Consider the following 57671-nt stretch of genomic DNA (forward strand, 5'->3'; position numbering starts at 1 on the left):
AAGCGAAGGGGGAGAGTCAGATGGGCAAGAAAATGGATAAATTCACAGGTGCCTTAGAAGGCGTAGCTTATACCATATCCAATCAGAAACATATAAAAGCAATCAAGCAATCATTCGTGACCCTGATGCCGGTAATCATTGTCGGAGCGTTTGCTGTTCTAGTCGAGAATATGATCCTGGACCCAGAAACTGGTTTAGCTGCATTCCGTATGTTTTCATTCTTAGCTGAATTACAAGGGATCATGAGCGCGATAAATTATGCGACGCTAAACTTCATTACCATTGCAGCAGTGGTTTTGATCGGGATAGAGCTTGGCAGAATCAATGGTCTCAAATCATTATTCCCTGGTTTAATGGCCTTGATGTCGTATATCTCCGTCATACCAACAACGGTATTTTTGGAGGTCGATGGTTCTTTTCAGGAAGTGGTTAATGTATTAGCTAGGGAGTTCTCAGATCCAAAAAGTCTGTTCCTAGGCATGTTCATCGCTCTCATATCTGTAGAGCTGTTCACCTGGTTTTCCAAGATGGATAAACTCACCATAAAAATGCCTGACAGCGTTCCATCCAATGTAACGACATCATTTGCTTCATTATTTCCATCGATTATTACAGTGACGATCATAGCCAGCTTTGGCTTTGCATTTCATCGTTTAACAGGAATCTATTTGCATGAAGCAGTGTATAACTTAATTCAGCGTCCTTTGGAGTCGGCTATCCAAGGATTGCCAGGAATCTTATTACTAATGTTCGTTGCTCAATTCTTCTGGGTGATAGGAATCCATGGCAACCAGATGATCAAGCCAATCCGGGAGCCGCTTTTACTAGGATCTATTACTGTCAATATGAACGCTTATGCTGCTGGTGAGGAGATCCCGAATATCATTACGATGCCTTTTTGGGATGTTTACATGAACATCGGAGGCTCCGGTGTCACGATTGGACTTCTTGCTGCGATATTCATTGCAGGAAAAAAACAAGAGATGCGCAGCATTGCAAAATTGTCGGCAGGACCGGGTATCTTCAATATTAATGAGCCCGTCATTTTCGGCGTACCGGTCATGCTGAACCCGATTCTGGCAATTCCATTCATTATTACCCCGCTTATCACGGGAACAATTGGGTATATCGCAACGGTTATTGGATTTGCGGATAAAGCTGTTGTCATGGTTCCGTGGACCACACCGCCAATCATCAATGCATGGTTATCTACAGGCGGTAGCTGGGGGGCAGTTGTCACCCAATTGATTTGTATTGGGGCATCTATTTTGATTTATCTGCCTTTCATTTTCATTGCGAACCGCACACGCAGACTAGACGAAGGTTCCAATGATGAAAGCAGCACGAAGATAGTGTAGTGAATTATTCCGATTTCACTCATCAGACAGCTTACAGTATGGAAAGGGAGAGGTAATATATGACACAGCAGATTCGTATACCAGACCGCTTCATACTGGGTGCAGCAGCATCAGCCTGGCAGACAGAAGGCTGGAGCGGAAAGAAAGAAGGCCAGGATAGCTACTTGGATGTATGGTACAAACAAAATCGGCATGTATGGCATAACGGCTATGGTCCTGCTGTGGCGACAGATTTCTATCATCGTTATCAGGAAGATATCGGGTACATGAAGGATATCGGCCTGACGCATTATCGCACTTCTATCAATTGGTCTCGTTTTCTTATCGATTATGAGGAAGGTATCGTTGATGAGACATATGCGGCTTATATGGAAAGCATGATTGATGAACTTCTAAGCCAAGGAATCAAACCGATGATTTGCTTGGAGCATTATGAAGTGCCCGCTTACTTGCTGGAGAAATATGATGGATGGAGCTCCCGTGATGTGGTGAATTTGTTTGTACTATACGCACAGCGCGCACTGGAACGCTTTGGAGAGAAGGTGGATTTGTGGTTCACCTTCAACGAACCAATCGTCCCCCAAACACGGATTTACTTGGATGCCATCCGTTACCCGTATGAACAAAATACCAAGAAGTGGATGCAATGGAATTACCACAAATCCTTAGCTACAGCAAAGGTTGTTGCATTATTCCGTTCTTTGCCGATTAATAAACGAGATAACAGTAGAATCGGTATCATTTTGAATCCAGAAGTAACCTATCCGAGAAGTTCTGCACCACATGATAAACAAGCAGCAGAAATATATGATCTCTTTTATAATCGTGTATTCTTGGATCCTAGTATAAGAGGGACGTATCCAGAAGAATTAGTTCGCCTGCTGAAAAAACATAACATCATGTTTGAGGCAGCAGATGCAGATTTAGCTGTGATAAAGGAGCATACGGTGGATATAGTCGGATTGAATTTGTACTATCCGCATCGTGTGAAGGCACCAGCCTATCAATGGCATACGGACACTCCGTTTCACCCTGCTTTTTACTATGATAAATTCGATCTGCCTGGTCGCAAAATGAATCCTTATCGAGGGTGGGAAATCTATCCGTCAATCATTTACGATATGGGGATGCGGATGAAAGAGGAGTATGGGAATATGCCATGGTTTGTAGCTGAAAGCGGTATGGGTGTAGAGAATGAGCAGCGCTTCCGAGGAGGCGACGGCAGAATAGAGGATGACTATCGGATTGCTTTCATCAGAGAGCATTTGGCAGAGACGCTTCGTGTAACCCAAGAGGGATCAAATTGCCTGGGGTATATGCTCTGGGCATTTACAGACAATGTATCGCCGATGAATGCGTTCAAAAACCGATATGGGTTAGTTGAAATTGATTTGGAGAAAGACCGGAACCGCCGGCTAAAGAAATCAGCATACTGGTATCAGCAAGTCATTCAGTCGAAGTTGCTGAACATAACGGAAGAGGAATACAAATAAGGGGAGGAAACAGCATGAAGCGAATTCTATTAGCCTGCTCAGCAGGCATGTCAACATCAATGGTTGTATCCAAGATGAAAAAAGCAGCTGAGACTTTAGGAGAAGAATATTACATCTATGCTATTCCAGAAGGAGCAATAGAGGAAGAATTGCAAGCCCATCATGATGAAGTAGTCGTCATTATGTTAGGCCCTCAGGTACGATTTGCAAGACGAGCAACAGAAAAGCGAGCAGCGCCATATGGAATTCCAGTTGATGTGATGGATGTAAGGTTATATGGCACTGCGGATGGAGAGAAGTTATTGCAAAAAGCACTGCAGCTAGCAAAACAGCGACAATAGGGAGGTGCTCTGGTGAAAGAGACATTAGAAGAAATGCAGCGGGCAGCCTTTCAGATCATCGCGTATGCAGGGGAAGCGCGCAGTCATTACGTGGAGGCCATGCGATTGGCAAGAGGAAGAGATTTTGAGGGTGCAAAATCTGCAATGGCATCAGGAGATAAAGCATACAACCAAATTCATAAAGTGCATGTTTCCTTTGTTCAGAGAGAAGCAACAGGAGAAATGCTGCCGTTTTCGCTGCTTCTTGCACATGCAGAGGATCAGATGCTATCGAGTGAAACGATTAAGATAATGGCGGGGGAGTTTTTGGCATTGTGTACAGAACTGCTTCCGACTTCAAAATAGGCTGACGGGATTAAGATGAGGAGATAAGTTGCTAAGTTAATACAGGCTCAAGCATTTGCTTGAGTCTATTTGCATACTATAAGAATTAGCTAACTGAGTTTTCAGAATTATAATGCTATAATAGAAGTGAATGAATTCTACTATCAGGAGGAATTCCAATTTGCTAACGAGTCAAAATGTCTATGAGCGTATATCGGAGATCCTGAAAGGCAAAAGAAACGAGCTGACTGCTGTCAGCGATCGAATATGGGATTTTGCAGAGACGAGATATGAAGAAGTCCAATCTGCTGAAATACTAGCGGCGACTTTGGAAGAAGAAGGCTTTGATGTGCAGCGCAATGCCGGTGAAATGGAAACTGCATTTGTTGCTAGCTTCGGCAGCGGGAAGCCGGTTATAGCATTTCTAGGCGAGTTCGATGCATTATCTGGTTTGAGCCAGCAGGCAGACAGCGCAACAAAGGTTCCGATAGTAGAAGGTGGCAACGGACATGGATGTGGACATAACCTGCTCGGAACTGGTGCAATGGCAGCAGCGATGGCAGTGAAGCAGCTTATGGAAGAAAACAAACTGGAAGGAACAGTGCGTTATTATGGATGCCCCGCTGAAGAAGGCGGAGGCGGTAAGGCCTTCATGGCTCGAGCTGGACTCTTCAGCGATGTGGATGTTGCACTGACCTGGCATCCTTGGGATGAAAATCAGGTCTATCATGCAAGAATGCTTGCGACTTGCCAAGTGTATTTCCGTTTTACCGGTACAAGCAGTCATGCGGCATTCAGTCCGCATCTGGGCAGAAGTGCATTGGATGCTGTCGAATTGATGAACATCGGATCTAATTTCCTGCGGGAGCATATCATCCCGGAAGGTCAGCTGCATTATGCGATAACCGACGCTGGCGGAATGAGCCCCAATGTCGTTCAGCCAAATGCAGAGGTTCTTTATAAGATACGTGCTCCGAAAATAAGTGAGGTCGCAGCAATCCTGGAGCGGGTTAAAGATGTTGCCAGGGGAGCGGCCTTGATGACAGGAACCGAAATGGAGATCCAATTCGATGCGTCATCAGCGGACTTGATTCCAAATGCCACGTTAGGCAAGCTGATGCATAAGCATATGGAAGCGACCGAAGCACCTAGCTATACAGAAGAAGAATATGCATTTGCCCAAGAGGTGCAGCAAACATTCAGTGCAGAAGAAAAAGCAGCGATACAGAAAAATGAGGATAAGATACTGTCGCGAGGCATTTTGGATTTTCCATCAGAACCAGGTTTCTTCAGAGGATCCACGGATGTAGGCGATGTCAGCTGGCTTGTCCCTACTGGGCAAATTTATGTCACCACCTGCGCATTTGCGACACCATTCCATAGCTGGCAGCTTGTTACCCAAGGTAAGTCATCCATTGCCCATAAAGGCATGCTGTTCACAGGAAAAGTACTGGCCGCATCCGCTCTGGAATTGTTGCAAAAGCCCGATCTGCTAGAAGGAATAAAAGCAGAACATCTGGCCAATCTGGATGGAGAAACGTATCAATCGTTGATTCCGACCAATACGAAACCCGCACCGATTAAAAGAAAAAAATAAAGACAAGCAGACATTTCCTCGGAAGTGTCTGCTTTTTTGTGCCAGTTAATCAACTTGTACGTTTATGTTTGAAAAAAGAGATTGATTGTACGTACAAATTGATGTAAAATCACAATAAGTAATCAAATATACGTACAAGAAGAGGTGAGCCTGATGCTGGAAGAATTAAAAGAACAGGTGCTGCAAGCGAATTTGGATCTCCCTAAACATAAGCTGGTTACTTTTACGTGGGGAAATGTAAGCGGTATCAACAGGGATGCCGGCTTGGTGGTGATCAAACCTAGCGGAGTGGTGTATGAGAAGCTGACGGTAAAGGACATGGTGGTTGTCAACTTGGAGGGCGAAGTGGTCGAAGGAGATTTGAAGCCATCATCAGACACAGCGACGCATTTGGTGCTGTATAAGCATTTTGAAGATATTGGCGGGATTGTCCATACGCATTCTACATGGGCGACATCTTTTGCGCAATCCGGCAAAGGAGTAGCTGCGTTGGGAACAACTCATGCGGACTACTTTTATGGAACGATTCCCTGCACCCGGCCTATGACCGGACAAGAGATCCAGAAGGACTATGAGCTTGAGACCGGCAACGTGATTGTGGAGACTTTCCGGACAAAGGGGATTGATCCGAATCAAGTGCCTAGTGTCCTCGTGCATAAGCATGCACCTTTCAATTGGGGCAAGACACCAGCCGAAGCGGTACATAACGCTGTTGTGCTGGAAGAAGTAGCAAAGATGGCACATCTCTCATACCAGCTGGATCAGCATGTAGAGGATATGGACCAGCAGCTGCTGGATAAGCATTATTTGCGAAAACACGGGGCTGACGCATACTACGGCCAGACGACTTAGGAGGAGGATTCCATGGGGAAGGATAAATTTACGATTGGAATTGATTATGGGACACAGTCTGGCAGAGCGGTGCTCGTCCGGCTGCAAGATGGAATGGAAATGGCGGAGCATGTGACCGAATACCAACATGGTGTCATGGATGTGAAACTGCCACATCTGGATAAAGCTTTAGGCTATGAATGGGCGCTGCAGCATCCGATGGATTATCTGGATGTTTTGCGGCAGTCTGTTCCCGCAGTCATGCAGACTGCCGGGGTGGATCCGACAGATGTAATCGGACTCGGTATCGACTTCACTGCTTGTACGATTTTGCCAGTGGATGAAAATCTGGAACCATTATGCTTTGATCCGGCATTCCGTGATAATCCGCACAGCTGGGTGAAGCTTTGGAAACATCATGCTGCACAGGAAGAAGCAAACAAACTGAATGAACTTGCCGGGGAACGGGGAGAGGCTTTCCTTGCTCGCTATGGCGGAAAAATTTCCTCAGAGTGGATGATTCCGAAAATATGGCAGATCGTTGATGAAGCTCCGGAGATCTATAAAGCGGCCGATCAGTTTATCGAGGCTACCGACTGGGTCATTTCCCAGCTGACAGGAGAGCTGAAAAGAAATAGCTGTACGGCAGGATATAAAGCGATTTGGCATAAGCGGGATGGCTATCCGTCCGCTGACTTCTTCGGTAGTTTGCACCCTGCGATGCGGGATCTGGCAGATACAAAATTGCGTGGAGATGTTTATCCACTCGGGACGAAGGCTGGTGAACTGCAGGCTGAATTTGCAGCTGCCATGAATCTGTCTCCAGGTATGGCAATTGCAGTCGGAAATGTCGACGCCCATGCAGCCGTACCGGCGATGGGGGTAGTGACACCTGGAAAAATGGTGATGGCAATGGGGACGTCCATCTGTCATATGCTGCTTGGGACAGAAGAGCGGACAGTCGAGGGAATGTGCGGAGTGGTCGAGGATGGCATTATCGAAGGCTACTATGGCTATGAAGCAGGTCAGTCTGCTGTTGGTGATATTTTTGGCTGGTTCGTGGAGGAGCAGGTCCCTGCTTATGTTCATCGTCAGGCAGAAGCTGCCGGGAAAAATGTCCATCAGTGGCTGGAGGAACGTGCTCATGCTTATCGTCCGGGAGAGACTGGGTTATTGGCGCTTGATTGGATGAACGGCAATCGTTCGGTACTGGTTGATACGGAATTGAGCGGAATGGTGCTTGGGCTGACGCTGGCGACCAAGCCGGAGGAAGTGTATCGTGCCTTGCTGGAAGCAACAGCATTTGGCACTCGTAAAATTGTCGACGCTTTCCATCAAAACGGAGTTGCGGTTGAGGAGCTTTATGCATGTGGTGGTCTGCCGCAGAAGAATAAACTGCTCATGCAGATTTTTGCAGATGTAACGAACCGGCCAATCTATATTGCGGATTCGATACAAACACCAGCTGTCGGTGCTGCGATGTTCGGTGCCGTGGCTGCTGGTGCAGAGGTCGGGGGATATGACAGCATCCTGGATGCTGCGGAAAATATGGCTCGGGTAAAGGAAGAAGTCATTCAGCCGATACCGGAGAATGTCGAGATCTACGAATTGCTTTATCAGGAGTACAACAAACTGCACGACTATTTCGGCCGGGGAGATAACGACGTAATGAAACGGCTGAAAGCAATCCGCTCGCAATCTGAAAGGAAATTGACACTACAGTAATAAGGGGGAGCTAGCATGCTGCAAGTAAAGCCATATGTGTTTTGGTTCGTGACAGGAAGTCAGCACTTATACGGGGAAGAAACGCTTAATCAAGTCCAAGGAAATTCAGAGGATCTCATTAACAAGCTGAATGCGCAAGGTACACTGCCGTTTCCGATCACTTTCAAGGAAGTGCTTACCAATGCAGCCGATATCCATCGGGTTAGTTTGGAGGCGAATGCCGACCCGGAATGTGCCGGTTTGATCACTTGGATGCACACATTCTCGCCTGCAAAAATGTGGATAGGCGGACTGAAGGCATTGCAGAAACCGCTTTTGCATTTGCATACGCAGTACAATCGGGATGTGCCATGGGATTCCATTGATATGGATTTCATGAACCTCAACCAATCTGCCCATGGCGATCGGGAATATGGTTTTATGGGAACGAGACTAAATAAAGCCAGGAAAGTGATTGTCGGGTATTGGGGCAACAGGCAAGTGCAAAAGCGTATTGCGGACTGGATGACGACTGCTGTTGGTTTCAATGAAAGCCAGCAGATCAAGGTAGCGCGTTTTGGGGATAATATGCGAACTGTAGCGGTTACAGATGGTGACAAGGTAGAAGCCCAAATAAAGTTCGGCTGGACTGTCGATTATTACGGCATTGGAGATCTGGTCGCCGAGATGAAGGAAGTTTCCGACGCAGATGTAGAGGACACCGTAACAGCATACAAAGAAGTATACGACCTGCCAACAGATGAGGATCAGCTTGCTTCCATCCAGGAACAAGCCCGAATCGAAGTAGCATTGAAACGTTTCTTGGATCGTGGCGGCTATCAGGCATTCAGCACGAACTTCGAGGACTTGCATGGCATGAAACAGTTGCCGGGTCTTGCTGTCCAGCACTTGATGGCGCAGGGCTATGGTTTTGCCGGAGAAGGGGACTGGCGAACTGCGGCACTTGTACGTTTGCTGAAAGCAATGGCGAACAATGAGAAGACGTCCTTCATGGAGGATTACACATATCATTTGGAAGAAGGCAACGAATTGATATTGGGATCCCACATGCTGGAGGTTTGCCCGACTGTGGCGGCCAACCGCCCGTCCATCCAGGTGCATCCGCTTGGTATCGGCGGTAAGGAGGATCCGGCGCGAATTGTATTCGATGGCATTGCTGGTGAGGCAATCAATGTTTCCATCATCGAGCTTGGCGGCCGCTTCCGCATGGTCGTCAATAAAGTAGATGCAGTGGAAGCGGAAAAAGACACACCGAATTTACCGGTCGCCAAAGTGCTATGGAAGCCGCAGCCATCCTTGAGTGAAGCGACAGAAGCCTGGATCTATGCCGGCGGGGCTCACCATACCGCCCTTACATTTGCGCTCACAGCAGAGCAGCTCGAAGACTTTGCTGAAATGATCGGGATTGAATGCGTGACAATCGATAATGATACAAACTTGAAGCAATTCCGGAAAGAACTGCAGTGGAACCAAGTAGTGTGGAAGTAAAAATTGGCTATTTGCTCATTTTACTCGCTGTAAATTGGGAACACTCCATCGAAGAACAATCATAATCCTCAATGAACATATTGAAGGCTTGCCGTACCCACTGTAAGGGTAAAGCAAGCCTTTTAGGTTATTGCAGATTATGCATGTTTCCTGTTTAGCAAAAGGAATAGAGCGTAGTTTAAAATGCCACCTAGGACACCAACGGATAGAATACCCCATATTGTAATGCCTCTATACATTTGGTTTCCATTATGTACAATAACCGCCAAAGGAATCTCGAATATGCGTAAATCAAGTGCCATATCCACATCGAGCAAGTCAAACATAACTGGTAAAGCAGTGATCACTCCCACAATATAGAGCGTGAAGCAGCTTCTCTTTGAGGAGGATATGGTGGTTGCCTCGAGCAAACCTATCAGCATCGATGCTTTACCGGAGCTGCCAATGATCAGCTATAAGACGGATACTAAACTGAAGAATATGATAGATAAATGGTGGTATGAGCATTTCACTGCAGCCCCTCAGGTCATAATGGAAGTCGATCGTGCAGACACTTGTCTGGACATGATTTCAAATAACTTAGGTTTCTCGATTCTTCCAGGTTTAGTGGTGCGAAATCATAGTGAAGTTTATAAGCTTCCGATACAAGATAAAGAGGGCAATAAAATCACCAGGAACTCGTGGATGTTTTCCAAATTGGAGAGACATGAACAATTCTTTGCTTTACGTCAATTCACTGATTATGTAGAAAGCTATATGCAAGATAAAAAAGTTTGAAGATGCGCTTTTTGGCGCATCTTTTTTGTGAATCAGTTTAAATTACAATGCTTACCTATATTATCGAAAGAAGGTTCAAAAAAGGGTGCAAGAACATGTCCCATTTGAACCACACTATTTTCGGTTCACTTTCGATTATATAGTAACTAAAAGGATGTACATCTAGTATTTCAATATATCCAGCAATTCTTCCAACTTAGTGATTTCATAATCCGGTGTAAGCGGCAGATGGTTCGGAAGTCTGCTAGGGTTGAACCAGCATGTGTCCATACCTGCCATATTTCCGCCTTGGATATCGGCTACCAAGGAATCCCCGATGATCAACGAACGACCCGGTTCGATTCCGGGAACGCGTTCAAACACGTAATCAAAGAACCCAGACATTGGTTTTTGGAAGCCGGTATCTTCTGAAACGAATACGGATTGGAAGTAAGGAAACAATCCAGTAGCTTTCAGCCGTCGAAATTGTGTCTCTGAAACGCCGTTTGTCACAATATACAATGGATAGTGGTTGGACAGTTTATCCAATACCTCAGCCGCACCAGCTATCATATGTCTTCCCTGTGCCAAAAGTTCCCGATAGGCAGTGTCCAGATCAGCTCCTTCCACTTGGCGGCCATACAGCGCAGAAAACTCTGTAAATCTGGAACGGACGACAGTATCGCGGTCGATTTCCCCTTTTTCAAAAGAATGCCACAGCCGCTGATTGATGGTGCGGTAAGCAGTCATGGCAGCTTCATCTATTGGCAAGCCGTGCTGCTGGAACAAAAGCGGAAGAGCTTCTTGTTCAGTTTTGGTAAAGTCCAGGATGGTGTTGTCTACGTCGAAAAATAAAGCATCGTATTTTTTTATCATGTTGTCTTCCTCCAGGTGTATTTTGCCGGTTCATTTCTAGGTTGTGCGAACAGGGTTGTATGTACGGACTAATGGTTTCCGTTCTGATCGTACCATATCTGTAACAGCAAAAAAATGCATGAGTGGATTTGTACGGCTGGCTAATATAATATCGAGCAAGATAGTGCGTCACTCCCATAACTTGTGATATGCTAACTTATACGAACATGTCAAGGAAGCTGGTGTTAGTTATGCAGACAAAATATGGGATTGTAAAGCAAGCAATCAAGTCTAAAATCCTCGATGGTACGTATGAGCCGCATGCAAAAATCCCGTCCGAAAGTGAAATGATGAAGCAATTCGAGGTAAGCCGTCATACAGTCCGGCTGGCGATTGGGGAACTGGTTACAGAAGGATGGCTGTATCGCGAACAAGGAGCGGGTACATTCTGTGCCGATCGGTCAAAACAGCAGCTGCAGCATAATGGGATGCCCAATAAGAATATCGCCATTGTGACGACTTATATCTCCGACTATATTTTTCCGTCGATCATTCGCGGTGCTGAAGCTTATTTGAGTGATCATGGCTATAATGTCAGTCTGTTCAATACGAATAATGATCATGAGAAAGAACGGGAGTATTTGGAGCGAATCATAACTACTGGTTTTGATGGTGCTATCATCGAGCCGACCAAAAGTGCATCTGCAAATCCCAATATCAACTACTACTTGAATCTCGAACGTTTGCAAATCCCGTATATCATGATCAATGCGTACTACGATGCACTGGAGCCGTTTCGGGTGCTGGTAGATGATGAACAAGGTGCTTTTCTTCAGACAGAGCATCTAATCAAGCAAGGCCATCGGGATATCATCGGTTTTTTCAAAACGGATGACATGCAAGGGACGCTGCGGATGAAAGGTTATTTGAAGGCTCATCGCGAATACAAGGTACCAATCACACCAAATCATATTGTAACCTACAGCACGGAAGAGAAGCATGAGAAGCCTGTAAAAGAGCTTGAAGCCTTATTGAATCAATCAGACGCAAAGCCAACTGGATTGGTATGCTATAACGATGAACTGGCGATTAAGCTAATCAATGTACTCCGGGAACGTAATATCAAGATTCCACAGGATATGTCCATCGTCGGCTTTGATGATTCCTTCCTGACCGAATTATCTGAAGTAAAGCTGACTTCTGTCGCACATCCAAAAGCAGAGCTTGGCCGGGCAGCCGGAAAACTGATCCTGGATTTAATTGAGAACGGGCAAGGTAAAGGTTATGAGGCCGCCATCGATAGTGTTGTATTTCCGATAAAACTTGTAACAAGACAGTCGACGCAAGCTATAGGAGAAGAGACATTAGAAAAAACAAAGTAAGCAGATGGAGCTGATGACGTCAGCTCCATTTTTGTAACTTATTAAACAAGTTTTAGTTATGTTTTCTCTGTTTTAAACCTTGTTCGTATAAGTTATTAAGTTAATGTAATGAAACTTATTGACTGATTAGTGGAGCGGTGATACGATGTACATAACACACACCGTATAGGCCGACATAAAAATGTATGCGCTATCATCCAGACCGATCTCCAGTTGGCTGAACGGAAAGGGAGGTATGACCTCTTTAGTAAACGCTTTCAAAGTTTAAAAAATGAGGGGGAGCTTTGATGAAGAAAATCTTGAAGACGCTCATGATCGGTTTGATGATCATCGTGTTGGTAGCTTGCAGCAAAGGCGGCAGTAGCGGAGGAAGCGAAGCGGATGAAACAGAAGTGGTCGGTGGAGATCTTGAGAACGCAACTGAATTGACTTATTGGACATTTGTCGGTCAGCATATGGATTTATTCAAAGATGCAGCAGAACGCTGGAATGAAGAATACCCTGATCGACCGATTAAGCTTGTTGCAGAAACCTATCCATTTGATCAAATGCATAATAATCTATTGTTGAGTTTGCAGTCTGGTAAAGGTGCACCAGACATTGCAGATATCGAACTGAGCAAATTCCCTAACTATCTGCAGGGTGAGCCTCAATTGGAACCAATGAATGAATATGTTGAGCCGGTATTGGCTGATTCCGTTCAGGCGAGGTTCGAGCTCTATGCCAAGGATGGAGACTACTATGGCATTCCTACGCATGTAGGTGCAACTGTCATGTATTATAATACCGAAATCATGGAACAGGCGGGTGTCGATATCGATTCCATCGAAACATGGGATGATTTCGTGGAAGCCGGTAAACAAGTGACGGAGAAAACGGATGCAGTGATGTGGAATGTTGGTACAGCTGACTTCCTTATGGATTTATGGCCGATGGTTTCCCAGCAGGATTCCGACTTCTTTGATGCAGAAGGAAATTTGACATTGGATAACGAAACAAATGTAAAAACACTCCAATTCTTGTACGATGCTATTTATACCGAAAAAATTGCTGAACTGACCCCTGGTGGCAATAACCAATCAGAAGATTTCTATAAATATTACACAGAAGGCAAATCTGCTGCCATCTTGGCTCCGCTATGGTATATGGGGCGTTTCCTTGACAATATGCCTGAAATGGAAGGCAAGATAGCTATCAAGCCGCTTCCGGCATGGGAAGAAGGCGGTAAGCGCTCCGCTGGTATGGGTGGAACAGGTACAGTCGTAACCAACCAGGCGGAAGATAAGGATTTGGCGAAGGAATTCCTTGCTTATGCAAAGCTTTCGGAAGAGGGCAGCATTAATCTATGGAAGATTCTCGGGTTCGACCCGCCTCGCTGGGATGTATGGGAAAGCGAAGCAGTCAAGGAAGATAACAAATACTATCAATTCTTCGGCGACGGCATATTCGATATGCTATTGGATGTGAAGGATGAAATCAACACACTCAATATTACAGAGAATACACCGGATGTCTCGACCGAATATAACACGATCATAGCAGATTCGGTATTGAGACAGAAAGACAAATCACCTGAGGAAGCAATGAAAGAAGCTGCCGATAAGATTGAAAGCACAATGAAGCAATAGGTTGGATAAAGTATGGGAGCAGCGGATCAACCGCTGCTCCTTTTTTAAAATTTCCTTTTATCGCAAAAAAACGCTTGTTTTTATAAAGATATCTGACTATACTAAACATATAAACTTATACGTACATATTTTGGATGTTTGAAACACCACTCTAAATATGTTCGTACATGATGCGATGCAGGTCGCCTTCTTTTTTCTTTCGTTTTGTAAGCGTTATCAATAAAAAGGAGTTGGGATACATGGCAGATAAATTGCAAGCAACAATGGTACTGGACAAAAACTATCAAATCAGCGAAGTGGATAGGCGGATTTATGGTTCGTTTATTGAACATTTAGGAAGGGCTGTTTATGGCGGTATCTATGAACCAGGTCATCCAGAAGCGGATGAGCAAGGTTTTCGGAAGGATGTCATCGAATTGGTAAAAGAGCTGCAGGTACCAATCGTGCGTTATCCTGGCGGTAATATGGTTTCAGCTTATAACTGGGAAGATGGTGTCGGACCGAAGGAGAAGCGTCCAAAACGGTTGGAACTTGCTTGGCGTACGATCGAGCCCAATGAAATCGGGACAAACGAATTCGCCGATTGGGCCAAAAAAGTGCAGGCAGATGTCATGATGGCAGTGAATCTTGGTACAAGAGGAATCGATGCTGCTCGTAATCTGGTTGAATATACCAATCATCCGAGCGGAACGTACTGGAGTGATTTGCGCAGGGAGCATGGTTATGAACAGCCGCATAGCATTAAGACCTGGTGCTTGGGTAACGAAATGGATGGACCATGGCAGGTAGGGCAAAAGACAGCAGCTGAATACGGCAAAATCGCCAAAGAGACAGGGAAAGCGATGAAGCTTGTCGATCCGAGCATTGAACTGGTGGCCTGCGGCAGCTCAAATACAGATATGCCGACTTTCCCGGAGTATGAAGCAACGACATTGGATATTGCCTATGACGAAGTGGACTATATCTCGCTCCACCAATATTACGGCAACAGCTCCAATGATCCGGCTAACTACTTGGCGAAGAACATGGATATGGATCATTTTATCAAGACCGTAACTTCTACCTGTGATTACATCAAAGCCAAGCATCGCAGCAAGAAAACAATCAATTTGAGCTTTGACGAATGGAACGTCTGGTACCACTCCAGAGAGCAGGATGAAAAACTGGATCCATGGACAGTCGCACCTCCGCAGCTGGAAGATGTCTATAACTTCGAAGATGCCCTGCTAGTCGGAAGCATGCTTATCACCTTGCTCCGTCATGCTGATCGTGTGAAGATGGCCTGCATGGCGCAGCTAGTGAACGTCATTGCACCGATCATGACGGAAAACAACGGGCAATCTTGGAAACAGACAATCTATTATCCTTATCTGCATGCCTCCGTCTATGGCCGGGGTATCAGCCTTCAGCCAATCCTTTCTTCTCCGAAGTATGACAGCAAGGACTTCACGGATGTGCCTTACATCGACAGTGCTGCTGTTTATAACGAGCAGGAACAAATGCTTACAGTTTTCCTGGTGAATAAGCATCTGGAAGAAGCAATTCCGCTGGAAGTGGATGTCCGGAGCTTTGAAGGTTATGAACTACAAGAGCATATCGTGCTTGAGCATCATGATTTGAAAGCTGTCAATACGAAGGATACGGCACGTGTCACGCCGCATAACAATGGGGAATCCAGCTTGGAAGACGGCAGGCTGAAGATACATCTGAATAAAACTTCCTGGAATGTTATCCGGCTGCGTAAAGCTAAATAAAACTAGTCTCGAGGGGGGATTTGATGAATACAGCTACACCAGTGACACCGGTGAGAGCACGAAAGAAACAAAACAAACTCGTCCGGTTCCTGAACTCAAAGAAAGTTGTGCCTTTCGTTTTCATATCGCCATTTGTCCTTTCGCTGCTCCTTTTCACCGTATACCCCGCTATCCAGGGTGTGATCATGAGTTTCCAGAGTGTGCTTCCGGGACAGGTGGAATTCATTGGGATGAGCAACTATGAACGTGTGTTCAACCCAACATTCTATAGGGCAGTTTCCAATACGACTGCTTATGTGGTTCTTACTGTATTGATACTGACGATCGTTCCGATGGTGCTTGCGGTGATCCTGAATTCGAAACATGTGAGATTTCGGACACTTTTCCGTGCATCACTCTTTATCCCGGCGCTTACATCCACAATTGTCGGCGGTATGATTTTCCGTTTCATGTTCAGTGAGCAACAAGGGGCAGTGGCCAACCAGCTCATTGGATTGTTCGGTTCTGAACCGCTTAAATGGATGTTTACTCCATGGGCGGCTATTGGACTGATGGTTTTGCTTGCTTGCTGGCGTTGGATCGGCGTAAATATTCTGTACTTCCTGGCAGCTTTGCAGAATGTACCGGATGAGATGTACGAAGCAGCCGAAATCGATGGTGCCACGAGATGGCAGCGCTTCCGTTTCATCACGATGCCGATGCTGAAACCAATCATCATTTTCGTCAGTACGATTACGATAATCAATGGCTTTCGTATGTTTGAAGAAAGCTATGTGTTCTGGGCTGTCGGGTCTCCGGGTAACATCGGTTTGTCGATTGCAGCTTATATTTACCAGCAAGGTATCCAGCAGAACGATATGGGCTTCGGTGCTGCTCTTGGCGTCGTATTGATGCTCATCATCTTCGTCATCAGCATTATCTATTTGATTGCCACTGGTACATTCAAGAAGGGGGATAGGTGATGAAAAAGTCCAACAACAGACTCATTGGAGTCATTGCAACTGTGGTCATGGCCCTTGTCAGCTTGATAGCGCTTTTCCCGATCATAAGCATGGTGCTTTCTTCGTTTATTCCTTCCTCCTCTCTGATGAGGAATGGTATATCATTCAGCTTCCCTTGGGATGAATTGACGTTAAGCAACTATACGTACATTTTCACGCAATCTCCAGAGTATTGGACATGGTACGGAAACAGTATTTGGATTTCAGCTTTGATGATTGTCTTGTCCTTGTTCTTTTCTTCCATGGTCGGATATGCGCTGGCGATGTATGACTTCAAAGGAAGTAACATCTTCTTCGTGGCGGTTGTGTTCATCTTGATGGTGCCATTCGAAATTCTGATGCTGCCATTATTCCGCCTTATGATGGATATGATGCTCATCGATACGTATCTTGGTGTCATTTTGCCAGGTGTCGTTGCCCCGGTGGCAGTGTTCTTCTTCCGGCAATATGCACTGGGTCTGCCGAAGGAATTAATGGATGCAGCACGAATCGATGGATCGACCGAATATGGCATCTTCTTTAAAATCATGCTGCCGCTGATGGGACCATCATTAGCAGCGATGGCGATTTTGCAAGGGTTGGGCAGCTGGAATAACTTCCTGTGGCCGCTGCTCGTACTGCGATCGAACGATATGTTCACCCTGCCACTCGGATTGGCCACGCTTTTGACGCCGTACGGAAATAACTACGACATTTTGATTGCGGGGTCGGTCATGACGATCATTCCGATTGTCATCCTATTCGTTTTCTTCCAGCGTTATTTCATTTCAGGATTGACTGTCGGTGGTGTCAAAGGCTGAGTCTTGCATTTGATAGAAAGGGGTTAGGAACATGTTGAATAAAGCGATGAAAAATCTCGATAAGTCTCTTTTGTGGATCACCCGTTTTGCCTACTTGAATGCACTATTCCTGTTATACAGCCTCTTAGGCCTGGTTGTTGCCGGAGCAGCTCCGGCAACGGTGGCTGCTTTACAAGTGTCCCGCCGGCTTTTGAATGGAGAGGAAGTGAAGATGCACCGTACGTTCCGTCAAGCGTACAAACAGGAATTCTGGTCAGCGAACAAGCTTGGGTGGCTGCTTTTGGGAGCGGGTCTCATCCTGTATACCAACTATTTGCTTATCAAGCAAGCAGATGGGCAGTTGTTCTTCTTGGTTCCTTTCCTTTTCTATGTGCTCATTTTCTGCTTTCTGACAGTCGTATTTTGGAGTTTTCCACTGCTGGCGCATTATAAAGCAAGTACATTTCAGGTTGTCAGGAATGCATTCATCATTGGACTGACAAGATTCCATATGACACTGTCAATCGCAGTACTCTTGTTTGCGCTTTTGTACCATAGTATCGGCTTGCCGGTGCTGCTTGTGTTTTTCTGTTTCAGCGTCAGTGCGTTCGGCTGGATGTGGCTGAGCATGAAGGTGTTCAGCACAATGAAGCAGGAGGAACAGTTAGCTAGTTAGTAAATTTCTGATAGATTGGAGCGAAAAGCATGTCGACAAAATTGATCATTCAGGCAGACGTCACAGAAGGAAAAATCAATAAAAATATATATGGTCATTTCGCTGAGCATCTTGGCAGGGGGATTTATGAAGGTATTTGGGTTGGGGAGGATTCCTCGATTCCAAATACAAAAGGTATTCGCAACGATGTACTCGAAGCTCTTCAAAAGCTGAACATCCCTGTTTTGCGCTGGCCGGGCGGCTGTTTTGCCGATGAATATCATTGGAAGGATGGCATCGGCCCCCGTGAGGAACGCAAGCGGATGGTGAATACCCATTGGGGAGGAGTCGTGGAGAATAATCACTTTGGCACACATGAATTCTTCACGCTTTGCGAGCTGCTTGGAGCTGAGCCGTATATTTGTGGAAATGTCGGCAGCGGGACTGTTCAGGAGATGTCTGAATGGGTTGAGTACATGACATTCGACGGTGAATCGCCAATGACGGCTTGGCGTCAGGAGAATGGAAGAGAAGAGCCATGGAAGCTGAAGTACTTCGGTGTCGGCAATGAAAACTGGGGCTGCGGCGGAAATATGCGCCCGGAATACTATGCAGATCTGTACAGGCGCTATCAGACATATGTACGTAATTATGGCGATAATAAGTTGTATAAGATTGCCGGCGGTGCCAATATCGATGATTATAAGTGGACGGATACGCTGATGAAGGAAGCGGCTGCATTGATGGATGGATTGAGCCTGCATTATTATACGATCCCGGGTGATTTCTGGCTTGGTAAAGGCTCTGCTACCGATTTTAACGAAGATGAATGGCATTTGACATTGAAGCGGGCGCTTTTCATAGAGGAGCTGATTGAAAAGCACGGTACCATCATGGATAAATACGATCCCGAAAAACGCGTCGGATTGATCATTGATGAGTGGGGGACGTGGTTCGACGTTGAACCAGGAACCAACCCAGGCTTCCTGTACCAGCAGAATACAATCCGTGATGCACTTGTTGCCGGTGCTTCACTTAATATTTTCAACAACCATAGCGATCGCGTCAAAATGGCCAATATTGCCCAGACAGTCAACGTTCTGCAAGCGATGATCCTGACTGAGGGGCAGGACATGATCAAGACACCGACTTACCATGTGTTTGATTTGTACCAGGTGCATCAGGATGCAGAACGTCTTTCCTCCCATCTCGTATCGGAAGAGATTAAGCATGGGGAGCTGGTATACCCTGCTGTCAGTACTTCTGTATCGAGAGGGCAAGATGGCAAGATTCATATCAGTTTTTGTAATCTGGATCACGCAAATGAGGTGGAAGTGAATACCGAGATTCGCGGTGCAGCATTGGGTTCAGTGAGCGGCAAGATCCTTACGGCTGACAAGAAAGATGCCCGAAACACGTTTGAACAGCCTGAGGACGTGAAAGTGGTGCCTTTCACTACTTTCACTGAGCAGGAAGGCGGATTGAGCGTCACTTTGCCGCCGATGAGCGTGACAGTTTTGACCATCGAGGAGGGTGCTTGATGCAGTTATCAGCGGATATGCTTGCATTGGCAGAGGAATTCGGGATAAGTCAAGACGCGTTTCCGCAGCTTGAAGTGGAATCTGGTGCACTGGCAGCCATCAGTACTTATATGGAAGGGAAAAGTTGGAGTCGGGCTGTTCTCATTGTGGATGCAAAGACGAAAGCTGCAGCAGGTGATCAGCTGGCAGCGCTGCTCCAGGCAGAAAGCATACATGTTCATGTCATCGAACTTCTCGCAAATCATCATGGTCAAGTGAATGCCGACGAAGCGTCACTTGTGCAAGTGCTCGTTGAAACGCCGATTGATACAGATGTCCTGCTGGCGGTTGGGGCCGGGACGATACATGACATCACTCGCTTTTGCAGTCAGAAGCTTTCCATTCCATTCGTCGCTGTTCCGACAGCGGCATCCGTCGACGGCTTCACTTCAAAAGGAGCACCTTTGATTTTGCGGGGAGTGAAGCAGACGATCCAGACAGCAGCCCCAGTGGCAGTGTTTGCAGATTTGGATGTATTGTGTGCAGCACCTCGGCCCCTTACTGCGGCTGGCTTTGGGGATATCTTGGGGAAATTCACATCACTGCTTGACTGGGAAATATCCGCAAAAGTCGGAGGAGAACCGTATAATGCGCTGGCAGCCAAGATGACCCGGCATTCACTTGATACTTGCGTCGATCATATTGAGGAAATAGCCAAAGCAGATGAAGCAGGCATACGGATCTTGATGGAGGCTTTGATCGAGTCTGGCATCGTCATGCAAATACTTGACTTTTCCCGTCCGGCTTCGGGAGCAGAGCATCATTTGTCCCATTATTGGGAAATGCATTTGCTTGAGACAGATAAACGTCAGCTTTTGCATGGAGCCAAAGTCGGTGTGGCTTGTGCAATCATTGCAGAATTGTACCAGAGCTGGGCAGAGCAGTTCGAGAGCTCGGAAGCACACGGGACATATGCTGCCAATTTACAGGAGCATTGGGAAGAAATCCGTCTCAAGATTGCCGCACTGCCGACACCTGAAGCGCTGCGATATTATTTGTACCAGGTAGGAGCACCTGCTTCAGCCGAGGAAATCGGAATCCAGCCAGAGCTCGTTCAGGACAGCTTGAATGAAGCATATCATTTGCGGACTCGCTGTACGGGCTTATTTCTTATCAACCAATTTAAGAACAAAACGATCAGCTATCCGTTGCAGGATCGGATCGGAAGCAGATGACTTGCCGGACTTGTCTGCAAAAGAAAAACTATACAGCGGAGGAAGCCTCTGAACTTGTGCTGGATCAATTAGCATTGGAACCAGTGCTGGCTGAAGAAGATACTGTGACATCTCGTTTGACGATCTGTTCAGAGTGTCCATCACTGACGGCTGATCATACATGTATGCACTGTGGGTGTTTTGTCCTTTTCCGAGCCTCCCTTCCAAATAAACGCTGCCCAGCTCCTGACGGGGATCGTTGGCAGCAGGTATAATCGAAGAAAGGAGGCGAAGGAATGACTTATTATCAAGCATTGGATAGCATTCTATTTGATTTGGACGGTACTGTATGGAAAGATTTTACATTGATTAATGGAGCCGCTGAGACGATTCACACCCTGCAGGAAGCAGGTAAAAGAGTGATCGGGCTTAGCAATCGAGGTACCCATTCACGCCAGCAGATAGCTGCTTATTTTCAGGAACAGGGTATCAGGTGGGAGAAGGAGGATATCATTCTATCCTCTTTTCTTGCAGCCGATTATTTACAGACACACTACCCGAAGCTGCCGGTTTGGGTACTCGGCGAAGAGGGGCTGCGGGAAGAATTGGCAGAGGCGGGTCTGACGCTTGCGGCAAAACCTGAGGAAGCTGATTGGCTGGTCATATCCTTGCATACTGGTGTGACGTATCATGATTTGAATCAAGCTTTCCGCGCTGTCATGCACGGTGCCAGAATTCTTGCTACCAATCAGGATCCTGTTTTTCCGGGGAAAGACGGTTTGCAGCTGGATGTAGGCGGCTTGATTGGTGCCATCGAAGCGTCAACAGGCAAGAAGACGGATATCATTGTCGGTAAACCATCACATTTCATGTATCAGAAGGTCATGCAGCAAGCAGCCAGCGACCCAGAAAAAACGATGATAGTCGGGGACAGCCTGACTTCTGATATTGCCATGGGCGCCATGTTTGGTTTGAAAACAGCACTGGTGCTGACAGGAAATACAACAAAGGAGCAGGCGGACATATCGAGTATCAAACCAGACTTGGTCCTGCCTTCCATAAAGGAGCTTCCATTCGTTTACTAATTTGGAGGGAATATGATGAAAACGATGAATGTCGAACGTGTCGAAGTTCATGCAAAGCAAGGAGAGATTGTCAAGCTTCCGGAGACGGTAACGGTTTATATCAATGAGGATGTGGAAGCAGACTATCGGGTGTCGTGGACAGATATGCCGGATACGAGTAAGCCAGGAACCTACGAAATACAAGGCGAGTTTGAAATGGGAGAGTTTCCAGAGCCGTTCATCGAACAGCGTGCGGATCCCTATATTCTGAAAGCAGAAGATGGATTCTATTATTTCACTGGCTCTTTTCCTCAGTATGACAGAATCGTTCTGCGTCGCTCCAAGACGCTTGCAGGGCTGCGCGAGGCAGAGGAACATACAATTTGGAGGGCGCATGCTTCCGGTATATTGTCGGAGCATATTTGGGCGCCCGAGCTGCATCATATCGATGGAAAATGGTACATACATTTTGCTGCGGGAGATAAAGAAGATGTCTGGGCAATCCGTCCATATGTACTGGAGTGCACAGGAGATCCGCTGTTTGATGAATGGACGGAAAAAGGAGCGATCAATACCGATTTCCAAAGCTTTTCATTGGATGCAACAACATTCGAACATCAAGGCAAGCGATTTCTGGTCTGGGCCCAGAAAACAGAGCATGACACGATTTCCAATCTTTATATCGCGGAAATGGAGACTCCTTGGAGATTGAAAGGCGAGCAAGTACTGATTGCAAAGCCTGAGCATGATTGGGAAAGAGCAGGCTTTGACGTTAATGAAGGCCCGGCTTTCCTGCATCGTCACGGGAAAGTATTCCTGACTTTCTCTGCGAGCGCAACGGATGACCGCTACGCGATGGGGCTGTTACATGCAGATGAAAATGCGGATCTGCTTGATCCGGCCTCTTGGACGAAACTACCCGACCCTGTACTGACGAGTTCAGAAAATAACGGGCTTTACGGACCGGGCCATAACAGCTTTACCGTGACGGAAGAAGGCTTCGATTTGCTTGTTTATCACGCCAGATCATATAAAGAGATAGAAGGAAATCCGTTATATGATCACAATCGCCATGCTCGCATCCAGCGTTTCTTTTGGAAGGATGGAATACCGTATTTCGGTGAACCAGGGTTTAAGTTCGAGACAATAAGCAAGCCAAAAGCAGTTATTATAATTGAATAAGTGAAAGCCCTTATATGCTCCTCGTATAAGGGCTTTTTTGTACTTTTTGTGAATAAATAAAACTCTTATTGACTTTCGACAGAAAGAACAATAGAATGATAAGTGCTCTAACAAAAGTACTCTAATTTGAGTACTAAAAATAAAGTAATTTATCATTTTATTTAAGGAAGGATGCAAAAATGAAATTTAGTCAGTTTTTGAAAAATAAAGGTGCTATTGCAGCTATTTTCATGGGGATTTTATATGCGGTCTTCATGCTTGGGATTTTCCTGCCTGGTTATTCAGCAATTCCTGGTAATGTCGATCAATTAAAGGTTGCGATCGTCAATGACGATGCTGGAGAAGTCGGTGCAACCATCGCAGACCAGCTATCTGAAAAGCTGCCTTTCAAAGATATTGAAACAGATTTGACGAATAAGGATGCTTTAAAGGATTTAGAGAAAAATGACTTAGCATTGGTCGTTCACATTCCTGAGAATTTCTCGGAAAATGTACAAAGCGGAGAAGCATCCTCCAGTATCGACTTTACGATCAATGAAGCAGGAGCAACTACCGTTTCTTCCACGATGAGCTCGGTCGTAGGTCAGATCAATGATCAATTGAGTACCCAGTTCTCCAAGCAGACTGCTGCGGGCGTGTTGATGAACTTCAATGTACCGGAGGATCAAGCTGATGCTTTGAGTGATAAGATTGAAACGGCGTATCAAGGAAACATCGTCACTATCAATGAAATGCCAGATGGTATGAATAACAACATGCTGCCTATGTTCCTGACAATGGCTGGTTATGTTGGTGCAATGATTGGTGCAATGCAATTAGTAGGTGCATTTAAAGAGAGTAAAGGAAAAGCAAGCAGAGCGCGTCTATTCCTGTATGTTCAACTGACTGCATTGATCATTGCGGTACTTGGCGGATTAGTAGCGACAGGAATCGTTTACTTGGTGAATGATCCAGGCGGCGATGTATACTTCGGTATGCTGGGTCAGCAAATCTTGAACTATATGGTGTGCTTCAACTTCACAGCCATTTTCATCTTCTTGCTTGGTCAGGGCGGTATGCTGCTTAACTTGCCAGTCTTGTTGATGCAAACATTGGCAAATGGTGCTACGATGTCACGTGAGATGATGTATGCGCCATATGAATGGATGAGTCATATTTCACCGATGTACTATTCTGTGCAAGCCTACTTTGCCAACCTGTTCGGAAGCACAAGTCCAAGTCCGTTCATTTGGTCAATGGCTACAGTTGGAGCAGCAGCCATGCTGATTAACATCATCATTGTCGCTTTCCTTCATAAGCCGAAAGCTGAAGAAGCTGGAAATGTAAGAGAGGAAGCTATTAAAGTGACAGTCTAAATTTGGTATAATAAGATCATTCTGCTTGAGGGAGCAAAGGGAATGTCCATTCAAATTTTCATACTCAGCAAATTGATGGAGGATAATACGTATCCTTATGAATTAAAAAAGCAGTTATCAGAGCCAATCCCATTGGATAAGCTTGGCGGATTGACAGAAAGCAAACTGTACTATCACTTTGATTCGTTAGCAAAGCAAGGATTGATCGAGGCAGTTGAAATCATCAAAGAAGAACATCGTCCCGATAAGCAAGTATTCCAGATTACAGCCAAGGGCCGTGAAGAACTGCCGAAAAAAATCTATAAAGTCATGAAAAACGCGGATAAGATAAGTGATATGATCGTTTGCCTGGCTAACATCAAATATGTCGAGCGCAGCAAAGTTGTCAGTATCCTGGAAGATAAGTTAGAAAAGATTACAGATCGCTGGGAGCAAGTCAAAGCATTCGATAAACTTGTCCAAAGGGATGCAGATAAAGAACAGTTCATTGACTTTATCAGCAGCTATGTGACGACCAGAAATGAACATACCATTCAATGGCTGGAAGAGTTAATCAAGCGAGTGAAACAAGGAGATTTTTAATATCGTTATTTGACATACACTGCAAGAGCTTATGGCTTTTGCGGTGTTTTTTATTTTCGAGGAGTCTCTGTGTTCAGCCTGGGCTAAAACTACATTAATCAAAAACCGAACATTAACGAAATATTTTTGGTTGATACTACTTTATAGTTCGGTTTTTACCTAATGAATTACGTATTTTCTATTGACTCTCTTCAATAATAATAGTTAAATTAGTCTTAATTATTAAAATTTTTATCGAATGGAGGCGGATTTTTCTGTTGCGTACACATTACGAGCAAATCAAGAAATTGGGGGAGTCCATTTACGCCAATCCCGAATTGGGTTATAAAGAGAAACGCACAAAACAGATTGTTATTGACTATCTGAATGACTGCAATCCGGAATGTACCATTCAGGAATTCAGTACTACCGGACTGCGGACAACGCTAGGTGAAGGAAAAAAACTGCATATGGCGTTTGTGGCCGAATTGGATGCCGTCTTTGCGCCGACACACTTCCGAGCGGATCCGGATACCGGTGCTGCGCATAACTGCGGGCATTACACTCAAGTTGCCATAGCACTTGCGCTTTATCGGCAGCTAGTCGAAACGGAAGTATATGAACAGTTCGATTACACCATCAGTTTCATTTTCGTTCCTGCCGAAGAGTATCTGGATCTTACCTTTCGTGATGAACTGATAGAGAAGGGGGTCATCACGCATTACGGCGGAAAACCGGAAGCGATGAAGCTGGGCATTTTCGATGATATCGACTTAAGCATCTGTGTACATGCCATAGGCGGGGAATTTACGAAAAGGACAATCGAGATTGACTGTGATTTAGCAGGTTTTTTATATAAGCGATACACTTTTAAAGGTAAATCGACACATGCTGGATTCGATCCTTTTTCATCCGTTAATGCCTACAATATGTCCACGCTGTTCCACACGGCGATCAGTCTAGGTCGGCAGCAGCTCGACGAAAAAGAAAAGGTGCGGCTTAATCCGATTGTGATGCAGTCAGATATGTCAACGAATGTCATACCGAATCGTATAAAGGTAGGAACCGATCTGCGTACACTGTCGATACCCTATATGCAAGCTGTCGCAAAACGTTTGGATGCGGCTGCGCAAGGCTGTGCGATGGCGCTGCAGGGTGAGGTGGATATCGATACACAAATGGGATATCTGCCGTTTCAGCAGGAACGTTATTTATCCACCTTCGTAAAAGCCGCTTATGAAGAGAATGAGCAAATCGAGGCGATTCTCGAGGACAACAGCATCAGTGCTGCTGGCGATATCGGGGATCTATCTTTCATGATGCCATGTATCCAGATCGGCTACAGCGGTTTTACCGGTACGATTCATGGAGATGATTTCATCGACATAGATCCGGAATATATCTATGATATCTTTCCAGGATTCCTATTCCAAGTGCTGGATAAAATGAATGGCAAGATTGACAAAACCAAGCTGTATAAAAGGTCTTATGAGCAGTATGCAAAGCTGATCCAAGACATCTTGGAAGAGAAGGAGGAACATGGGATTGAAGCGTAATTATGTTATTTTACTTATCTTTGCACTTATCGTCATTACCGCAGCAGAAATGATCGGGACACAATCCCTGTCATTTGGTACTTTCTCCATTTCTTTGATGCCGCTTGCTTTTGCAATTTTGATAACGATGGTTCTCGGCTTGCCGATCTTTCGCAAAGGATTTCTCCAAAGAATATACAGCAAGGCGAACGTACAATTCTCCAGCAAGTATCTTATTTTCATCATGCTGCCGCTGATGGCAAGGTATGGGGCAGATGTCGCTCCGCAGTTAAGGGAAATCCTAAACGTCGGCTGGGTATTCATCGCCCAAGAACTCGGCAATCTCGGAACGGTGTTATTAGGTTTGCCTGTGGCGCTGCTTATAGGGTTGCGCCGTGAAGCAATCGGGGCGACGCTCGGTCTTGGACGTGAAGGAGAGCTTGCTTACATATCGGAAAAATACACACTTGAATCAAAAGAAGGACAGGGAGTGCTGTCTCTTTATATTATCGGAACACTTTTTGGAACTATTTTCTTCAGTCTGATTGCACCAATCATGCTTGATATCGGCTTCCGCGTCGAAGCGTTGGCGATGGCATCCGGAGTAGGTTCTGCTAGTATGATGACGGCTTCATCCGCCACACTGATCGAGCGCGTCCCTGAAATGGAAAGCACCATTATTGGATATGCTGCTGCGAGTCAATTACTTACAAGCTTCCTGGGCACATTCACGATGGTGTTCCTAGCTGTACCGCTGCAGCGTTTTCTTTATAATAAGCTGACAAAAAAGAAAAAACAGCAGGAGGTGCCAGCCGATGTCCATGCAGCTGAATAAATACGTAAAATACGGACTTATCATTTTGCTTAGTACAGCCCTGATCCTCTTCACCCAGCAAGTCAAGCTGCTGAAGAATCCGGACTCCACACCAGTCGAATGGATGACGATCATGGGCTTATTGACATTATGGTTATTTTCGATGATTGGTGTACTGCTGTCTGATTTAATGAAAAAAGCACCGGTAAAGTTTCTGAAAGAATTCCCGATGCTTGGCTGGGTCGCAGTCACTTCCCTCATTTTCTGTATGTGTTTCGATTTCTTCGTTGAGGCAATCGGCTATGTTGACTTTCTCTCCATTACGACTCCTATTCTGACTTTTGCTGGAATCTCAGTGGTGGATCGTTTAGTCGATTTGCGCAAGACCTCTTGGAAGGTCGGTATTGTAGCTGTGTTTGTCTTTACGGGGACATATGTCGGAAGTGCGCTGTTATCAGAATTAGGACTGTTTTTGGCAGGCAAATGAGCTGGAGGGTATCCTCCAGCTTTTTTACATTGACGGCTTTGGGCTATTGGTTAAGAAAAAGGGAGAGTGGGAAGGGGAAGAGGTAATGTATATCTGCCAGGGTTGCTGCTGGCTTTCGACAAGTCAGTCTTTGTGCAAGTATTACAAGCTTGATGAGCACGAGTGATCCAGAATCGATACAGGCTTCAGGGTTAAAAAGAAACGGTTTATTTGAGATTAATGTGAAGTATGCACTACTTAATGTATTTGCTATTATAAACTTAACTCCATATCAATTTTGGACCCAATCAACACTAAAAGGGATGCTGACCATACCTGGTCTGATGTGGTTTAAAATGCAAGGAATAAATCTTAGCTTATTGCGAGAAGGATATAATAGATGATAGACAAAGCTAAAAGTGAGTTGATTATGATGGATACCCAAGTAACTGCAAAAATGAAAATATATGATTCGGCAAGTGAGGTATTTGATACTATTGTTGATCCTGAAAGAATCGGGAACTTTTGGTTCTCCTCGAGTTCCGAGAGATGGAAGCAAGGAATAACCATTATATTGAAGTATGATGAATACAATGCTGAAGCTGCAATTCATGTATTGGAAGTTGTGGAAAATGAAAAAATTGTATTTTCATGGGGAGAAGAATCGCAGGAGAAAACGACTGTCACCATTACACTGAAGGAAGAAGATGAGAAAAGTACAATCATCGAAGTGAAAGAATCAGGCTTTAAGGAAGAGGATCCTGATTTAGTAAGCAAGATGCTGGGGCAAAAAGAAGGCTGGGTATACACATTAACATGTTTGAAGGCCTATTTAGAAAATGGCATCAGCAGCCTGAGGGCCTCCTTGATTCATTAAACATAAATCGTAAGGCTGTCGGGAAGGATCATGACAGCCTTTATTTGTTTATATACGAGTCTCCTTAAGCTATTGTTTTTTCTATTAACAAATTTCAGCCGCTAAGTGAACCGCCCAGGCGGACATGACTGCGATTCGTCGAATAAGATTGCCACTTGCTTTCGTTTCCATGATTCCATCGTCGTATCCAATTGCTGTGTTTGACGTCCTAGCACGATTTAGGCTTATCTTTAGTAATCAATCGTATTGGTCTACTGCTAGTTTCAGAATTACAGGCATTCCATCCAATGATAGCTCTCCCATATTGTTTCACCAGCGGGAATTCTAGATTTTGGGAATTGAATTCCTTTGCTGTTTCCATGTTCTTTACTTGATAGACGTGACACATAGTTTAAGATTCACCAGTTTCCTTCGATCACTCGCTTTCCAATTATTGTTTTAGTTGATAGAATATTCTATATAAAATGACAAGAATTCTGGGGGTATTTCATGTTCCAATATAGAAATGATGTCAGGAAAATTCTTATTCCGTATTTGCAGAATCTAACGCCGCAGCAATGGAATGCAGATGCTTACCATAATACGATTTCCTGGGTAATAGAGCATATGGCGCAGACAGAGGATTATTGGATATTTCAGATCGGTCTGGGGGAAGGAAGCAGAATATCGGGAGATGATCAGCATCCTTTGGAACAGTACCTTCTAATTAGAGAACAAACCGATCAAGTATTATATTCCTTGCCGGCAAAGGACTGGGACAGGCTGATTGATGTGCCTGATTTTTCAGATGGTTGGCAGCCTCCGTCCGATCCTACCATGAGCTGGCTGTTCCATCATGTTTATTCACATGAAGCGTACCATACTGGTCAGATTGGAGTAATTGCCAGTTTGAATGGATTTGATGGACCTTTATTTTAGATTAGAAAAAATACGGGGTGTGATATACATGTTCAATACCGAATTGTTCGTGCAAAAGTTAGCTCTATCCGTGGTTTTCTACCGGTGTCTGTTAGGGAAGGGATGCGCCGAGCATAACGAGAAAAGGGCTCTTTTTAAGGCCGAGGGGGGAGGTTCCTTATTGTTGACAGACGAAACCGTACTGAATGATAATCACTATTTTGCCACAATGGCTGAATCCAAGAAGGGCAAAGGTGTGGAACTGATTCTTCCAGTCGTTGACGTAGAGAGGGTATATAACAAATTTAACAGCATTTACCCTAATCATATAGAATCGGAAATCAGTGCCCGGTCATGGGGAAAACTTGATTTTCGCGTAGTCGATCCCGATGGCTATTATGTGCGGGTAACGTCATGAATGCTGCTTTTGAATAGTTTATAGAAGATGAGGAAGAGTGAAAAGCACACCGATGATAGTGTGCTATTCGTGCTTTATCGTACTAGTTTGTTGTTTTACGAAAGTAAGTCAGGAAGCAAATTATTCCGCTACACACCATCAATACGGCAAGTGACAGTGTCAGGAAAGCTATATCGGGAGCGAAAGCGGAGATGCTTCTCCATGGTGATTGTGTCAGATAGATCAAGATTGGTATGATAATGCCCCCTAGTACTACGGAAAGTGTGCCTATTATAAGTAATCTCTTCTTCCTTTTGATTTTTCTTCTTTTTATTATCAAAAAAGTAGTCCATAGAAAAAGTGCCGTCAACAACAAGCACAAAATAAGTTGAGAGGTTGGATAGTAGCTAGGGATGTTTCCAGGTTTATGGTCGTGCATAATATCAATGATACCTTGCTTAAGCAGAGGCAGGGAAGTTTCTTCGAAGATGTGATTTTTATTCGTTAAAATGATAGCTCCCCAATCTTCCTCTGGAATATAGAATAATTCAGCATGAGCATCTGGAGTGGATCCAGAGTGCCAGATAATATCTTGTCCGGAATGCAGCTTGGTATGCCGAAGTCCAAAACCGTAATAGACATCAGATTTTCTTTCATAGAGTTTTTCGGTGTATCTATTTAAAATAGAGGCACTTACATCTTCGTTGTGCCTGCCCAAGAGCAGTAAGATGAATTGTGTCATATCCTCTGCGCTTGAAGTAATCGTGCTGTATGGTGTGCCGCTATTGTCGTATGCCACCTTGCTTTTAACCGGATAACCGAACCAGGATTGGTAGCCAGAGCGATAACCTGTACGATTGGCTGCATCCTCATCAGCTGCAGTATGTGTCATTCCAAGTGGTGAAAAGATATGTTGCTGCATATAGTCAGCAAACTTTTGTTTTGTTACCTCTTCGATGATGGCTCCAAGAATCAAATAATTTGCAGCACTATATTGATGAACGGAACCTGGTTCTTGTGTAAGTGATATGCCGGACAGTCTCTGGGCAATTTTCTTTAATTCAATTTGTTCGGCGTTTCCTATATCGGAAATCTTTAATCCGTCATAGCTGCTGATGCCGCTTGTATGCGTCAGCAAATGACGTATCGTGATGTGGTTTTCTGCGCCATGTAAGTGCAGGGAAGGCAGAAAATCACTTATATGATGATCAAGAGAAAGTTGTCCCTCATCGATTAGCTTGGCGATTGCCAGACCAGTAAAGGATTTACTGATGGAACCTATTGTAAAAGGAGTTTGGGAGGTGACGCGCTGCTCATCTTCCCCTGTAACACCCCAATTATACGTATATACTGTCTCGCCTTTGCTCACGATGGAAATGGATGCACCGGGTATTTTTTCTTGTTCCAGATACCTCTCCAAATAGTCTGTCAATTCTTTGCTTGTTTCTGCTCGAACGGTGTACGGATAGAGTATGAAGCAGACAATGAGAATGACGCCAAGGCAAGTAAGCTTCATTGATTAAGACCTTTTCATTCTTCTAAAAGCGTAAAAGCTTATGAAAGATGTGATGATTGCTGCTGAGAGCAAACTAATCATGATTAGCGTGGTATTCCACCATAAATTATCTGAGATGTTGTAAAGGATATTGTAGTTGAAGTCAGTGTTTTCATATGCGGGACTGAATGATGGAGTGAGAAACATGGATAAAATGAGTTGGGATAAAAGGTACGTCATTATAAAAGATGAAAACCCCAAAAATATATGCTTCTTTGAAAAGAAGCTTTTTTGTTTGGTGGAACGGTGTGTTTGATTAATTTCTAGATATTCTTTTACGAATTCCTCGGGTGTTTCCAAGTCTTCAAAAGGATCGATGCCATGCAGTCTGGACTCCTCCATATGCTCTAATAATTGTTGTTCGATGATATGGATTTGTTCCTGTGCTGCTCTTCTATTGTGTAACGCTTGTAAGACGTTCTCCAAATACTCCTTTTCTTTCCGGTTAAGTTTTACGTCCATTACAATTCCCCCTCATTAATCGTGAGTAAAGCCTTGATATTGCTCTGCAGTTCTATCCAATCTCCGATGATTTTTTCTAAATGTTTTTCGCCGTGTTGATTGATGGTGTAGTAGATACGTGCTTTACCGCTATCGGTAATTTCACTGCTGACATCCACCCATTGCTGCTCCTTTAATTTTGTCAAGATAGGGTAAATGCTGCTGACTCCTTTCAGTTTTAAATTGTACTTCTCCAGTTCTTTCATGATTTCGTATCCATAGCTTTTTTGCTTTTTCAGAATTGACAATACACACATTTCCAGGTGACCTTTGAGCAAGCTAGTTTTGTTCATAGTATAAGGATAATTCAATTATATAATTGAATCAAGTATATAATTGAATTATTTATATAGTCGTGTATTTCCGCTTGCTTAATGGGGAGATTCAGTTTAAATTTAGTTCATTAATTGATAAAAATGGAGAAAAAACATGGAACTGATACGTTTTCAAGAAACACACACTGGTTTAATCAATACATACACGTTATCTGAAGAACAGCTGCGTTTTACCGGACACCCTGCCTACAGTGTTCCGTTATGCAGGGAGGAACCGAATCGTCATGCCGTTTTGGGGATGGATGATAACCGTCTTGTGACTTATTTCGTTTTGCATGAACAAGAGGGGGTGCATCCTTTTTCGGATAATCCTAATGCCATACTGTTACGTACTCTCTCCACGGACCACCAAAATCTGGGGAAAGGATACGGGAAAGCCGCGCTGCAGCAGCTTCCGGATTTTGTGCAGATGCAATTCCCACATGTAAATGAGATCGTGCTTGCAGTGAATGAGACTAATGAATTTGCTCGCAAGCTGTATGAGAAATGTGGCTACCAGGATACTGGCAGGCGGGTAATGGGTTCGAAAGGCATTCTGATCGTCATGAGCTATGCGCTAGAGATGAAAGGTTAAACTGATATTAAACACTTTCTCCTGGGCTGCAACTAAAGATAAAGATGGTGATATGCATATCATCATCTTTTTATTTTTAGGAACATGCCAAAGTCATTGTGTTTGACAAAAATACAACTAGTAACTATATTGATTACAAGTAGTGGCAATAATCACATGAAAATGGAGGATATGCATATGAAAATGCTAGTAACTGGCGCCACTGGTAAGCTGGGCAGCAAAGTTGTGAAGAAACTGCTGGCAACAGTTCCTGTTGAGAACATCGCAGTGAGTGTCCGCAACCCAGAAAAAGCTGAGTATCTTCGTGCCCAGGGAGTGGAGATCCGCCGAGGGGATTTCGATGAGCCTGCTTCACTGGATGAAGCTTTTGCCGGGATTGACCGACTATTGCTCATATCTGCAGATGGAGACAACGAAACAAGGATCCGTCAGCACACACAAGCAGTGGCAGCAGCTGTAAAGGCGAATGTGAGATTCATTGCCTATACAAGCCTGGTGAATGCACAAGAGAGTGATTTATTCTTGGCTCCGACGCATAAGGCAACAGAGCAAGCAATCATGGATACTGGTATTCCTTACGCATTCCTGCGCAATAACTGGTATTTTGAAAACGAAGCGGCAAGTATTCAAGGTGTGCTTGCTGGTGCACCATGGGTAACGTCTGCTGGAGACGGGAAAGTCGGCTGGGCTTTGCAGCAGGACTATGCAGAAGCAGCAGCAGCCGTACTGTCAGGAGAAGGGCATGAAAATAAAATGTATGAGCTGTCCGGACCACTCCTTAGCCAGGAGGAAATCGCCGCTGAAGTAGGAAAAGCACTTGGCAAAGATGTTCAAGTACAGCAAGTTGATGACCAAGCTTATGCAGGAATCATGAAAGAAGCAGGTGTACCTGATTTCCTTCTGCCGATGCTAGTCGATATCCAAAAAGGAATCCGCGATGGTGCCCTTGAAGTAGCGAGCGATGATTTTGAAAGATTGCTCGGCAGACCAGTGACGCCGCTACGAGAAGAAATCAATCAATTGAAAACTGTTTATGGATAAGTGTGACCAGCCTACAAGTGCTGGTTTTTTTGATTTCAAGCATACATGTTTTAAGTTTGAAGGGAGATGTTAAAAGAAACAAAGGTTGTGGAGGTTATTTAGAATTGGATTGGAACGTTATTTGGAAATCTGTCCTTATTATTATCGTTGGTATATTGCTGATCAGGTTTTCGGGGAGAAGGTCCATTTCTCAGATGACCATTTCCCAAACCGTCATCATGATATCGATTGGTACATTACTGATCCAGCCAGTCAGCGGGAAAAATCTTTGGGGGACATTTGGGATTGCTGCAATTTTAATTATTACATTGCAGCTCATTGAATATATCCAATTAAAATGGGATAAGGCAGAATCTTTTTTTACTGGAAGAGCAAAAGTCATTATTGAAAATGGGCAATTAGACGTACAAACGCTTAAAAAATTGAAGTTATCCGTGGATAAGCTGGAAATGCGTCTCCGACAGCAAGGGATTTCTACCATTCAAGATGTCAAGTGGGCCACTGTTGAGCCTAGCGGTCAGCTGGGTTATCTTTTGAAAGACAATAGACAACCAGCAACCAAGGGAGAAGTAGCCGAACTAAAAGAGATGATCGAAGGAATCTTAAAAATAAATCAAAGCGATCCCAACCCTCTGCCGGCACAATCAACAGAATCCAATCTGTTTTCAGAAATTAAGGGCAAACATCAGCCTGAACATTCTCAACAGCTGGACTGATGTTTTAAGAGGGGCATGTTTAAGCGAGCACATTTTATTAATGGAAAGCATGTCTGAGTCTGTTAGCTTCGTTACCGGAAAACAATCCTAACCATCCAGCAATCGTAATTTGACCTGTGCCTCCTTGCACCCAAAGCGTTGCCAGAGAAAATCCAAAATAAAAAGTGCAATCAGGGCAGTACCTATAATGAACAGAGGTATATCCATTGTCGTCACCTCCTTTCTTTTTACCTGATGACAGATGCTGTTAAACATCTACATAAACTCAGTCAAATTGGTAATTCTAACAGTGTGCAAGGGAAAGGCGGCACGAGTATGAACTTGTTTAGGAGGATGACGATGGGAATATTGAGCGGAAACCCGCAGGATGAGCCGTTGCATTATGGCGAGGTATATGGTTTATGGACGTTTGTTCTGACAGGCAATAAGATGATTGCGGATCATCAGATGCTATTGAATCACGTTGGTGATGATGATTTGAAGAAATTGATTGGGGAAGCAATCGATGGTGCACAAGCAGAAGTCAAGCAGATTTCTGAAATACTGAGGGCAAATGGCGTTGCGTTACCTCCGGCGGCACCGGAGCCGCCGAAAGTGGAACTTGAATCGATCCCGGTCGGCGCACGCTTCATTGACCCGGATGTGGCAGCTACTGCATCGGCCGCTATAGCTGCCGGACTTGTCAGCTGCAGTACGATGATGGGGCAGTCCATCAGGGAAGATGTAGGGATGATGTTCGGGCAGTTCCATACAAATAAAGCAATGCTTGGTGCAAAATTCCTGAAGCTATTGAAGGAAAAGGGCTGGTTGATCCCGCCGCCACTGCATCAGGATAAAAAGGACTAAAGCGAAAGCAGCCAGAATCGGCTGCTTTTTTTGCTGTCATTCCCAATAGTATCATAAAAGATACTATGCCACTTTTAAGTGCGTACTTGCTGCTTTATATAAAAAAAATAATAATAGAGGTTAGGGGATTTAGGGGGAATACGAATCCTGAATGGGGAATAACGGAGGTTTTACAGAATGAACGTATTAGTAGTCAAAGCAAATAACCGCCCGGCTTCCGAGGCGATTTCCAGTAAAATGTATGAAACTTTCATGCAGGAAATTGAAGGTGCAGAAAATCTTTCTGTCACTACTTATGATGTATTCGCAGAGGATACACCATATTTCGGCCAAGAGTTGTTCGATGCTTTCGGTAAAGTACAAAGCGGTGCGGAATTGAACGATACAGAGCAGCGTCTATTGGCAGCTAAACAAAAAGCGATGGATCTTCTAACTGCAACGGATGTTGTTGTATTTGCGTTCCCACTTTGGAACTTGACGATTCCTGCTAAATTGCAGACATTCATCGATTACGTTTATGCTGCTGGTTTCGCATTCAAATATGATGCAGAAGGCAACATGATCCAATTGATGACTGATAAGAAAGCAATCTTCCTGAATGCACGCGGAGGCGTATACTCTGCACCTGAAGCTGCACCGATGGATATGTCCCTGAACTACATGCGTAATGTATTCGGCGGTATCTTCGGAATGGAAATCATTGACGAAGTGATCATCGAAGGACATAACGCTTCTCCGAGCGAAGCAGCTTCTATTGTTGAAGCTGGTCTTGCACAAGTGAAAGAAGCAGCAGCACGTTTGAAAAACCAAGCATAATGAAAAAAGATGAACTGGCGACAGTTCATCTTTTTTATTTTGCTTCTGCTTGATCATCATTCTGCTTTGATTGTTTATGAATCGTATGCTTGGCTCCCCATTCATGCATCGCATGCAGAATCGGTTCGAGGCTTCGTCCGTAGTCTGTGATGGAATATTCGACTTTTGGAGGAACTTGCGCGTAGACCTTGCGTTCGATGATATCTTCTTCTTCCAATTCACGCAGCTGGTTTGTCAGCATCTTCTGGGTGATACCGGGCAAACTACGTTTCAATTCGTTAAAGCGCTGCGTGCCATTTTTAAGCAGATGCAGCAGGATGACTGGTTTCCACTTCCCAACGAGGATTCCAAGCGCATCTGTCACCTTACACATTTCTGGTTCAATTTCTGCAGGTAAATCTTTCATTATCATATCCCCCAATCCACAGTATCTTTTTCTATACTATACCACTTTCAAGTGCGTACTTTCCAACAAGTGAGCTTTGGTGGATAATGGTTTTACGATAATGAATAGGGAGATAAGGTTATGGAAAAATATCGCATCGATCCAAGTAAAGGTATGGAATTCGGAATATATACATTGGGGGACCATTTGGCAGATCCGCGAACTGGGGAACGTATTTCTGCCAAGGATAGAATCCAGCAAATCGTACGTCTGGCACAGCTGGCAGATCAGGCGGGAATAGATTTCTTCAGCGTAGGTGAGAGCCATCAGCCTTATTTTGCATCTCAGGCTCATGCCATCATATTGGCAGCGATTGCGCAGGCAACAAAAAAAATCAAAATCGGGAGTTCTTCAACTATCATCAGTACTTCGGATCCTGTTCGGGTGTATGAAAATTTTGCAACGATTGATTTAATATCGAACGGACGGGCGGAGTTGATTGCAGGCCGTGCATCCCGGGTCGGGCTGTTTGAACTGTTAGGCTATGACCTGCATGATTATGAGGCTCTATTTGAAGAAAAGTTCGATTTGCTTCTTCAAATAAACGAGGAAGAAATCGTAAATTGGAGTGGTGAATTCCGTAGACCCCTGCGAAACGCAGAGGTACTGCCGCGACCAGTCAACGGCTCTCTGCCAATTTGGCGCGCTGTTGGAGGAACGCCAGCCAGTGCCATAAAAGCAGGCTATGCCGGAGTCCCGATGACAGTGGCGATGCTTGGCGGACCAGCTAGCGTATTCAAGCAAACAATCGATGCCTACCGGGAAGCATTGACAGCGCGTGGATTTGATTCAGCCCAGCTGCCGGTGGCAACGACAGGATTCTTCTATGCTGCCGAAACGACACAGGAAGCACTGCGCGATTATTATCCGCACATCAATGAAGGTATGAAAAAGACAAATGGACAAGGATTCCCAAAACAGCTATTCGCCCAAGGAGCAGATCATCGCAGTATCATCAATGTCGGCAGCCCGCAGCAGATCATCGAGAAAATACTATATCAGCATGAGCAATTTGGGCATCAGCGTTACTTGGCTCAGCTTGATTTCGGCGGAGTACCTTTTGAGAAGATGGAGCGTAATATCGAATTTATCGGTTCGGAAATTCTTCCGGCAATCAAGAAATATACGAAACAGGGAGGTGCATCGGAATGAAAATTGTAGGCATTTCAGGCTCAATTGTCGGGTCAAAGACGAAAACGGCATTGTCTTTGCTGTGGGAGGAAATGGTCAAGGCCTATCCGGATGCGGAACATGTTTTATTGGATTTGGCTGAATATGAGGTTCAGTTCAGTGATGGGAGAAACTACTTGGATTATCCAGGTGACACAGGATATGTGACCGAGCAGATCATGCAAGCGGACATCCTATTTATCGGTACGCCGATTTTCCAAGCATCCATCCCGGGCACACTGAAAAATGTCTTCGATCTCCTGCCGACACAAGCATTACGTGATAAGGTTGCAGGCATTATTGTCACTGCTGGATCAGCAAAGCATTTCCTTGTAGCAGAGCAGCAGCTGAAACCGATTCTTTCCTATATGAAAGCACATCTTGTACCGACTTATGTATTTGTGGAAGAAAAAGATTTTATGAATGGAAAAATCATCAATGATGATGTTCATTTAAGATTGCAACGCTTAATAGAAGATGCTTTTGACTTAGCTGAAGCCCAAGCTGGCATTCGAGCCAAAAAAGAAGCAGCGTATGATTTCTAATAAGAAGAGATAAACACTTCCGAAATGATAAAACCGTATGAAATTTGATTGAAGGATCTTAATTTCATACGGTTTTTTTAATGGATCATCTACTAGCAGCTTCGGCGTATACATCGATGACTGTGCCGTCTTCATATACACGGAAAATGTCAACAGAGCCGGTTCCCCCATTTTCCATAGCGGAGCGGGATTTTATAGTTACATAATAGTAAGTGCCGTATTCGTCTTGTTCCGCATCCCCGCCCGTAGAACCCAAAAGGAAATCATCATCGTAGTAATCTTACCAGATTAAATAGCTTCATCGGCACTTTCGACGAGCTTGGTATCCATTGTTTCCTGTGAGGCATTTCTTGCACGTTGATCGATAATTGTACCGTCTTCATAAACAAGGTAAGTATCTGCCGTGCCAAATCCACCGTTCTCCACCCATGATGTTACTTTTTTGACTAGCGTATAGTAAGCGCCATATCCATCTATCTCGCGATTTCCACTCATCGGATCAACGATGAGTCAGCTGTCATCCGTGGTGTCGAATCGTTGCTTAAGCAGGGCAACAGCTTCTTCAGAGTTGCTGACAATCTTGGTGTTATCTTGGCTGGTTTTTGTTTCAGTTGTTTCAATTTGACTACTGGTATCGGGCTGACTGGGTATATCTGTGTCAGCATCACTTTGCTGCGTTTCAGGTACTGTTTTAGCGGTTGTCTCTGTTTCAGATACTGTCTTCTTCCCTGCTTCTGTGGACGAAGGGGCATCTTTATGATTTGTTTGAATTTCTTTGGTATGTACTTTCGTTTCGTATGTATGCGCCTGTTCTGCCTCATCTGCATTACTGCAGCCAGCTGCCATTAGCAGAAGTAATAGGGGCAGTACCAAAAAGCCTTTTTTTGGTTTATTCAATCTTAGATCATTCCAATTGGTTATTGTTGATCACTCATTGCGCTTCTTTAACGAGAAGGCTGAACAGGGGAAGGGGGAGAAAAAAAGCTGCACATAAGGTGTGAGAGAAATTTCCAGTAAATAATGGACGCACCGCCGGGATCACCTTTCTTGAAAGTATGCATGGATATACTTTTCACTTTTAGGAACACACAGCATCTTCCTTCCGGTATAAACTTGTTTTACTAATATTGTAAGGGGTTTAATGACTGGTTTACAGGGGGAGAATTTGTAGCTCCATGATGAAATGTGTCGAAGTATAGGGAATAGTTTTAGAAAACACTGGTAGACAAAAAAGGAATATACTGCCTATAATTTAATTGACCACTGGTCAAATAAGGAGATTGAAATGGCTGACTTAACAAAAGAGAAAATTATACAGCAGGCCAGGATGCTATTCATCGAACTAGGATATGAAAAGGTATCCATGCGGGGTATTGCCAAGGATTTAGGATGCAGCCATGGTGCATTATATTATCACTTCAAAAATAAAACTGCTCTTTTCTCTAGAGTGCTGGACTTTTATTTTCAAGAACTGAATAGTATTATCGATACAATCATGGAGCAAACAGAAAACGATAGAGTACAGGAATTATTCTTGGGATTCATCCGGTTCGGACTCGACCATCCGCATCAATATGAGCTGATGTTTATGCTGAAAAGTGAAGAAATGGATAGCTTGATGCAGCGAGCGGCAACAGAAAGCTTTGAACGATTTGAAGCTGCTGTGAAAGAAGCGGGCAACATTAATCCGCAGAATGGAGAAATTTACTCGATCTTTCTTGCGCTTCATGGGTTTGTATCTCTCCATCTACATCGAGCTGAGAATTTTGAGGCTGTAGCGAAAGCAGCTAAAAGATATGTCACTTTTTTAAGAAAGACCATTTGAATGGTCTTTTAATACAAATTAATTGACCACTGGTCAAAAAAAGAGGGGCAAATCAGATGATTATGAAAAGAGTTCGAATGGGGATTGTGATGCTGCTGGCTATCGGGGTAGCAGGTTATGCAATTGTTCAATATGGTGTCATCGGATTGGATAAGGCTGGGTTCATTATGCAGAAAGTAAACATTGGAGATGTTTTATCGAGTATGTGGAAGTGGATGCTTGGTGTCCACATTATCACCAGTATTTTCGCACTCGTCCTTGGCCCTTTTTTGCTTATGGAAAAAATCAGACAGAAGAATAAAGTGCTCCACAAGCGCTTGGGCTATATCTACACGGCTGGAGTAATCGGAGGAGGATTGTCTGGTCTGTATCTGGCTTATTATGCCACCGGAGGAGTGATTGCGCAAACGGGATTTGGGTTGCTTGCCATCCTATGGCTTACTACGGTATTTCTTGCCGTCAAGGCTGCTGTCCAACGGAAAATAGCCCAACATCGGCGCTGGACGATGATCAATTACAGCCTGACATTCGCAGCTGTGACCTTGCGGATGTGGCTGGGGATATTCATGCTTGTTTTTGGTGTTTCCCTTTACGAAGTCTATTATGCGTATATCGCTTGGATATGCTGGGTTCCGAACTTACTCTTTATCGCTTTCTATCTGAAACGCAATACCAATTATGTGTACTAATCCTTTGATTTCGATTTTTTACCGGGTACTAAATAAGCGCCTGTTCCAAGGAGGAGAGCGCCAACCAAAGCAATACTGACTCCGATGAACGTATTTGCCAGGGACAGGAAAATACCGCCGATTAAGATGAAGATTCCAACAAGATGCAAGAATATATACGTTTCCATCATAATCTCCTTTATAGCAAAGTTTTCCTGCCTCAAGCGTACAAAATAGTGTGACAATTAGCAAATAAGCGTTTAATTTATCCAGCCAAGGGAAATGCATGTAGGAGATGAATTTAGAAGGAGGCACTATTCGTGCAGGGAAAGTTTGATGTAGAGTTTACGTTTATTGGCGGAGAGAAATACACATTCACTGACTATCAGTCAGGGTCCTATGTCCATGTAGTGAATGAAATAAAAGCCAGCGAGAACGGCTGGTTCGGTGTAGCTGGTGAAGTGGTGAATCTGGCAAACGTGACATCTGCGAAAGTGATCGAGAAAAATTAATGAAATAGTAAAAGGGCACCTATCAAACTGATGGGTGTCCTTCTTTTCTTACATGGGCAAGAAGCCTTTGCTTATCATAATTTTTATACTAAACGGAATTTCCCTGGAAATAAACATGGCGATATACTATAATCATATAAATCAGATAATTCAAATAAAAGGAGAAGCAAACATGACGGAACAGACCAAACAGACCAAACAGACCAAACAGACCAAACAGGTCAGTAATGAAGCGTTGGCCACGCAACTGCTTGCCGTGCATGAAAGCAGGAATCCGATAGATTTTATCAGTCAGCGGTATGAGCTCACCGCAAAGCAAGCTTATGAAGTGCAAGAGGTTTATGCTGACGCAAGGGCAAAACAGACTGGCAAAGAAAAAAAGGGACACAAAATCAGTATGACCAGCCCAGCCACGCAGGCGCTATTCGGAGCGAAGGAGCCCGCTTATGGCACCTTATTCGAAGATACAATCCATACAGGTGATACAGAACTAGAGCTTGCTTCCATGATGTCACCTTTACTCGAACCGGAGATCGTTTTTGTCCTGAAAGAGGATTTGAGTGTCGGGGCAGAAGAGGGGGAAATTTTGGAGAAGAGTGTTTTGTCTGCAGGCATAGAGGTGCCTGACTCCCGCTTCGCAGATTGGTTCCCAAAGTTTCAGCTGATGGATCTGATTTGTGATAATGGTGTAACAGGAAAAGTGGTTGTTTCCGATAAAGGAAGAGACGACTTGACACTAGCGGAAGTGGAGCAAATCAAACTGACGCTGGTGCATGACGGCAAGGAAGTTGGTACAGGGTTTGCTACGGAAGTAATGGGAAATCCGGTCACATCGGTTGCTTGGCTGACACGGAAATTAGCTGATGAGAATAAATACCTGAAAAAGGGTATGATAATCAGCTCTGGGACATTCCTTTCGCCCATTCCATTAGGAAAAGGGATATTTGAAGCCGATTTCAGTCAGTTGGGGAAAGTGAAGCTTCAAGTATTTTAATTTGTAAGAAATGTTGACAAACTATTCGGCTGCGCTTATAGTTAGGATTAATTCGAAATTGATCGAAATATTTTAACAAAAGCAACGAACGGGAGTAGTAGAAATACTGGCATGGCCATAGAGAGCTGCGGGTTGGTGAAACGCAGACCATGCTCTTTTTCGAACTCACCCTGGAGCAGCAGAACTGATAGATATTTTCTTTAGGTTTTGACGAGTGACCTTCGTTACAAGGTGAAGAGCGGGTTTTTAGTAAACCAATAAGAGTGGTACCGCGGAAAGCAAAAAAGCCTTCCGTCTCTTTTCCATCCTAGGGTGGAGAATGAGACGGAAGGCTTTTTTCTTTTGGGAAATGCTAGAGAACAAACAGGAGGTAACAATCATGAAGAAAGAGCAACATGGATTAAAACGCACCATGACAGCGCGCCATATCATGATGATGGCATTGGGCGGTGCAATCGGCGCCGGTTTATTCAAAGGATCGAGCTCGGCTGTCGATCTGGCTGGGCCTGCCGTCATTTTCGCATACCTGATCGGAGGCATCATCCTTTTATTCGTCATGCAAGGTCTTGCTGAGATGGCAGTCCAGAATAAGGAAGCAAGGACATTCCGTGATTTGGTCCAGGCAAGCATCGGAAAGTTTCCGGCATTCTTCCTTGATTGGATTTACTGGAAGATGTGGGTGTTGAATATTGCTGCAGAAGCTGTCGTGGCGGCTATCTTCTTGCAATATTGGCTTCCTGATTATCCGGTATGGCTGCTGACGCTGATTGTTGCAGTACTTGTTACAGCAGTCAATTTATTCTCGGTAAAAGCGTTCGCTGAGACGGAATACTGGTTGGCGTTGATCAAGATAAGTGTCATCATTCTATTCATTCTGGCTGGTATCGTCCTGCTGTTACTCTCATTTGGTGACCACACAGCTCCTGGATTCGATAATTTGACAGCACATGGCGGCTTTTTCCCGAATGGTGCTGGGGGATTGGTCACAGCTATGCTAGTTGTCATCTATTCCTACGGAGGAACAGAAATCATCGGCGTGACGTTGGCTGAGACAAAAAATCCGGAAAAAGTCGTGCCAAAAGCAGTGCGCAGCACGCTGACTAGAATCATCGCTTTCTATCTGTTTCCGTTTTTCATCATTGTAAGTCTCATTCCGTGGAATGAAGTGAACAGTTCGGCAGTGAGTCCTTTCGTGCTGGTCTTCCAGCTTATCGGAATCCCGGGTGCCGATCATGTCATGAATGCTGTCATTTTACTCGCAATCATCTCATCCATGAATTCAGGACTTTATGGCTCATCACGAGTTCTTTATACACAGGCAATGGATGGGAGAATATCGAAACGGTTCGCTTGGCTGTCAAAACGGCAGGTACCGGTCGTGGCAATTCTTGTCTGTACATCATTTTTATATGTCGGAGTGCTGATTTCGCTATTCATAGGAAGTAAGACATTTGATTATTTGATGGGATCGCTTGGCTACACGGTTCTGTTCATCTGGCTGATCATTGCTTTTGCCCACCTAAAGTCGCGAAAAGTACAGCCTGATAAAACAACATATCATGTCAAAGCATTTCCGGTAACGACGTGGCTGGCAATTATAGCATTACTGCTTATCTTGATAGGAGTGCTATGGACTACTTCACTTGTCATTACTTCTGTAACGCTAGTTATCTACCTGGTGATCATCGGAGCATACTTTATAAAGAAGCAAAAAAATAGGCTATAATCCTTCCATGTAACGTTTAAGTTTTAGAAAAATATGATTATTGCACCCTTCTACCTGTTCGGATACTATATACTAGTATACTTATTTTGAGTCAAGGCTTTACTATACATGTTTGCATGCTCGAAATGAAGGAAGAGGGGAGCATACATATGGCTGAAGAAAAGTTAGCCAGAGGATTGAAAAACAGGCACGTCCAATTGATTGCGATTGGCGGAGCTATCGGTACGGGATTATTCCTTGGTGCCGGCAAATCAATCCATTTAACTGGACCATCCATTCTATTTGCGTATTTAATCACTGGTATTTTCTGTTTTCTTATTATGCGAGCGTTGGGAGAAATCTTGCTGAGCAACCTCGGTTACGGATCTTTTGTGGATTTTGTCGGCGATTACTTCGGTGATCGGGCCGCCTTTGTCACGGGCTGGACGTATTGGTTCTGCTGGATCTCCATTGCCATGGCCGATTTGACGGCAGTCGGGATTTACACGCAATTTTGGTTCCCGGATGTACCGCAATGGATGCCTGGACTCGTTGCACTTGTCATCCTGCTGATAATGAATCTAGCTACTGTAAAACTATTCGGTGAAATGGAATTTTGGTTTGCTTTGATCAAGATCATCGCTATTTTGGCTTTGATTGTGGTTGGCGTCTTCATGATCATCCGCGGATTCTCAACGGATGCTGGTCCATCCAGTTTCGCAAACCTTTGGAATCACGATGGTTTCTTCCCGAACGGAATCCATGGTTTTATTTTATCATTCCAGATGGTTGTGTTTGCTTTCGTCGGGATTGAGCTGGTCGGTCTGACAGCCGGGGAAACGGAAAATCCGGAAAAAGTCATTCCGAAAGCAATCAACAATATCCCAATTCGGATTCTTGTATTCTACATTGGTGCGCTTATCGTTATCATGAGTATCTATCCATGGGATGCAATCAATCCGGCCGAAAGTCCATTCGTCCAAGTTTTCACAGCAGTCGGCATCGTAGCTGCTGCGGGAATCGTCAATTTTGTCGTATTGACATCAGCTGCATCAGCTTGTAACAGTGCGGTCTTCAGTACAAGCCGAATGGTTTATTCCTTGGCTAAGGAGGATCACGCACCGCAGCCTTTCAAAAAGCTGAATTTCCGCAAAGTACCGAGGAACGCATTGTTCTTCTCCATCATCGTCATCCTGATTGCGGTCATTCTCAACTATGTGATGCCTGAAGGTGTCTTCACCTTGATTACGAGCATCTCGACAGTCTGCTTTATTTTCATCTGGGGAATTACGGTACTAGCCCACTTGAAATATCGCAAGATGCGTCCGGAGCTCGCAAAAAACAGTAAGTTCAAAATGCCGTTTGCACCAATCTCGAATTATATGATTTTGGCATTCCTGGCATTTGTCATTGTTGTGTTAGCATTGGCTGAAGATACTCGTGTATCCTTGTTTGTTACACCTGTCTGGTTCATCATCTTGCTGATCGTATATCAGGTACGAGTGAAAACGAAAGATAGTAAGAACAGTAATTGATTGGAGAAGCCCTCTTTTGGAGGGCTTTTTTTATGGGAAAAATATGGCCATGAATGCTTTGTTGGTTTGATATGGAGAGATCATATTCAAGCCGACTAGGCAGAAGGAAATATATACGTAGCATACATATGAATTTAAGCGCTTGCATTTTTGCAAGTTCAAGTTGCAAAAACATACACTAAACTTCCGGAATTCCACCACATATAATGAAACCATGAAAGGGGTTACATTCTATGAAAGAAAGGACGCAACGATTACTTACTAGATTTTCTTCAGTTAATTCCTTTTTGACATGCAAGGATTTAAGTACAGAGTTTTCTATTAGTGAACGTACTGTAAGAAACGAATTAACCTTAATCAACAGTTTTTTGGCTGAAAATAATTACCCGACGATAAAAACAGCAAGAGGAAAGGGGTTGAAATTAAATCTCTCTGCCAAGGAACGTGAAGATTTACTTGTAAAAATTGAAGATGATAGAACGGTCGATTATTACCGTCCTAATGAACGTTTTCTGGCGCTGCTTTTGGACATTGTAAATCCATTGCATACTACCATCCTTTATGAAATGGAAGAAAAGCTGCAGGTTTCAAAAAGCACATTGGATGAAGATATGAGGAAGCTTCGATTGTTCTTGAAAAATCATGGGATTTCTGTAGTGAGTTTGCCGAAGCAGGGTGTCGTGTTGCAAGGGGATGAACGCTCGATAAGGTCGATGTTATACAGCGTAATTACAAGCATGACAGATATCGATGCATTGCTGAGCTCTAAACTGGCAGAAGTTACAGTATCAACTATTGATCAATTAGTACTGAATTATTTAGATCAACAAGCTATCCGCATCATCACAGAACACTACGATGAGGTTCTAGTAAAGTCCAAGATTGAAATTAATTACATGTACCGAAATCAAGTCTTGCTGTATTTAGGAATTTGGCGGCGCCGCATGGAAGAACGAAACACCATAAGTGGATCAGCTAAAGTAAAAAATGAGAGACAGGAAGGACCTATCAGGGATTTCATTCATTCACTTTGCAGAGATTTTGATCTGGACCCTCCGTTGGTCGAGATGGATTATATTACACTCGCCATAGAATCATTTAATCCAAAAGATATGAACAACTCCATCGATTGGATCACTGCACAACTGTTAGCCATTCAATTGATCGAGCATGTAGAGAAAGTAACCGGTATCCCTTTTTCAAAGCGAGAAGAAGAATTGTATGAGGGGTTGTATAAGCATATCACAGGATTATTGAGCCGAGCCAAAAACGACATTCAAGCATCCAATCCTTTGAAAGATACGATTAAAGAATCTTATTTCGAAATATATGAGGCAGTAACGCGCTTTAAAAAGCAAATCGAGGAACACACCAAGAAACCATTATCAGAAGATGAGATAGGATTTTTAACTGTTTACTTTTCAACTTCTGCTAGCTGGATGAAACAGGAGACACGAGCAGTATATCAGGCAGTTGTGCTCTGCAGTCATGGGCTTTCAACGGGAAGACTATTGGCTGCCAATCTGAAAGAGCACTTCAATATAGATATTGTTGCTGTATTGAGTTCCCATGAAGTAAGTTTCATTGACAAGCTCGATGTGGATTTGGTTTTTACTACCATTCCGATTGAATATCAGAGAAGACCGTTATTGATACTCAATCCGATTCTGCGAGAAAGCGATAAAAAAGAAATAGAAGCCTTCTTAATCAAAAATAAAGATAAACGAAGGATAATCTCCAATAATTTAGATGCCACAGAACTGATGCAGGATATCTTAACGTTAATTATTGATAGCGGCGGCAGCATAACAAAAGAAAGTTATCAGAAAGTAGAAGAAACATTTAAGAATCACCATTTAAAAATTAACACGAGGGAGATACAGCCAATGCTACAGGATATCCTGAAGAGCTCCAATATTTTATTGAATCAAGAATGCAAGGATTGGAAAGAAGCAATTACGAAGGCTGCCAATCTTTTGGTGAAAGAAAAAGCAATTGAAGAAAGTTATATAACTGCCATGATTAAATCCGTGGAAGAATATGGACCTTATATAGTCGTTGGTAAGCATTTAGCTTTAGCACATGCAAGGCCCGAAGATGGAGTGAATAAATTGGGTGTCAGCGTTATGACTTTAAAGGACCCAGTCTATTTTGGCAATCCGGATAATGATCCGGTACGACTTGTTTTTTGTTTGGCTGCCGTAGATTCTTATTCACATTTAAATGTAATGCGTAATTTGATTGATTTGATAAATGATGAAGCGAAAATTAAGAGATTAATAGCAGTACAAGATACAGATATGTTTAACGATGTGCTTTATGGGAGCCAAAAAACCTACTAAAAGTGGAGGAGATTATATGAAAAAGTTAAATATTTTATTTGTTTGCGGGGCAGGCTTGGGAAGCAGCTTTGCATGTCAAATGGCGGCAGAAGATGTGTTGATTAAATTAGGCATCGAAGCCAAATTGGATCATGGTGATATATCCTCTGCAGCATCAGCAAAGCCAGACATTATTATTACAGCACAAAACTTTCAATCACAATTCGAGAAATTCGCTATTGATCCTAACCAAACAAGCATTGTTTATTTAAGAAACATTGTATCCAAACAAGAAATTGAAGAAAAAATCACTCCGGTACTAAAGGAAAAAGGAGTCTTGGTTTAAGTATAAAACAGGCAGAGCGAGGGAGGAAGGCAGCGAATGGGTGTTATAAATTTTATTATCGAAAACATTTTGACACAGGCATCCGTCACGATTGCATTGATTGCTATGCTAGGTTTGATTTTGCAAAAAAAATCTGCTGGTCAAGTGATATCTGGCTCTTTAAAAACAATGCTGGGTTTCATGGTATTGGCTGCCGGTTCCAGCATTATTGTAGGGAGTCTAACATATTTCGGAAAAATATTTGCAGAAGGATTCCAAATGCAGGGCATTGTCCCTTCGATTGAAGCCATTAATGGCCAAGCTATGAATGAATTAGGCTTAGGGCGGGATATTGCATTAACTTTTCTAGCCATCTTCATCTTTAACATCATCATTGCCCGATTTACAAGGTGGAAATATATTTTTTTAACAGGTCAAGCGATCCTCTGGATGGCTACCATGACAACGGTGTTTGGATACTTTGCTGGATTGCGCGGGATTGCTTTGATCTTGGTTGGAGGTTTTATTGGTGGTGTATTTGCGGTTGCCATGCCAGCAATTGCACAGCCATTCGTTCGGAAAATCACCGGATCGGATGAAATCGCCCTGGGACATTTTTGTACGGTTGGCTATGTGTTCGAAGCGGGCGTAGCAAAAGTATTCGGGGACAAAGGCGAGAAGAAAAAATCGGTAGAAGATTTGAAGCTTCCAGCCCAGCTAGAGTTTTTGCAGGATACCTATCTCTCCGTAATGGTAGTGATGGTTCCGCTCTATATTATTACAGCAGCATTTGCTGGAGCAGAATTTTCTTCCACATTAGCAGGAGATACACACTATCTGATGTTTGCCTTTCTTCAAGCCATTCAGTTTGTGGTAGGAGTATACGTCCTGTTAGCAGGTGTTCGCCTGCTGCTGGGGGAAATTGTTCCTGCATTCCGCGGTATTGCAATGCGGCTTGTTCCAAATGCCAAGCCGGCCTTGGATTGTCCCGTACTGTTCCCATACAGCCCTAATGCTGTCATCGTTGGATTTATCACTACGACAATCGGCTGTGTTATCGCCATGTTCGTATTGCCAGTATTCGGATTAGCTATGATCCTGCCAGGGATGCTGACAGCCTTTTTTGCAGGCGGAACTGCCGGAATATTCGGAAATCAGGTTGGCGGTCGCCGAGGAGCGGTTATTGGCGGAGTGGCACACGGATTCTTCATCACGCTTTTGCCGGCCCTGCTAGTGACGATATTCAATTCCATGGGGTTTGTTAATGCAACTGCGACGGATGTCGATACAGTAGCCGCAGCATTGCTATATGCATGGCTCATTGGTCCACTTCTAAAAGCTTTTTAGCATAAAAGGAGGCAGATATGATGTTTGGTTTTGGCAGGAAAAAGGACAAAAAAACAAAAAAGGATGCCCAGCAGGAAGAGACGGCCGTTTTGACTCCGGAAGACAAAGAACAAATACAGCTCTCAATCTCTTTAAAAGAACAAGAATTCGAGCAGGCTGCTGAAGAAAAACACGCAAAAATACTTGAAGAGATCGGCATGGCTTATGTGGAACTCGGTGATGATGATCGTGCAATTGATTTTCTTGAAAAAAGTATACAGATAGAAAAATCAGTAGGCGATGGGTATAAAAATTTATTGCGATTATATAACAAAAAACGAGCAGAAGCAGCAAAAGCAAATGACGATAAAACGCTTCAAATCTATCTAAATAAAATGGATCAGTTGATGCAAGTTTCCAAAGATGTTACACGAGGTGTTCGCTAAATAGTATGAAGGGAGCGGAGGTTGAGCATGTATTCTACATTAAAAGAAGTGACGAGCCGAGCGGAGGAACTAAACTACACAGTGGGTGCATTCAATGCACATAATCTAGAAATGCTGCCTGATATGATACGTGCGGCAAAGGAGCAAGGCTCACCGATTATCATTCAAACTAGTATAGATACAGCAAAATACATCGGACACGAAAATTTCGTTGCGGTATGCAAGTCGATGGCGTCAAAGGAAATGGTGGATGTGGTATTGCACTTGGATCACGCTAGGAATTTTGATGATATTAAAGAGGCTATCGATAAAGGATATACATCCGTTATGTTTGATGGCTCTCATTTACCGCTTAAAGAGAACATTATGAAAACACGAGCAGTAGTTGAATACGCACATAAACATGGTGTTTCCGTTGAAGGAGAGCTTGGTACCATCGGCGGTACAGAAGAGGGAATCCACGTCGGAGAAGATGATAAGGTATATACGGATCCAAAAAACGCAGTGGAATTTGTCAAGGCGACTAAAGTTGACGCATTAGCCGTTGCCATTGGAACAAATCATGGCCAATATAAATCCAAGACAAACGTAAATTTGCCACTTTTGAAAGAAATAAATGCAGCAGTGGATGTACCACTGGTGATTCATGGCGGAACAGGTGTGAATGAACATGATATCCCCGAACTAATCAATAATGGCATTCGAAAATTTAATGTAGGAACAGAGCTTCTGGTGGCATGGACGAGAAAAGCTAAAGAAACATTTGGAGAAACAAAAGAGACAAAATCGCTGCGACATAATGTCATTCCCTGTAATCAGGCAGTCAAAGAAATAGTCAAACATAAAATCAGTATTTTTATGAATGTGGAGGATCGTACGCTTGTCTTGAAATAAGTCAACAAGAAGCAGATGCCCAACCAGTGAAGAGATGGAAGGTGATTAGATGAATAACGTCCTTATATTACTAGCTGGCTTTCCGGGAACAGGTAAAACTTATTTATGCAACATGATCGATGAAAGTCTAGGACCGTACGCATTGATATCGCCTGATAAGTTAAAAGAATGCTATTTTGATATATATGGTTATCAAAACCTGAATGAAAAAAAGAGACTAGAAAACAGAGCGTGGAAGAAATACTACGAAGTGCTGGAAGGTCAAATGCATGCGAGAAAAAATATTATATCTGACTACCCATTCAGCAATAAACAGTACCCTCATCTTCAGCGACTAACAGAAAAGTATCAATATAAAGTCATCACCATTCGTTTGACAGCTGATTTGAATGTTTTGTATGAACGTCAAAGACAGAGGGATTTAGATGATTCCAGACACTTAAGTCACATTGTAACATCCTATCGCTTGGGTGATCGGCTGGAGAACAGAGTTGAAGCGGATAATTTACTCACTTATGAGGAATTTATTGTGCGTTGTACCACAAGAGGTTATGATGCATTTCAAATGGGAAGGCTAATCGAGGCAGATGTAACAGATTTCTCAAAGGTTAACTATTCGGAGCTTATTGATAATGTCGTGCACATATCGGAAAGTCAGCGTATAAATTAGCTGTTGTGATCCCCACCCATGTATCCTAATTTGGTTACTCAGGTGGGGATTTTTTTATGGGTATGGTCACCAGTTCAATGTTTAAGTGATGGTCCTAATGTAGATGAAGATATCAAGCCATTTATAGAGTGAGAAGGTATTATTTTAGCAGTCATCTAATAAATGCACTTTTACAGTCTTTTAAAGCATCCTCTATCCTTGCCTTTTGAGCAGGTTGGATGTCGTAATCATCCAGTTCATTGATTGGAACCCAAGCAATATGGAAAGATTCATCACTTTTGCGCAGTTCTCCTGCGACAGCTTCTCCCGCGAAACAAATGGAAAACTGCTGTCTTACTTCGCCATCATCATAAGCGATGATATGGTTGGGATCACTATATACACCTGTTATGCGATCAATGTTACATTCCAGTCCTGTCTCTTCCTTCACTTCTCTTTTTATTGCCTCCAATATAGATTCTCCTATATCCATATTACCGCCAGGCAAGGACCATTTCCCATTATCGCTTCGCTGTTGAAGCAGGATATGCTGATCATTTTGTATCACTGCAGAAACAGCTGGTATGATTTTTTGGGCTTGCGGTGCATCCTTCACGTGATAATAATCAATTCTGTTCATATTTTAGCCTCCTCTATTTTTTTCAGAAAAATGTTTGACAACGCTTTCAATAGATAATACAATAACAAGCAAGAAGTAACAAATGATATTAATTGTAACATATGTTACATAATTTGAACTTATAATAAATAGTGTAACAGATGTTAATTCATTTTTTACTTAGATATGAAAACGCATTCAACAGGAGGAATGGAATATGTCCATTTATCGAGAACTACAAGAAAGAGACAAACAAATGCAGCCAATCAAAGTAGGTGTCATCGGAGCTGGACAAATGGGTTTCGGACTTATCTCTCAAATTTCGAGAATTCCTGGGATGGTTGTCGGTGGAATTTGTGATGTGAATATTTCCAATGCGGAGAAAGCTAGAGATTTCTATCGATCTCAGGAGAACAGAAAGGTAGAGACAGTGGTCTCTTCTGATTACCGGGCAGTTATCCAGTCCAATACGGTAGAGGTCGTGGTAGACGCTACAGGTGTACCGGAGGTCGGAGCTAATATTGCCTTGGAAGCACTTCGTTCCAGAAAGCACTTGGTTCTGTTGAACGTGGAAGTTGATATTACAATCGGTTCTTATATGCACAGCATGTTCAATAGTGCAGGATTGGTTTACTCTGGTTCGGCTGGAGATGAGCCAGCTGCAATCGTGGAACTATATGAATTTGCGAAAACGATGGGGCTTGAGGTCGTCGTAGCGGGTAAGGGTAAAAACAATGCGCTTAAGCCGACTGCAAACCCGGATACTTGCGCAGAAGAAGCAAGACAGAAAAACATGAGTGCACACATGCTGGCAGCATTCCAAGATGGAACAAAAACCATGGCTGAGATGAACTTACTAAGCAATGCGATCGGCCTTGTGCCGGATAAAGTCGGCATGCACGGGGTGGATGCCGGTCTTGATGATGTCGCAAAGAAATTGGATTTGAAAGAAAATGGCGGGGTTCTGGATTCCCTTGGAGTTGTCGAATATGTAAACGGTATAGCGCCAGGCGTATTCGTAATCGTGAAGAGTGAATTAGAACCAGTGGATGAGGAATTGCGCTATCTGCTGAAAGTGGATGCCAATCATGGCCCGCATTACACGCTATATCGTCCTTATCACCTTGCAAGTCTTGAGACACCGATCACCATTGCCAAAGCAGTGCTGCATCACGATACTTCCATTCATCCGCTTGGTGCACCGGTTTCTGAAACGGTTGCTGTTGCAAAACGTACGATCCAGCCAGGTGAGCGACTTGACGGTATTGGCGGCTATAGTGTCCGGGGTATGCTGGAAACACATCAAGACATGAAGGTAAATGGCCATATTCCAATCGGGCTGATCAGCGGGAATGTCGTAGCTAAGCGTTCCATCGAAGAAGGCCAGTTCCTGACCATGGACGATGTAGAACTGGATACATCTACTACTGTCTGGAAGCTTCGTGCGCTTCAAGATCACTTATTCGCTGAATGATGGGGAGGATGACAAGATGAAGCTAGTATTGATTGCCTGCTGTTTGCTGATCATCCAATCTGCTTTGACTGCAATACAAGTTCACTATTATCAAAAATCAATGAAAAAATTAGTGGGGAAATATAAAGGAGAAAAGGGCTTTCATCTTTTCTCCGGACAATCCCGCCGCCGTGTCGGTCCAGGATCGATTGTCCTGCTCGTTGTAGATGAATCCTATATGATCCGGGAATGCCAGGTGATGCGGGGCATCAGCATTCTTTCAACATTCAAAGAGATGAAGGAATATGAAGGCAAGCATCTGGGTGAACTGTTGGACGAGCTGCATAGTCCAGTAAAACAAAAGAAGCTGCCAGCACTGCAAACAGCTTTGCAGACTGCTGGTGAACAAGCTTTGATGTCCATCTCGAAGACGAAAAGAATGGCATCTATCTCATAACAGGGAGTGAAAGACATGGAATGGATTCAGTGGTTCGGTGAGCATTTCATCGGTATGTTCAATGCTGGAGGCGAGCAATTCATGAGCCTCATCACCGGTATAGTGCCGACGCTGGTAGTATTGCTGACCTTTACTTATGCACTAATCAAATTCATTGGTGAAGATCGTGTGACAAAGGCGATTCGTTTCACCTCCAAATATGCTTTGCTGCGTTATACAGTCATGCCGATATTATCCATTTTGCTGCTTACAAATCCAATGGCATATACATTCGGCCGCTTTGTTGAAGAGCGTCAGAAACCTGCCTTCTTCGATTCGCTCGTTTCATTTTTGCATCCGGTGACGGCATTGTTTCCATATGCAAATGCCGGAGAGCTATTTGTCTACTTGGGTATTGCCAACGGCTTGACACAAGCTGGCTACTCAACATCCGAACTGGCAGTTCGTTTCTTCTTGGTCGGTATTGTCGTCATGCTGATCAGAGGAATGCTGACGGAACAAATCACGAAATTCCTGATGAGAAGAATGTAATATGGGAGGGAAGCAGCATGGGATATAAAGCGGTATTTGTCAGCAAAGGCTCTGGCGGATGGGGAACAGGACTCCGGATTGAACCAAAAGGCAAGAAAACGAAAGTAATCTCGATTACAGGAGGGGGCATTCACCCTGTCGCTGAACGTATAGCGGAATTGACTGGGGCCCAAGCAGTGGATGGCTTCAAGAACTCGGTACCAGAGGACGAGATGATGTGTGTGGTCATCGATTGCGGCGGCACAGCTAGAATCGGGCTTTATCCGATGAAACGCATTCCGACTGTTGATATTCTTGGTTCCTCACCATCAGGCCCGTTAGCGAAACATATCAAAGAAGATATCTTCGTATCAGGTGTTACACCAAAAGAAGTAGCCCTTGCAGAAGATGAAGGGAAAGAGCAGGCTTCGGCCGCTGCAGAAGAAGAAGTAAGATTCAATACTGCTGATAAGAAAGAGTTCAAGGAAGAGTATGAGAAAGTGAAGGAAGAGCATCGTTCCACTGATGATAACTGGCTGATGCGCTTTTCAAAAGGCATCGGGAAAGTGACAGGAGTCTTCTACCAAGCGGGACGGGATTCCATTGAAATGCTGCTTAAAAATATCATTCCATTCATGGCGTTTGTGAGCATGCTGATCGGAATCATCAATTACACAGGAATCGGGGACTTGATTGCCAACACGATGTCACCGCTTGCCAGTTCGATTTGGGGACTTATCGTCATCGTCGTTATCTGTACGCTGCCGTTCTTGTCACCTGTGCTTGGACCAGGTGCTGTCATTGCCCAGGTAATAGGGGTATTGATCGGAAGCCAGATTGCACTGGGCAATATTCCGCCGCAATTTGCATTGCCGGCTTTGTTCGCAATAAACGGGCAAGTCGGGGCAGATTTCGTACCAGTTGGGTTGTCTTTAGGTGAAGCGAAGCCAGAAACAGTCCAGTATGGTGTTCCAGCAGTCTTGTACAGCAGGTTGATCACCGGAGTCCTGGCAGTTGTCATTGCTTACTTTGCCAGCTTTGGCATGTATTAAGGAGGAGAAACTATGTATCAAACAATTGTGAAAGAAATCGGACCGATGGCGCAAGCTTTTGAAGCAGATAAAATCGTTATTCTATTTGGGATGCAAGCTCCTGCAGAATTGAAGGAAATCTCTTTTCTGCATCAAGTCGAACAAGGAGCAGAAGGCAATGCAATCAAAGAAGGCGGTGCCTTGATCATAGATGGACAAGAGTTCCAGATCGACAAGGTAGGTTCGGCTGCGAATGAAAATCTACAGACATTGGGACATATCTCGATTTATTTCACGGAACCAGAAGGAGAAGTGCTGCCGGGGGCTGTATTTGCAAGTCCGCATACTTACCCTATCATTCAGGAAGGTAGCAAAATTACATTTAAATAGTACAATGGTAGATGGCATATTTTATGTTAAACCACAGAATAGGGTGGTAGGATGGCACTTTTGGGAGATAGAAGACTTTTGGTGAAAATCGCCCACATGTACTATGAAGAAGGCGCTACACAATCGGAAATCGCAAAGGCAATCGGAGTCAGCAGATCGCTTATTTCCAAGTACTTGACAAAAGCCAGGGAAGCGGGAGTTGTGGAGATCATCATTCATGAGCAAGATGATCATCCGTATACAGGGCTCGAGTCGAAAGTGGAAAAACGTTATGGATTGCGGGAAGTCATTTGTGTAGAAGCGAATGAAACGGATGATTCCAAAACCCGATTGGGAGCAGCAGCCAGTAATTATCTACTCCGCATGATTCGAAATGGACAGACAATCGGAATCAGCTCCGGTACGACATTGTACGAAGTTGCCACAGCAATGGCATCCAGTCAGTATTTTCCCGAACTTCAATTCATTCCTCTTGTAGGGGGAATGGGTGATGAACGGGTCGATATCCACGCGAATCAAATCGTAGCAAAACTAGCTGAAGTGCTGAAGGCAAAGTGTAAACTGCTACACGCACCTGTATTGGTTGATTCCAAGGAAGCAAGAGAGATTATTGTCAATCAATCGTCTATTAAAAGCATCTTTGAAGCAGGAGCAAGAGCTGATATCGCAATGGTTGGAATCGGTGGGACACCAGAGCATTCGACGATGGTAAAATCTTATTTACAACAAACGAATGGCGTCATCGAGTACGAAAATGTCGTAGGCGATATATGCTACAATTTCATCACAGAAGATGGCCGCGCTGCAGATAATGATTGGAATGACAGAGTGATTTCGATGGATTTGGAGCATGTGAAGCAAATCCCTCTTGTCATCGGTGTGGCAAGCGGCCGGGAGAAAATCAAAGCAATCAAAGCTGCTTTGGCTGCGAATTTGATCCATGTTCTCATTACCGATGATGTGACAGCTCGTATGCTCTTAGAAGCTTGATAGCTTTAAATTCTAAGAAGTGTGATATAACTAAATCAAATAAGCTGCATGAAATCCAATTTGAAAATCTTGATTTTATGCAGTTTATTTGTCATTAGTGGAACCAAGTATAAATAATTACTGATTATTTATTTTTCCTTGCATTTATTTCGCGGAACACATATAATGCAAGTACTTACTTACATTTGAGGGATGAAGAAATGGGCAAGAATGCAACAAAACAGAAGATCATTGAAGCAACGACAGCATTATTCGCTTCCAAAGGATTTGCTGGTACGACAACAAAGGAGATTGCTAAAGTAGCAGGTGTCAATGAAGTAACGCTATTCCGTCATTTTGGCAGTAAGAATGGTGTATTCGAGGCAATTATAGAATCCCTTGCTTTTGATACTGTGTTCGATGAATCGTTCTATCGGCATATAAAGTGGGATTTGGAGCAAGATATACGACTTTTTGGTCAAACATTCCAGGACAAACTGCTAGAGTATCGTTCCTTGATTTTTATAGCTATGAGAGAAGCAGACTTGAATCCGGAGATGAAGGAACTTATTTCCACCTTTCCGAAATCCGTAAAACAAGTCATGTTGAAATATCTGAAGGAGATGCATGAAAAAGAACAAATAATTTC

General features: G+C 43.9%; 64 protein-coding genes and 1 other annotated feature (1 of these 65 only partly in view). Of the genes, 54 read left to right on the top strand and 10 right to left on the bottom strand.

The annotated features are described in order from the left end of the window. Positions 1–20 precede the first annotated feature (20 nt). From BLQ53_RS10250 to BLQ53_RS10295, 9 genes are all read left to right on the top strand, one after another. Positions 21–1358 (top strand): PTS sugar transporter subunit IIC, encoded by a 1338-nt coding sequence (locus BLQ53_RS10250; protein WP_093727219.1) that lies wholly within the window; start codon positions 21–23, stop codon positions 1356–1358. A gap of 59 nt (positions 1359–1417) precedes the next feature. Next, complete coding sequence (locus BLQ53_RS10255; RefSeq protein WP_093727220.1) at positions 1418–2851, top strand: glycoside hydrolase family 1 protein; 1434 nt, start codon at positions 1418–1420, stop codon at positions 2849–2851. A 14-nt stretch (positions 2852–2865) separates the two neighbouring features. Further along, positions 2866–3192 carry a PTS sugar transporter subunit IIB gene (locus BLQ53_RS10260; protein ID WP_093727221.1) on the top strand — a complete coding sequence of 109 codons (327 nt, stop codon included), beginning with the start codon at positions 2866–2868 and terminating at the stop codon, positions 3190–3192. Between the two features lie 12 nt (positions 3193–3204). Then, positions 3205–3537 (top strand): PTS sugar transporter subunit IIA, encoded by a 333-nt coding sequence (locus tag BLQ53_RS10265; protein WP_244499322.1) that lies wholly within the window; start codon positions 3205–3207, stop codon positions 3535–3537. 160 nt (positions 3538–3697) lie between these two features. Beyond that, positions 3698–5113, top strand: coding sequence for an amidohydrolase (locus tag BLQ53_RS10270; protein ID WP_244499323.1), 1416 nt, complete (start codon positions 3698–3700; stop codon positions 5111–5113). Between the two features lie 153 nt (positions 5114–5266). Further along, a complete protein-coding gene (gene araD, locus BLQ53_RS10275) occupies positions 5267–5965 on the top strand; it encodes an L-ribulose-5-phosphate 4-epimerase (protein WP_093727223.1) in 699 nt (232 codons plus the stop codon). Positions 5966–5977: 12 nt separating this feature from the next. Continuing rightward, entirely contained in the window at positions 5978–7669 is a 1692-nt protein-coding gene (locus BLQ53_RS10280) for a ribulokinase (protein WP_093727224.1), read from the top strand. Positions 7670–7684: 15 nt separating this feature from the next. Continuing rightward, positions 7685–9157, top strand: coding sequence for an L-arabinose isomerase (araA, locus tag BLQ53_RS10285; protein WP_093727225.1), 1473 nt, complete (start codon positions 7685–7687; stop codon positions 9155–9157). Between the two features lie 390 nt (positions 9158–9547). Then, the gene (locus BLQ53_RS10295; protein WP_093727227.1) at positions 9548–9934 is read left to right on the top strand and encodes a LysR substrate-binding domain-containing protein; all 387 of its coding nucleotides are present in this window, start codon (positions 9548–9550) and stop codon (positions 9932–9934) included. Between the two features lie 162 nt (positions 9935–10096). On the opposite strand, the gene BLQ53_RS10300 is transcribed toward BLQ53_RS10295, so the two are convergent. Continuing rightward, on the bottom strand, positions 10097–10786 hold the full coding sequence (locus BLQ53_RS10300; protein ID WP_093727383.1) for a YjjG family noncanonical pyrimidine nucleotidase: 690 nt from the start codon (positions 10784–10786) through the stop codon (positions 10097–10099). A gap of 233 nt (positions 10787–11019) precedes the next feature. On the opposite strand from BLQ53_RS10300, the gene BLQ53_RS10305 reads away from it, so the two are divergent. The 19 genes from BLQ53_RS10305 (at position 11020) to BLQ53_RS18755 (ending at position 29870) form a co-directional block, all read left to right on the top strand. Continuing rightward, positions 11020–12150, top strand: a complete 1131-nt coding sequence (locus BLQ53_RS10305) for a GntR family transcriptional regulator (protein ID WP_093727228.1) — start codon at positions 11020–11022, stop codon at positions 12148–12150. A gap of 287 nt (positions 12151–12437) precedes the next feature. Next, on the top strand, positions 12438–13778 hold the full coding sequence (locus tag BLQ53_RS10310; protein WP_093727229.1) for an ABC transporter substrate-binding protein: 1341 nt from the start codon (positions 12438–12440) through the stop codon (positions 13776–13778). Between the two features lie 239 nt (positions 13779–14017). Further along, complete coding sequence (gene arfA, locus BLQ53_RS10315; RefSeq protein ID WP_093727230.1) at positions 14018–15532, top strand: arabinosylfuranosidase ArfA; 1515 nt, start codon at positions 14018–14020, stop codon at positions 15530–15532. A 23-nt stretch (positions 15533–15555) separates the two neighbouring features. Beyond that, positions 15556–16494: a carbohydrate ABC transporter permease gene (locus BLQ53_RS10320; RefSeq protein ID WP_093727231.1), complete on the top strand. Its 939-nt coding sequence runs from the start codon at positions 15556–15558 to the stop codon at positions 16492–16494. Next, complete coding sequence (locus BLQ53_RS10325; protein WP_093727232.1) at positions 16494–17333, top strand: carbohydrate ABC transporter permease; 840 nt, start codon at positions 16494–16496, stop codon at positions 17331–17333. Before BLQ53_RS10320 ends, BLQ53_RS10325 begins: the two co-directional genes overlap by 1 nt. A 31-nt stretch (positions 17334–17364) precedes the next feature. Further along, the gene (locus BLQ53_RS10330) at positions 17365–17988 is read left to right on the top strand and encodes a YesL family protein (protein WP_093727233.1); all 624 of its coding nucleotides are present in this window, start codon (positions 17365–17367) and stop codon (positions 17986–17988) included. 29 nt (positions 17989–18017) lie between these two features. After that, complete coding sequence (locus BLQ53_RS10335; RefSeq protein ID WP_093727234.1) at positions 18018–19508, top strand: alpha-N-arabinofuranosidase; 1491 nt, start codon at positions 18018–18020, stop codon at positions 19506–19508. Then, positions 19508–20722: a sn-glycerol-1-phosphate dehydrogenase gene (locus tag BLQ53_RS10340; protein ID WP_093727235.1), complete on the top strand. Its 1215-nt coding sequence runs from the start codon at positions 19508–19510 to the stop codon at positions 20720–20722. Before BLQ53_RS10335 ends, BLQ53_RS10340 begins: the two co-directional genes overlap by 1 nt. Continuing rightward, positions 20719–20976 carry a DUF6171 family protein gene (locus tag BLQ53_RS10345; RefSeq protein WP_093727236.1) on the top strand — a complete coding sequence of 86 codons (258 nt, stop codon included), beginning with the start codon at positions 20719–20721 and terminating at the stop codon, positions 20974–20976. Before BLQ53_RS10340 ends, BLQ53_RS10345 begins: the two co-directional genes overlap by 4 nt. A 21-nt stretch (positions 20977–20997) precedes the next feature. Continuing rightward, positions 20998–21786 (top strand): HAD-IIA family hydrolase, encoded by a 789-nt coding sequence (locus tag BLQ53_RS10350; protein WP_093727237.1) that lies wholly within the window; start codon positions 20998–21000, stop codon positions 21784–21786. A 15-nt stretch (positions 21787–21801) separates the two neighbouring features. Beyond that, entirely contained in the window at positions 21802–22947 is a 1146-nt protein-coding gene (locus BLQ53_RS10355) for a family 43 glycosylhydrolase (protein WP_093727238.1), read from the top strand. A 179-nt stretch (positions 22948–23126) separates the two neighbouring features. Next, entirely contained in the window at positions 23127–24302 is a 1176-nt protein-coding gene (locus BLQ53_RS10360; RefSeq protein WP_093727239.1) for a YhgE/Pip domain-containing protein, read from the top strand. 42 nt (positions 24303–24344) lie between these two features. After that, the gene (locus BLQ53_RS10365; protein WP_093727240.1) at positions 24345–24884 is read left to right on the top strand and encodes a PadR family transcriptional regulator; all 540 of its coding nucleotides are present in this window, start codon (positions 24345–24347) and stop codon (positions 24882–24884) included. 257 nt (positions 24885–25141) lie between these two features. Next, on the top strand, positions 25142–26419 hold the full coding sequence (locus BLQ53_RS10370; protein WP_244499324.1) for a M20/M25/M40 family metallo-hydrolase: 1278 nt from the start codon (positions 25142–25144) through the stop codon (positions 26417–26419). Then, a complete protein-coding gene (locus BLQ53_RS10375) occupies positions 26403–27233 on the top strand; it encodes a DUF3100 domain-containing protein (protein WP_093727242.1) in 831 nt (276 codons plus the stop codon). The genes BLQ53_RS10370 and BLQ53_RS10375 overlap by 17 nt, the downstream gene beginning before the upstream one ends. Beyond that, on the top strand, positions 27214–27699 hold the full coding sequence (locus tag BLQ53_RS10380) for a hypothetical protein (RefSeq protein WP_093727243.1): 486 nt from the start codon (positions 27214–27216) through the stop codon (positions 27697–27699). The genes BLQ53_RS10375 and BLQ53_RS10380 overlap by 20 nt, the downstream gene beginning before the upstream one ends. 412 nt (positions 27700–28111) lie before the next feature. Further along, the gene (locus BLQ53_RS10385; protein WP_093727384.1) at positions 28112–28555 is read left to right on the top strand and encodes an SRPBCC family protein; all 444 of its coding nucleotides are present in this window, start codon (positions 28112–28114) and stop codon (positions 28553–28555) included. Positions 28556–29044: 489 nt separating this feature from the next. Continuing rightward, the gene (locus tag BLQ53_RS10390; RefSeq protein ID WP_093727244.1) at positions 29045–29473 is read left to right on the top strand and encodes a DinB family protein; all 429 of its coding nucleotides are present in this window, start codon (positions 29045–29047) and stop codon (positions 29471–29473) included. 160 nt (positions 29474–29633) lie between these two features. Further along, the gene (locus tag BLQ53_RS18755; protein WP_139180870.1) at positions 29634–29870 is read left to right on the top strand and encodes a VOC family protein; all 237 of its coding nucleotides are present in this window, start codon (positions 29634–29636) and stop codon (positions 29868–29870) included. A gap of 82 nt (positions 29871–29952) precedes the next feature. Here the strand turns inward: BLQ53_RS18755 and BLQ53_RS10400 are convergent, their stop codons facing one another. The 3 genes from BLQ53_RS10400 to BLQ53_RS10410 are packed head-to-tail and all read right to left on the bottom strand — an operon-like array spanning position 29953 to position 32198. Further along, the gene (locus BLQ53_RS10400; RefSeq protein ID WP_093727246.1) at positions 29953–31365 is read right to left on the bottom strand and encodes a serine hydrolase domain-containing protein; all 1413 of its coding nucleotides are present in this window, start codon (positions 31363–31365) and stop codon (positions 29953–29955) included. A 3-nt stretch (positions 31366–31368) separates the two neighbouring features. After that, on the bottom strand, positions 31369–31866 hold the full coding sequence (locus BLQ53_RS10405) for a DUF1129 domain-containing protein (protein WP_093727247.1): 498 nt from the start codon (positions 31864–31866) through the stop codon (positions 31369–31371). Continuing rightward, positions 31866–32198: a PadR family transcriptional regulator gene (locus BLQ53_RS10410; RefSeq protein ID WP_093727248.1), complete on the bottom strand. Its 333-nt coding sequence runs from the start codon at positions 32196–32198 to the stop codon at positions 31866–31868. The genes BLQ53_RS10405 and BLQ53_RS10410 overlap by 1 nt, the downstream gene beginning before the upstream one ends. A gap of 136 nt (positions 32199–32334) precedes the next feature. On the opposite strand from BLQ53_RS10410, the gene BLQ53_RS10415 reads away from it, so the two are divergent. The 5 genes from BLQ53_RS10415 (at position 32335) to BLQ53_RS10435 (ending at position 36233) form a co-directional block, all read left to right on the top strand. Continuing rightward, entirely contained in the window at positions 32335–32814 is a 480-nt protein-coding gene (locus BLQ53_RS10415) for a GNAT family N-acetyltransferase (protein WP_093727249.1), read from the top strand. A 177-nt stretch (positions 32815–32991) separates the two neighbouring features. Next, the gene (locus BLQ53_RS10420; RefSeq protein ID WP_093727250.1) at positions 32992–33855 is read left to right on the top strand and encodes an SDR family oxidoreductase; all 864 of its coding nucleotides are present in this window, start codon (positions 32992–32994) and stop codon (positions 33853–33855) included. Positions 33856–33959: 104 nt separating this feature from the next. After that, complete coding sequence (locus BLQ53_RS10425) at positions 33960–34571, top strand: DUF421 domain-containing protein (RefSeq protein ID WP_093727251.1); 612 nt, start codon at positions 33960–33962, stop codon at positions 34569–34571. 339 nt (positions 34572–34910) lie between these two features. After that, positions 34911–35417, top strand: a complete 507-nt coding sequence (locus BLQ53_RS10430) for a DUF3231 family protein (RefSeq protein ID WP_093727252.1) — start codon at positions 34911–34913, stop codon at positions 35415–35417. 177 nt (positions 35418–35594) lie between these two features. After that, the gene (locus BLQ53_RS10435; RefSeq protein ID WP_093727253.1) at positions 35595–36233 is read left to right on the top strand and encodes an FMN-dependent NADH-azoreductase; all 639 of its coding nucleotides are present in this window, start codon (positions 35595–35597) and stop codon (positions 36231–36233) included. Positions 36234–36267: 34 nt separating this feature from the next. On the opposite strand, the gene BLQ53_RS10440 is transcribed toward BLQ53_RS10435, so the two are convergent. After that, positions 36268–36639 carry a winged helix-turn-helix transcriptional regulator gene (locus tag BLQ53_RS10440; protein ID WP_093727254.1) on the bottom strand — a complete coding sequence of 124 codons (372 nt, stop codon included), beginning with the start codon at positions 36637–36639 and terminating at the stop codon, positions 36268–36270. Between the two features lie 120 nt (positions 36640–36759). Here BLQ53_RS10440 and BLQ53_RS10445 point away from each other — a divergent pair, with 120 nt between their 5' ends. Together BLQ53_RS10445 and BLQ53_RS10450 are read left to right on the top strand one after the other, a co-directional pair. Next, the gene (locus BLQ53_RS10445; RefSeq protein WP_093727255.1) at positions 36760–37830 is read left to right on the top strand and encodes an LLM class flavin-dependent oxidoreductase; all 1071 of its coding nucleotides are present in this window, start codon (positions 36760–36762) and stop codon (positions 37828–37830) included. Continuing rightward, complete coding sequence (locus tag BLQ53_RS10450; protein WP_093727256.1) at positions 37827–38393, top strand: NADPH-dependent FMN reductase; 567 nt, start codon at positions 37827–37829, stop codon at positions 38391–38393. The genes BLQ53_RS10445 and BLQ53_RS10450 overlap by 4 nt, the downstream gene beginning before the upstream one ends. Before the next feature lie 85 nt (positions 38394–38478). Here the strand turns inward: BLQ53_RS10450 and BLQ53_RS18950 are convergent, their stop codons facing one another. From BLQ53_RS18950 to BLQ53_RS10460, 3 genes are read right to left on the bottom strand one after another with little or no spacing between them, the layout of a single operon-like run. Continuing rightward, the gene (locus tag BLQ53_RS18950) at positions 38479–38649 is read right to left on the bottom strand and encodes a hypothetical protein (RefSeq protein ID WP_170829656.1); all 171 of its coding nucleotides are present in this window, start codon (positions 38647–38649) and stop codon (positions 38479–38481) included. A gap of 32 nt (positions 38650–38681) precedes the next feature. Then, a complete protein-coding gene (locus BLQ53_RS10455) occupies positions 38682–38888 on the bottom strand; it encodes a hypothetical protein (RefSeq protein ID WP_093727257.1) in 207 nt (68 codons plus the stop codon). A 15-nt stretch (positions 38889–38903) separates the two neighbouring features. After that, positions 38904–39290 carry a hypothetical protein gene (locus BLQ53_RS10460; protein WP_093727258.1) on the bottom strand — a complete coding sequence of 129 codons (387 nt, stop codon included), beginning with the start codon at positions 39288–39290 and terminating at the stop codon, positions 38904–38906. Positions 39291–39678: 388 nt separating this feature from the next. On the opposite strand from BLQ53_RS10460, the gene BLQ53_RS10465 reads away from it, so the two are divergent. Next, positions 39679–40218, top strand: coding sequence for a TetR/AcrR family transcriptional regulator (locus BLQ53_RS10465; protein ID WP_093727259.1), 540 nt, complete (start codon positions 39679–39681; stop codon positions 40216–40218). A 56-nt stretch (positions 40219–40274) separates the two neighbouring features. Beyond that, on the top strand, positions 40275–40907 hold the full coding sequence (locus BLQ53_RS10470; protein WP_093727260.1) for a DUF2306 domain-containing protein: 633 nt from the start codon (positions 40275–40277) through the stop codon (positions 40905–40907). Here BLQ53_RS10470 and BLQ53_RS18955 read toward each other — a convergent pair. Beyond that, on the bottom strand, positions 40904–41074 hold the full coding sequence (locus BLQ53_RS18955; protein ID WP_170829657.1) for a hypothetical protein: 171 nt from the start codon (positions 41072–41074) through the stop codon (positions 40904–40906). The two genes, BLQ53_RS10470 and BLQ53_RS18955, sit on opposite strands and share 4 nt — an antisense overlap. Before the next feature lie 132 nt (positions 41075–41206). On the opposite strand from BLQ53_RS18955, the gene BLQ53_RS10475 reads away from it, so the two are divergent. The 10 genes from BLQ53_RS10475 (at position 41207) to BLQ53_RS10520 (ending at position 51614) form a co-directional block, all read left to right on the top strand. After that, positions 41207–41398, top strand: coding sequence for a hypothetical protein (locus BLQ53_RS10475; protein ID WP_093727261.1), 192 nt, complete (start codon positions 41207–41209; stop codon positions 41396–41398). A 172-nt stretch (positions 41399–41570) separates the two neighbouring features. Beyond that, positions 41571–42392, top strand: coding sequence for a 2-keto-4-pentenoate hydratase (locus BLQ53_RS10480; protein ID WP_093727262.1), 822 nt, complete (start codon positions 41571–41573; stop codon positions 42390–42392). Positions 42393–42467: 75 nt separating this feature from the next. After that, positions 42468–42694: a binding site (T-box leader), on the top strand. 77 nt (positions 42695–42771) lie between these two features. Beyond that, positions 42772–44118, top strand: a complete 1347-nt coding sequence (locus BLQ53_RS10485) for an amino acid permease (protein ID WP_093727263.1) — start codon at positions 42772–42774, stop codon at positions 44116–44118. A 149-nt stretch (positions 44119–44267) separates the two neighbouring features. Next, positions 44268–45632: an amino acid permease gene (locus BLQ53_RS10490; protein ID WP_093727264.1), complete on the top strand. Its 1365-nt coding sequence runs from the start codon at positions 44268–44270 to the stop codon at positions 45630–45632. Positions 45633–45865: 233 nt separating this feature from the next. Next, the gene (locus tag BLQ53_RS10495; protein WP_093727265.1) at positions 45866–47974 is read left to right on the top strand and encodes a BglG family transcription antiterminator; all 2109 of its coding nucleotides are present in this window, start codon (positions 45866–45868) and stop codon (positions 47972–47974) included. Positions 47975–47990: 16 nt separating this feature from the next. Next, entirely contained in the window at positions 47991–48299 is a 309-nt protein-coding gene (locus BLQ53_RS10500) for a PTS sugar transporter subunit IIB (RefSeq protein ID WP_093727266.1), read from the top strand. A 36-nt stretch (positions 48300–48335) separates the two neighbouring features. Next, positions 48336–49625 carry a PTS sugar transporter subunit IIC gene (locus BLQ53_RS10505; RefSeq protein ID WP_093727267.1) on the top strand — a complete coding sequence of 430 codons (1290 nt, stop codon included), beginning with the start codon at positions 48336–48338 and terminating at the stop codon, positions 49623–49625. A 20-nt stretch (positions 49626–49645) separates the two neighbouring features. Beyond that, complete coding sequence (locus BLQ53_RS10510) at positions 49646–50050, top strand: tetratricopeptide repeat protein (RefSeq protein WP_093727268.1); 405 nt, start codon at positions 49646–49648, stop codon at positions 50048–50050. A gap of 27 nt (positions 50051–50077) precedes the next feature. Continuing rightward, positions 50078–50944: a class II fructose-bisphosphate aldolase gene (locus tag BLQ53_RS10515; RefSeq protein ID WP_093727269.1), complete on the top strand. Its 867-nt coding sequence runs from the start codon at positions 50078–50080 to the stop codon at positions 50942–50944. 49 nt (positions 50945–50993) lie between these two features. Further along, complete coding sequence (locus BLQ53_RS10520; protein ID WP_093727270.1) at positions 50994–51614, top strand: P-loop nucleotide/nucleoside kinase family protein; 621 nt, start codon at positions 50994–50996, stop codon at positions 51612–51614. A gap of 151 nt (positions 51615–51765) precedes the next feature. Here BLQ53_RS10520 and BLQ53_RS10525 read toward each other — a convergent pair whose 3' ends face one another. Beyond that, a complete protein-coding gene (locus BLQ53_RS10525; protein WP_093727271.1) occupies positions 51766–52233 on the bottom strand; it encodes an NUDIX hydrolase in 468 nt (155 codons plus the stop codon). Positions 52234–52429: 196 nt separating this feature from the next. Between BLQ53_RS10525 and BLQ53_RS10530 the strand changes: the two genes are divergently transcribed. The 7 genes from BLQ53_RS10530 to BLQ53_RS10560 form a co-directional block, all read left to right on the top strand. After that, positions 52430–53686, top strand: coding sequence for an NAD(P)H-dependent oxidoreductase (locus tag BLQ53_RS10530; protein ID WP_093727272.1), 1257 nt, complete (start codon positions 52430–52432; stop codon positions 53684–53686). A gap of 16 nt (positions 53687–53702) precedes the next feature. Continuing rightward, the gene (locus BLQ53_RS10535; protein ID WP_093727273.1) at positions 53703–54122 is read left to right on the top strand and encodes a transcriptional regulator GutM; all 420 of its coding nucleotides are present in this window, start codon (positions 53703–53705) and stop codon (positions 54120–54122) included. 15 nt (positions 54123–54137) lie between these two features. Then, positions 54138–54653, top strand: coding sequence for a PTS glucitol/sorbitol transporter subunit IIC (srlA, locus tag BLQ53_RS10540; RefSeq protein ID WP_093727274.1), 516 nt, complete (start codon positions 54138–54140; stop codon positions 54651–54653). 17 nt (positions 54654–54670) lie between these two features. After that, positions 54671–55684 (top strand): PTS glucitol/sorbitol transporter subunit IIB, encoded by a 1014-nt coding sequence (gene srlE / locus BLQ53_RS10545; protein ID WP_093727275.1) that lies wholly within the window; start codon positions 54671–54673, stop codon positions 55682–55684. A gap of 12 nt (positions 55685–55696) precedes the next feature. After that, positions 55697–56053 carry a PTS glucitol/sorbitol transporter subunit IIA gene (locus BLQ53_RS10550; RefSeq protein WP_093727276.1) on the top strand — a complete coding sequence of 119 codons (357 nt, stop codon included), beginning with the start codon at positions 55697–55699 and terminating at the stop codon, positions 56051–56053. Positions 56054–56104: 51 nt separating this feature from the next. Beyond that, the gene (locus tag BLQ53_RS10555) at positions 56105–57043 is read left to right on the top strand and encodes a sugar-binding transcriptional regulator (protein ID WP_093727277.1); all 939 of its coding nucleotides are present in this window, start codon (positions 56105–56107) and stop codon (positions 57041–57043) included. A gap of 200 nt (positions 57044–57243) precedes the next feature. Then, positions 57244–57671, top strand: the 5' portion of a protein-coding gene (locus BLQ53_RS10560) for a TetR/AcrR family transcriptional regulator (RefSeq protein ID WP_093727278.1). Its footprint extends 154 nt past the window's final position; 428 of the gene's 582 nt are visible here — the first part of the coding sequence; its start codon is at positions 57244–57246; the stop codon falls past the right edge of the window.

Origin of the sequence: Terribacillus halophilus (assembly GCF_900101385.1) — a bacterium.
In the GTDB taxonomy this organism is placed as follows: domain Bacteria; phylum Bacillota; class Bacilli; order Bacillales; family Amphibacillaceae; genus Terribacillus; species Terribacillus halophilus.

Coding starts and splice junctions, on each gene's coding strand:
- BLQ53_RS10305 (WP_093727228.1), top strand. CDS start 11,020: ATGCAGACAAAATATGGGATTGTAAAGCAAGCAATCAAGTCTAAAATC.
- BLQ53_RS10465 (WP_093727259.1), top strand. CDS start 39,679: ATGGCTGACTTAACAAAAGAGAAAATTATACAGCAGGCCAGGATGCTA.
- BLQ53_RS10510 (WP_093727268.1), top strand. CDS start 49,646: ATGTTTGGTTTTGGCAGGAAAAAGGACAAAAAAACAAAAAAGGATGCC.
- BLQ53_RS10360 (WP_093727239.1), top strand. CDS start 23,127: ATGAAATTTAGTCAGTTTTTGAAAAATAAAGGTGCTATTGCAGCTATT.
- BLQ53_RS10530 (WP_093727272.1), top strand. CDS start 52,430: ATGTCCATTTATCGAGAACTACAAGAAAGAGACAAACAAATGCAGCCA.
- BLQ53_RS10365 (WP_093727240.1), top strand. CDS start 24,345: ATGTCCATTCAAATTTTCATACTCAGCAAATTGATGGAGGATAATACG.
- BLQ53_RS10495 (WP_093727265.1), top strand. CDS start 45,866: ATGAAAGAAAGGACGCAACGATTACTTACTAGATTTTCTTCAGTTAAT.
- BLQ53_RS10415 (WP_093727249.1), top strand. CDS start 32,335: ATGGAACTGATACGTTTTCAAGAAACACACACTGGTTTAATCAATACA.
- BLQ53_RS10340 (WP_093727235.1), top strand. CDS start 19,508: ATGCAGTTATCAGCGGATATGCTTGCATTGGCAGAGGAATTCGGGATA.
- arfA (WP_093727230.1), top strand. CDS start 14,018: ATGGCAGATAAATTGCAAGCAACAATGGTACTGGACAAAAACTATCAA.
- BLQ53_RS10330 (WP_093727233.1), top strand. CDS start 17,365: ATGTTGAATAAAGCGATGAAAAATCTCGATAAGTCTCTTTTGTGGATC.
- BLQ53_RS10260 (WP_093727221.1), top strand. CDS start 2,866: ATGAAGCGAATTCTATTAGCCTGCTCAGCAGGCATGTCAACATCAATG.
- BLQ53_RS10320 (WP_093727231.1), top strand. CDS start 15,556: ATGAATACAGCTACACCAGTGACACCGGTGAGAGCACGAAAGAAACAA.
- BLQ53_RS10435 (WP_093727253.1), top strand. CDS start 35,595: ATGAACGTATTAGTAGTCAAAGCAAATAACCGCCCGGCTTCCGAGGCG.
- BLQ53_RS10250 (WP_093727219.1), top strand. CDS start 21: ATGGGCAAGAAAATGGATAAATTCACAGGTGCCTTAGAAGGCGTAGCT.
- araD (WP_093727223.1), top strand. CDS start 5,267: ATGCTGGAAGAATTAAAAGAACAGGTGCTGCAAGCGAATTTGGATCTC.
- BLQ53_RS10375 (WP_093727242.1), top strand. CDS start 26,403: ATGGGATTGAAGCGTAATTATGTTATTTTACTTATCTTTGCACTTATC.
- BLQ53_RS10480 (WP_093727262.1), top strand. CDS start 41,571: ATGACGGAACAGACCAAACAGACCAAACAGACCAAACAGACCAAACAG.
- BLQ53_RS10255 (WP_093727220.1), top strand. CDS start 1,418: ATGACACAGCAGATTCGTATACCAGACCGCTTCATACTGGGTGCAGCA.
- araA (WP_093727225.1), top strand. CDS start 7,685: ATGCTGCAAGTAAAGCCATATGTGTTTTGGTTCGTGACAGGAAGTCAG.
- BLQ53_RS10325 (WP_093727232.1), top strand. CDS start 16,494: ATGAAAAAGTCCAACAACAGACTCATTGGAGTCATTGCAACTGTGGTC.
- BLQ53_RS10440 (WP_093727254.1), bottom strand. CDS start 36,639: ATGAAAGATTTACCTGCAGAAATTGAACCAGAAATGTGTAAGGTGACA.
- srlE (WP_093727275.1), top strand. CDS start 54,671: ATGGGATATAAAGCGGTATTTGTCAGCAAAGGCTCTGGCGGATGGGGA.
- BLQ53_RS10380 (WP_093727243.1), top strand. CDS start 27,214: ATGTCCATGCAGCTGAATAAATACGTAAAATACGGACTTATCATTTTG.
- BLQ53_RS10295 (WP_093727227.1), top strand. CDS start 9,548: ATGGTGGTTGCCTCGAGCAAACCTATCAGCATCGATGCTTTACCGGAG.
- BLQ53_RS10420 (WP_093727250.1), top strand. CDS start 32,992: ATGAAAATGCTAGTAACTGGCGCCACTGGTAAGCTGGGCAGCAAAGTT.
- BLQ53_RS10555 (WP_093727277.1), top strand. CDS start 56,105: ATGGCACTTTTGGGAGATAGAAGACTTTTGGTGAAAATCGCCCACATG.
- BLQ53_RS10445 (WP_093727255.1), top strand. CDS start 36,760: ATGGAAAAATATCGCATCGATCCAAGTAAAGGTATGGAATTCGGAATA.
- BLQ53_RS10490 (WP_093727264.1), top strand. CDS start 44,268: ATGGCTGAAGAAAAGTTAGCCAGAGGATTGAAAAACAGGCACGTCCAA.
- BLQ53_RS10515 (WP_093727269.1), top strand. CDS start 50,078: ATGTATTCTACATTAAAAGAAGTGACGAGCCGAGCGGAGGAACTAAAC.
- BLQ53_RS10525 (WP_093727271.1), bottom strand. CDS start 52,233: ATGAACAGAATTGATTATTATCACGTGAAGGATGCACCGCAAGCCCAA.
- BLQ53_RS10400 (WP_093727246.1), bottom strand. CDS start 31,365: ATGAAGCTTACTTGCCTTGGCGTCATTCTCATTGTCTGCTTCATACTC.
- BLQ53_RS10550 (WP_093727276.1), top strand. CDS start 55,697: ATGTATCAAACAATTGTGAAAGAAATCGGACCGATGGCGCAAGCTTTT.
- BLQ53_RS10500 (WP_093727266.1), top strand. CDS start 47,991: ATGAAAAAGTTAAATATTTTATTTGTTTGCGGGGCAGGCTTGGGAAGC.
- BLQ53_RS10350 (WP_093727237.1), top strand. CDS start 20,998: ATGACTTATTATCAAGCATTGGATAGCATTCTATTTGATTTGGACGGT.
- BLQ53_RS10385 (WP_093727384.1), top strand. CDS start 28,112: ATGGATACCCAAGTAACTGCAAAAATGAAAATATATGATTCGGCAAGT.
- BLQ53_RS10335 (WP_093727234.1), top strand. CDS start 18,018: ATGTCGACAAAATTGATCATTCAGGCAGACGTCACAGAAGGAAAAATC.
- BLQ53_RS10535 (WP_093727273.1), top strand. CDS start 53,703: ATGAAGCTAGTATTGATTGCCTGCTGTTTGCTGATCATCCAATCTGCT.
- BLQ53_RS10430 (WP_093727252.1), top strand. CDS start 34,911: ATGGGAATATTGAGCGGAAACCCGCAGGATGAGCCGTTGCATTATGGC.
- BLQ53_RS10520 (WP_093727270.1), top strand. CDS start 50,994: ATGAATAACGTCCTTATATTACTAGCTGGCTTTCCGGGAACAGGTAAA.
- BLQ53_RS10455 (WP_093727257.1), bottom strand. CDS start 38,888: ATGAGTGGAAATCGCGAGATAGATGGATATGGCGCTTACTATACGCTA.
- srlA (WP_093727274.1), top strand. CDS start 54,138: ATGGAATGGATTCAGTGGTTCGGTGAGCATTTCATCGGTATGTTCAAT.
- BLQ53_RS10410 (WP_093727248.1), bottom strand. CDS start 32,198: ATGAACAAAACTAGCTTGCTCAAAGGTCACCTGGAAATGTGTGTATTG.
- BLQ53_RS10450 (WP_093727256.1), top strand. CDS start 37,827: ATGAAAATTGTAGGCATTTCAGGCTCAATTGTCGGGTCAAAGACGAAA.
- BLQ53_RS10355 (WP_093727238.1), top strand. CDS start 21,802: ATGAAAACGATGAATGTCGAACGTGTCGAAGTTCATGCAAAGCAAGGA.
- BLQ53_RS10505 (WP_093727267.1), top strand. CDS start 48,336: ATGGGTGTTATAAATTTTATTATCGAAAACATTTTGACACAGGCATCC.
- BLQ53_RS10405 (WP_093727247.1), bottom strand. CDS start 31,866: ATGGACGTAAAACTTAACCGGAAAGAAAAGGAGTATTTGGAGAACGTC.
- BLQ53_RS10485 (WP_093727263.1), top strand. CDS start 42,772: ATGAAGAAAGAGCAACATGGATTAAAACGCACCATGACAGCGCGCCAT.
- BLQ53_RS10310 (WP_093727229.1), top strand. CDS start 12,438: ATGAAGAAAATCTTGAAGACGCTCATGATCGGTTTGATGATCATCGTG.
- BLQ53_RS10280 (WP_093727224.1), top strand. CDS start 5,978: ATGGGGAAGGATAAATTTACGATTGGAATTGATTATGGGACACAGTCT.
- BLQ53_RS10345 (WP_093727236.1), top strand. CDS start 20,719: ATGACTTGCCGGACTTGTCTGCAAAAGAAAAACTATACAGCGGAGGAA.
- BLQ53_RS10470 (WP_093727260.1), top strand. CDS start 40,275: ATGATTATGAAAAGAGTTCGAATGGGGATTGTGATGCTGCTGGCTATC.
- BLQ53_RS18955 (WP_170829657.1), bottom strand. CDS start 41,074: ATGGAAACGTATATATTCTTGCATCTTGTTGGAATCTTCATCTTAATC.
- BLQ53_RS10390 (WP_093727244.1), top strand. CDS start 29,045: ATGTTCCAATATAGAAATGATGTCAGGAAAATTCTTATTCCGTATTTG.